Source organism: Vibrio clamense, assembly GCF_050337905.1.
GTDB classification, from domain to species: domain Bacteria; phylum Pseudomonadota; class Gammaproteobacteria; order Enterobacterales; family Vibrionaceae; genus Vibrio; species Vibrio cortegadensis.
The window spans coordinates 57672-115342 of sequence record NZ_JAKJTJ010000028.1 but is presented as its reverse complement, the minus strand read 5'-3'; the positions used below and the strand labels follow the sequence as shown (position 1 = coordinate 115342).

46 protein-coding genes and 3 tRNA genes (2 of these 49 cut by a window edge) are annotated in these 57671 nt (G+C 42.2%); 27 read left to right on the top strand and 22 right to left on the bottom strand.

All coding sequences use genetic code 11. The features are described 5' to 3' along the window. The 4 genes in view from L4C39_RS16225 to L4C39_RS16210 are tightly spaced (at most 52 nt apart) and all read left to right on the top strand, a layout consistent with a single transcriptional unit that may run on beyond the window. Positions 1-466, top strand: partial view of an ABC transporter permease gene (locus L4C39_RS16225; protein ID WP_113799673.1) — the final stretch only. It extends 578 nt beyond the left edge of the window; 466 of the gene's 1044 nt are visible here — the last part of the coding sequence; its start codon lies beyond the left edge, outside the window; the stop codon is at positions 464-466. 52 nt (positions 467-518) lie between these two features. Beyond that, positions 519-2321 carry an extracellular solute-binding protein gene (locus L4C39_RS16220; protein ID WP_429746925.1) on the top strand — a complete coding sequence of 601 codons (1803 nt, stop codon included), beginning with the start codon at positions 519-521 and terminating at the stop codon, positions 2319-2321. Between the two features lie 17 nt (positions 2322-2338). Beyond that, positions 2339-3325, top strand: coding sequence for an ABC transporter ATP-binding protein (locus tag L4C39_RS16215; RefSeq protein ID WP_429746923.1), 987 nt, complete (start codon positions 2339-2341; stop codon positions 3323-3325). Continuing rightward, positions 3325-4305: an ABC transporter ATP-binding protein gene (locus L4C39_RS16210; protein ID WP_429746921.1), complete on the top strand. Its 981-nt coding sequence runs from the start codon at positions 3325-3327 to the stop codon at positions 4303-4305. The genes L4C39_RS16215 and L4C39_RS16210 overlap by 1 nt, the downstream gene beginning before the upstream one ends. A gap of 79 nt (positions 4306-4384) precedes the next feature. Here the strand turns inward: L4C39_RS16210 and L4C39_RS16205 are convergent, their stop codons facing one another. Together L4C39_RS16205 and hmpA are read right to left on the bottom strand one after the other, a co-directional pair. Further along, on the bottom strand, positions 4385-5170 hold the full coding sequence (locus L4C39_RS16205; RefSeq protein ID WP_113799681.1) for a helix-turn-helix domain-containing protein: 786 nt from the start codon (positions 5168-5170) through the stop codon (positions 4385-4387). 378 nt (positions 5171-5548) lie between these two features. Further along, on the bottom strand, positions 5549-6745 hold the full coding sequence (gene hmpA, locus L4C39_RS16200) for an NO-inducible flavohemoprotein (RefSeq protein WP_429746918.1): 1197 nt from the start codon (positions 6743-6745) through the stop codon (positions 5549-5551). Positions 6746-7104: 359 nt separating this feature from the next. Here hmpA and norR point away from each other — a divergent pair, with 359 nt between their 5' ends. Together norR and L4C39_RS16190 are read left to right on the top strand one after the other, a co-directional pair. Then, a complete protein-coding gene (gene norR, locus L4C39_RS16195; RefSeq protein WP_429746916.1) occupies positions 7105-8688 on the top strand; it encodes a nitric oxide reductase transcriptional regulator NorR in 1584 nt (527 codons plus the stop codon). 104 nt (positions 8689-8792) lie between these two features. Then, on the top strand, positions 8793-9152 hold the full coding sequence (locus L4C39_RS16190; protein ID WP_136995704.1) for a glutaredoxin family protein: 360 nt from the start codon (positions 8793-8795) through the stop codon (positions 9150-9152). A 152-nt stretch (positions 9153-9304) separates the two neighbouring features. On the opposite strand, the gene L4C39_RS16185 is transcribed toward L4C39_RS16190, so the two are convergent. After that, positions 9305-9910, bottom strand: coding sequence for an OmpA family protein (locus L4C39_RS16185; RefSeq protein WP_429746914.1), 606 nt, complete (start codon positions 9908-9910; stop codon positions 9305-9307). Between the two features lie 239 nt (positions 9911-10149). Between L4C39_RS16185 and L4C39_RS16180 the strand changes: the two genes are divergently transcribed. Both L4C39_RS16180 and bamJ read left to right on the top strand, forming a co-directional pair. Further along, positions 10150-10776: a thioredoxin domain-containing protein gene (locus tag L4C39_RS16180; protein WP_429746912.1), complete on the top strand. Its 627-nt coding sequence runs from the start codon at positions 10150-10152 to the stop codon at positions 10774-10776. A 17-nt stretch (positions 10777-10793) separates the two neighbouring features. Continuing rightward, positions 10794-11267, top strand: a complete 474-nt coding sequence (gene bamJ / locus L4C39_RS16175) for a BamJ family beta-barrel-assembly machinery protein (protein ID WP_113797924.1) — start codon at positions 10794-10796, stop codon at positions 11265-11267. Positions 11268-11363: 96 nt separating this feature from the next. Here the strand turns inward: bamJ and L4C39_RS16170 are convergent, their stop codons facing one another. Further along, positions 11364-12311: a LysR family transcriptional regulator gene (locus tag L4C39_RS16170; RefSeq protein ID WP_429746910.1), complete on the bottom strand. Its 948-nt coding sequence runs from the start codon at positions 12309-12311 to the stop codon at positions 11364-11366. 315 nt (positions 12312-12626) lie between these two features. Here L4C39_RS16170 and L4C39_RS16165 point away from each other — a divergent pair, with 315 nt between their 5' ends. Beyond that, positions 12627-13856 carry a DEAD/DEAH box helicase gene (locus tag L4C39_RS16165; protein ID WP_429746908.1) on the top strand — a complete coding sequence of 410 codons (1230 nt, stop codon included), beginning with the start codon at positions 12627-12629 and terminating at the stop codon, positions 13854-13856. Positions 13857-14187: 331 nt separating this feature from the next. Continuing rightward, positions 14188-14409 (top strand): hypothetical protein, encoded by a 222-nt coding sequence (locus L4C39_RS16160; RefSeq protein ID WP_017051865.1) that lies wholly within the window; start codon positions 14188-14190, stop codon positions 14407-14409. A 184-nt stretch (positions 14410-14593) separates the two neighbouring features. Here the strand turns inward: L4C39_RS16160 and L4C39_RS16155 are convergent, their stop codons facing one another. Then, positions 14594-15466: an NAD(P)-dependent oxidoreductase gene (locus L4C39_RS16155; protein WP_017051866.1), complete on the bottom strand. Its 873-nt coding sequence runs from the start codon at positions 15464-15466 to the stop codon at positions 14594-14596. Positions 15467-15878: 412 nt separating this feature from the next. Between L4C39_RS16155 and cqsA the strand changes: the two genes are divergently transcribed. Then, on the top strand, positions 15879-17063 hold the full coding sequence (gene cqsA, locus L4C39_RS16150; RefSeq protein ID WP_429746905.1) for an alpha-hydroxyketone-type quorum-sensing autoinducer synthase: 1185 nt from the start codon (positions 15879-15881) through the stop codon (positions 17061-17063). Positions 17064-17109: 46 nt separating this feature from the next. Here the strand turns inward: cqsA and L4C39_RS16145 are convergent, their stop codons facing one another. Further along, complete coding sequence (locus tag L4C39_RS16145) at positions 17110-19179, bottom strand: hybrid sensor histidine kinase/response regulator (RefSeq protein WP_429746903.1); 2070 nt, start codon at positions 19177-19179, stop codon at positions 17110-17112. 448 nt (positions 19180-19627) lie between these two features. Further along, complete coding sequence (locus L4C39_RS16140; protein WP_029203286.1) at positions 19628-19969, bottom strand: YggL 50S ribosome-binding family protein; 342 nt, start codon at positions 19967-19969, stop codon at positions 19628-19630. A gap of 499 nt (positions 19970-20468) precedes the next feature. Here L4C39_RS16140 and emrD point away from each other — a divergent pair, with 499 nt between their 5' ends. Beyond that, positions 20469-21674: a multidrug efflux MFS transporter EmrD gene (emrD, locus tag L4C39_RS16135; protein WP_429746901.1), complete on the top strand. Its 1206-nt coding sequence runs from the start codon at positions 20469-20471 to the stop codon at positions 21672-21674. Positions 21675-21821: 147 nt separating this feature from the next. On the opposite strand, the gene L4C39_RS16130 is transcribed toward emrD, so the two are convergent. After that, positions 21822-23822, bottom strand: coding sequence for a methyl-accepting chemotaxis protein (locus tag L4C39_RS16130; protein WP_261889792.1), 2001 nt, complete (start codon positions 23820-23822; stop codon positions 21822-21824). A 231-nt stretch (positions 23823-24053) separates the two neighbouring features. On the opposite strand from L4C39_RS16130, the gene L4C39_RS16125 reads away from it, so the two are divergent. Together L4C39_RS16125 and L4C39_RS16120 are read left to right on the top strand one after the other, a co-directional pair. Then, on the top strand, positions 24054-24521 hold the full coding sequence (locus L4C39_RS16125; protein WP_017051872.1) for a hypothetical protein: 468 nt from the start codon (positions 24054-24056) through the stop codon (positions 24519-24521). A gap of 12 nt (positions 24522-24533) precedes the next feature. Further along, entirely contained in the window at positions 24534-24923 is a 390-nt protein-coding gene (locus L4C39_RS16120; RefSeq protein WP_017051873.1) for an ASCH domain-containing protein, read from the top strand. A gap of 179 nt (positions 24924-25102) precedes the next feature. On the opposite strand, the gene L4C39_RS16115 is transcribed toward L4C39_RS16120, so the two are convergent. The 7 genes from L4C39_RS16115 to L4C39_RS16085 form a co-directional block, all read right to left on the bottom strand. Continuing rightward, a complete protein-coding gene (locus L4C39_RS16115; RefSeq protein WP_017051874.1) occupies positions 25103-25450 on the bottom strand; it encodes a helix-turn-helix domain-containing protein in 348 nt (115 codons plus the stop codon). Between the two features lie 132 nt (positions 25451-25582). Next, positions 25583-25927, bottom strand: coding sequence for a YajD family HNH nuclease (locus tag L4C39_RS16110; protein ID WP_017051875.1), 345 nt, complete (start codon positions 25925-25927; stop codon positions 25583-25585). A gap of 125 nt (positions 25928-26052) precedes the next feature. Next, complete coding sequence (locus L4C39_RS16105; protein WP_429746897.1) at positions 26053-26709, bottom strand: Qnr family pentapeptide repeat protein; 657 nt, start codon at positions 26707-26709, stop codon at positions 26053-26055. Positions 26710-27042: 333 nt separating this feature from the next. Further along, positions 27043-27660 carry a glutathione S-transferase family protein gene (locus tag L4C39_RS16100; protein WP_113797910.1) on the bottom strand — a complete coding sequence of 206 codons (618 nt, stop codon included), beginning with the start codon at positions 27658-27660 and terminating at the stop codon, positions 27043-27045. Between the two features lie 16 nt (positions 27661-27676). Next, on the bottom strand, positions 27677-28714 hold the full coding sequence (locus tag L4C39_RS16095; protein ID WP_429746894.1) for an NADP-dependent oxidoreductase: 1038 nt from the start codon (positions 28712-28714) through the stop codon (positions 27677-27679). A 199-nt stretch (positions 28715-28913) separates the two neighbouring features. Then, positions 28914-29510 (bottom strand): TetR/AcrR family transcriptional regulator, encoded by a 597-nt coding sequence (locus tag L4C39_RS16090; RefSeq protein WP_429746892.1) that lies wholly within the window; start codon positions 29508-29510, stop codon positions 28914-28916. Between the two features lie 167 nt (positions 29511-29677). After that, on the bottom strand, positions 29678-30211 hold the full coding sequence (locus tag L4C39_RS16085) for an RNA methyltransferase (protein WP_371730814.1): 534 nt from the start codon (positions 30209-30211) through the stop codon (positions 29678-29680). Positions 30212-30556: 345 nt separating this feature from the next. Between L4C39_RS16085 and L4C39_RS16080 the strand changes: the two genes are divergently transcribed. From L4C39_RS16080 to L4C39_RS16065, 4 genes are all read left to right on the top strand, one after another. After that, positions 30557-30805, top strand: coding sequence for a YgjV family protein (locus tag L4C39_RS16080; RefSeq protein ID WP_029203287.1), 249 nt, complete (start codon positions 30557-30559; stop codon positions 30803-30805). 229 nt (positions 30806-31034) lie between these two features. After that, positions 31035-31961 carry a LysR family transcriptional regulator gene (locus L4C39_RS16075; protein WP_261889795.1) on the top strand — a complete coding sequence of 309 codons (927 nt, stop codon included), beginning with the start codon at positions 31035-31037 and terminating at the stop codon, positions 31959-31961. Positions 31962-32153: 192 nt separating this feature from the next. Next, the gene (locus L4C39_RS16070) at positions 32154-33263 is read left to right on the top strand and encodes an NAD/NADP octopine/nopaline dehydrogenase family protein (protein ID WP_429746890.1); all 1110 of its coding nucleotides are present in this window, start codon (positions 32154-32156) and stop codon (positions 33261-33263) included. Between the two features lie 27 nt (positions 33264-33290). Continuing rightward, on the top strand, positions 33291-34700 hold the full coding sequence (locus L4C39_RS16065; protein ID WP_017051884.1) for a YfcC family protein: 1410 nt from the start codon (positions 33291-33293) through the stop codon (positions 34698-34700). A 244-nt stretch (positions 34701-34944) separates the two neighbouring features. Here the strand turns inward: L4C39_RS16065 and glpK are convergent, their stop codons facing one another. Continuing rightward, positions 34945-36459, bottom strand: a complete 1515-nt coding sequence (glpK, locus tag L4C39_RS16060; protein WP_429746888.1) for a glycerol kinase GlpK — start codon at positions 36457-36459, stop codon at positions 34945-34947. A gap of 113 nt (positions 36460-36572) precedes the next feature. Further along, a complete protein-coding gene (locus L4C39_RS16055) occupies positions 36573-37427 on the bottom strand; it encodes an MIP/aquaporin family protein (protein WP_017051886.1) in 855 nt (284 codons plus the stop codon). A gap of 527 nt (positions 37428-37954) precedes the next feature. Here L4C39_RS16055 and glpA point away from each other — a divergent pair. From glpA to L4C39_RS16025, 6 genes are all read left to right on the top strand, one after another. Next, positions 37955-39664 carry an anaerobic glycerol-3-phosphate dehydrogenase subunit A gene (gene glpA / locus L4C39_RS16050; RefSeq protein ID WP_371730810.1) on the top strand — a complete coding sequence of 570 codons (1710 nt, stop codon included), beginning with the start codon at positions 37955-37957 and terminating at the stop codon, positions 39662-39664. Continuing rightward, the gene (glpB, locus tag L4C39_RS16045) at positions 39651-41078 is read left to right on the top strand and encodes a glycerol-3-phosphate dehydrogenase subunit GlpB (RefSeq protein ID WP_429746885.1); all 1428 of its coding nucleotides are present in this window, start codon (positions 39651-39653) and stop codon (positions 41076-41078) included. The genes glpA and glpB overlap by 14 nt, the downstream gene beginning before the upstream one ends. Further along, on the top strand, positions 41075-42304 hold the full coding sequence (gene glpC, locus L4C39_RS16040; RefSeq protein ID WP_113797894.1) for an anaerobic glycerol-3-phosphate dehydrogenase subunit GlpC: 1230 nt from the start codon (positions 41075-41077) through the stop codon (positions 42302-42304). The genes glpB and glpC overlap by 4 nt, the downstream gene beginning before the upstream one ends. Positions 42305-42775: 471 nt before the next feature. After that, positions 42776-46972 carry a formate dehydrogenase subunit alpha gene (gene fdhF, locus L4C39_RS16035; protein ID WP_429746883.1) on the top strand — a complete coding sequence of 1399 codons (4197 nt, stop codon included), beginning with the start codon at positions 42776-42778 and terminating at the stop codon, positions 46970-46972. A 278-nt stretch (positions 46973-47250) separates the two neighbouring features. After that, positions 47251-47337 (top strand) — tRNA-Leu (locus tag L4C39_RS16030). Positions 47338-47371: 34 nt separating this feature from the next. Then, a tRNA-Gly gene (locus L4C39_RS16025) sits at positions 47372-47447 on the top strand. Positions 47448-47576: 129 nt separating this feature from the next. Here the strand turns inward: L4C39_RS16025 and L4C39_RS16020 are convergent. The 4 genes from L4C39_RS16020 to L4C39_RS16005 all read right to left on the bottom strand — a co-directional run bounded on the left by L4C39_RS16020 (position 47577) and on the right by L4C39_RS16005 (position 52724). Further along, positions 47577-49178, bottom strand: coding sequence for an EAL domain-containing protein (locus L4C39_RS16020; protein ID WP_429746881.1), 1602 nt, complete (start codon positions 49176-49178; stop codon positions 47577-47579). A 181-nt stretch (positions 49179-49359) separates the two neighbouring features. Further along, positions 49360-49433, bottom strand: a tRNA-Cys gene (locus L4C39_RS16015). Between the two features lie 172 nt (positions 49434-49605). Continuing rightward, complete coding sequence (viaA, locus tag L4C39_RS16010; protein ID WP_113797888.1) at positions 49606-51051, bottom strand: ATPase RavA stimulator ViaA; 1446 nt, start codon at positions 51049-51051, stop codon at positions 49606-49608. Between the two features lie 11 nt (positions 51052-51062). After that, on the bottom strand, positions 51063-52724 hold the full coding sequence (locus L4C39_RS16005; protein WP_261889800.1) for an ATPase RavA domain-containing protein: 1662 nt from the start codon (positions 52722-52724) through the stop codon (positions 51063-51065). A gap of 293 nt (positions 52725-53017) precedes the next feature. Here L4C39_RS16005 and L4C39_RS16000 point away from each other — a divergent pair, with 293 nt between their 5' ends. The 3 genes from L4C39_RS16000 (at position 53018) to L4C39_RS15990 (ending at position 54965) form a co-directional block, all read left to right on the top strand. Next, a complete protein-coding gene (locus L4C39_RS16000) occupies positions 53018-53533 on the top strand; it encodes an NUDIX hydrolase (protein WP_017053117.1) in 516 nt (171 codons plus the stop codon). A gap of 10 nt (positions 53534-53543) precedes the next feature. Further along, positions 53544-54548, top strand: a complete 1005-nt coding sequence (gene ltaE / locus L4C39_RS15995) for a low-specificity L-threonine aldolase (protein WP_113797885.1) — start codon at positions 53544-53546, stop codon at positions 54546-54548. 90 nt (positions 54549-54638) lie between these two features. Then, positions 54639-54965, top strand: coding sequence for a c-type cytochrome (locus tag L4C39_RS15990; protein WP_113797883.1), 327 nt, complete (start codon positions 54639-54641; stop codon positions 54963-54965). A gap of 74 nt (positions 54966-55039) precedes the next feature. Here L4C39_RS15990 and L4C39_RS15985 read toward each other — a convergent pair whose 3' ends face one another. After that, on the bottom strand, positions 55040-57671 hold the 3' portion of the coding sequence (locus L4C39_RS15985; protein ID WP_429746877.1) for an efflux RND transporter permease subunit. The gene runs 431 nt beyond the window's last position; 2632 of the gene's 3063 nt are visible here — the last part of the coding sequence; its start codon lies beyond the right edge, outside the window; its stop codon occupies positions 55040-55042.

The following is a 57671-nucleotide window of genomic DNA, read 5'->3' as shown; positions in this document are numbered from 1 at the left end:
TGTCATTATGATTATGGTTTCAATCATTAAACCGAGCTTTTTCCTATTTGTTCTCATCAACGTTCTTTTCGGTTGGATAAGTATCACTTGGTATATGAGAACGATGACTTATAAAGAAAAGGCGCGAGAGTACGTCACCGCAGCAAGAGCTCAGGGAGCGGGAATGCTACGGGTGATCGTTAAACACATTTTGCCAAACACAATGGTGATGATTGTAACGCTGGCCCCTTTTGGCATCGTCGCCAATATCACAACATTGACAGCATTAGATTACTTAGGCTTAGGGCTCATGCCACCGACACCAAGTTGGGGCGATCTCCTTCAGCAAGGAAAATCAAACCTTGATGCGTACTGGATCATCAGTTCAGTGGTGTTTGCCATTGTTTCAGTTTTAACTATGGTGACATTTATCGGTGAAGGTGTTCGCGAGGCATTCGATCCAAAGAAATACACTCGGTACATTTAATCATGCTATGAGCGCAAGGCTGCGCTCTTATTCAAATAGCCTTGGAGCTAAAATGAACAAAATATCAACGACACTATTGCTGGTTTTCAGCTTTTTATATCAAAGTTTTGCCATCGCCCAAAATCTGCCGACGGACCTCAACTGGATCACAAATAACGATCAACCTCTCTTTGCTGATGACAATGCGAAACAAGGTGGGACTTACCGCCTTCATCTATCGAGTTTTCCACTTACTATGCGCACCGTTGGCCCAGACTCTAATGGTAGTTTCCGTGCTTTTATTATGGATGGAAACCCATCACTCCTTCAAAAGCATCCCAACACGCGCCAATACATTCCAGCACTCGCAAAACAATGGGCATTTGGTCAAGATCAAAAAACCATCTACTTCAAACTCGATGAGTCCGCGCGGTGGACAGATGGAAAGCCAGTCACCAGCGAAGACTTCCGCTTTGTTTTCGATTATATGAGAAGTGATAATACAAGAGCGCCTTGGTACAAGGACTATTACACAAACAAAGTTGCCAGTATTACCATTTTTGATAAGACCACATTCGCACTTCACTCTGCCGATGCTTTAGCCAGTGATGAGCTGCTGATGCGTTTAAATATTTTGCCTAAACCTGCTCACTTTTATCCAAAGGGGATCACTAAAGATTTTGTTAAGCGCTACAACTGGAAAGCAGAACCCGTTACTGGCCCGTACAAAGTGTCCAAGATTAAGAAAGGTAAGTACGTTAAGTTATCGAAAGTTGATAACTGGTGGGGATATGGAAACAAATATTACCAACACCGTTACAACGTCGACAATATTCTTCTTAAGGTGATTCGAGATTCCGATATTTCAATCAAATATTTTGAGAAAGGAGAACTTGACGCGTATTACATGGTGTTCCCATCCATTTGGCATGACAAGGCAAAAGGTGAACTTTATGAACGTGGCTTTATTGAAAAAGAGTGGTTTTTCAACGAATCACCACAAGGTGCAGCGGGCGTTTGGCTTAACCTTGCGGCCGATAAAATGAATGACAACAATCTTCGACGAGGCATTGCTCACTCACTCAACGTTCCTAAAATGATCGAGATTGCGCTTCGTGGAGACTATAGCCACCAGCAAGGGTTCGGCTCTGGCTTTGGGGAATACGATAATAAACAAATTAAAGCAAAAGCTTTCGATGTCGATCTTGCAGATAAGTACTTCGATATGGCGGGCTATTCATCTCTAGACAAAGATGGAATCCGTATTAACGACAAAGGTGAACGCCTCAGTATTACTCTGACATACTTGTCAAAAATGCACTCCCCTCGCGTTATTGTCCTTAAGGAAGAAGCTCGAAAAGCCGGTTTAGAAATTGAACTCAAATTAGTGGACGGTGCGACAGGGTTTAAGTCTCTGTTAGAGAAGAAACATCAAGCCGCCTTCTTAGGAATGGGTGCGCCACAACTTCCGGTTTATTGGCAATATTTCCATTCAAGCAATGCTAAAACCCAAACCAATAACTTCACCAATTACGCCACCCCTGAGATGGATAAATTAATTGAAGCATATGATTCTGAGTTCGATGTAAAAGAAAAAGCCGCTCTTTCGCGTCTTATCCAGCAGAAAATAGCGGATTGTGATTGTGTCATACCAACCTACTCTGTCCCGTTTTCAAGAGCAGCACATTGGCGTTACGTCAAACTTCCAAAATCAATTGGTACGGCTCTATCTCGCGATATTCTTGATGCTAAAAGTATGGAATATGGACTTTTCTGGATTGATTTAGAAGAGAAAAAAGCAACGAAAAAAGCGCTTAAATCGGGACAGTCGTTCCCACCAGTGACTCGTATCGAAAATCGTTTCGCCAACCAATAACGGACTGTATTAGCAATATGAATAACGATTGTATTTTATCGGTAAGAGATCTGGAAACGACGTTCGCAACCGATGACGGAGAAGTAAAAGTACTTGATGGTATTTCCTTTGATATTACAAGAGGAAAAACCATTGGTATTGTCGGCGAATCGGGTTGCGGAAAGAGCGTGACGGCGGCATCGATCATGGGACTTCTGCCTCACCCTTACGGAAAAGTCACATCTGGTCAAATTGAGTACAAAGGTACTGACTTAGTCAAAATGTTACCGGAAGCTCTGTATAAAACCCGTGGCAATGAGATCTCAATGATCTTTCAAGACCCAATGACCGCATTAAATCCAGTACATACGATTGGCAAGCAACTGTGCGAAGCCTATGAACTTCACCGCCCTGACCTTTCAGCCTCTGAGCAAAAATCTGCCGCGATTGATATGCTGAAACGAGTCGGGATCCCTGCGGCTGAAGAGCGCATTAATGTTTATCCGCATGAACTATCTGGTGGGATGCGTCAACGAGTCATGATAGCCATGGCCCTTGCCTGCGAGCCTGAAATACTGATTGCCGATGAACCGACAACCGCTCTCGATGTCACAGTCCAGGCTCAAATTCTTGACCTTATGGCAAAAATGCAAGAACAGAGCAACATGGCGATCATCCTTATTACCCACGATATGGGCGTCGTAGCCGAAAGTTGTGATGAAGTTGTCGTCATGTATGCTGGGCATGTGGTGGAGAAGGCTGACGTATTCACTCTATTTGAATCACCGAAGCACCCCTATACACAAGGTCTCTTACAGTCCATCCCAAGAATAGACGGTACCCCAAAATCCATTTTAGGCACTATTCCAGGTTCAGTACCGAGTTTAAGTGATATGCCTTCTGGCTGTCGATTTAGAAACCGCTGCCAATACCAAACATCACGTTGTGCTGAATCAGTGCCAACTCTCACACCAGTCAGTGACGAGCATGCTGTCAGCTGTTTTCTCATTTCGGAGGATAAATAGTGGCTAAAACTATTTTGGAAGTCTTGAATTTAAAGCAGCATTACGCGCTTCGAGGCGGGTTATTCACAAAAACTCAGTACGTATATGCGGTTGATGGTGTTTCTTTTGCTGTTAAAGCAGGAGAAACCCTTGGATTAGTTGGTGAATCTGGTTGTGGGAAAAGCTCTCTCGGCCGATCTTTACTTAAACTACACGAACCAACTTCTGGTCAAATAATCTATCGCGGTCAGGATATAACACACTTCACTCAGAAACAGATGGTGTCACTTCGTAAAGAAATGCAGATCATTTTCCAGGACCCAATGGAAAGCTTAAATAGCCGTCATACAGTGGGGAGTATTTTAGAGGAACCATTCGAAATACATAACATTGGTAACAAACAAGAACGGAAACAAAAGGTACGAGACCTATTGGTTAAAGTCGGGTTACCTGAATCCGCAGAGAGTCGCTACCCTCATGAGTTTTCAGGTGGTCAAAGGCAAAGGATCGGTATTGCAAGAGCCATCGCTCTCAACCCAAAATTAATTATTTGCGATGAAGCCGTATCTGCACTTGATGTTTCTGTTCAATCTCAAATTATTAACTTGTTATTAGAACTACAAAAAACCATGAATCTAGCGTTGGTATTCATCGCACATGATCTTTCTGTTGTTCGTCATATTTCGGATAATATTGCTGTGATGTACTTAGGAAAGGTGGTCGAAATGAGCGATACACAATCACTCTTTGCTAACCCACAACACCCTTATACACGCGCTTTGATTTCAGCGATTCCACTTCCAGACCCGAAATTAAGGGGAAAGAGAGAGCTTTTAAAAGGCGATGTCCCCTCTCCGATCTCACCACCAGAAGGTTGCCACTTTGCGTCAAGATGCCGATTTTCAACACCTGAATGTCTGGAGCACTACCCTGATCTCAAAGTGAGATCTTCTAATCATAGTGTTGCTTGTCATTTGGAAGTCGAAAGAATAGCGGTATAACAGAAGAACAACACGTATACAGGGGAAGCCGCATGTTTGTTTTCTCTGTGTACGATGCGCGAACTCTAAAAAAACGCAGTTAACCTTCTAATTTAGCTATCTCATCTTTGATCTGTTTTAGAAATGTATTTGGTAGTGGCTGAATGCCTTCTGAAAAGTTCAATGTTTCATGAGGGGCGACACACAACAATACATTGCGCATTTCACCATCTTGCTCTTCCTTCATATTCTCAGAATGATACTTTAGCACTTCTTGAGTAAGAAGCTTGTTCAACGCTTCAATCTGAGGCTCTTTCAAATTCATCCGAGAAAAACCAACACGAACACAGTTAGGGCTTTCCAACGCCTGAGATTTTAGAATGGTTTTATACTTCGCACTCAATTTGGAGTCGTTAGAAAAGCGATAGTAAAATGGGCCATTTAATTGAATCTTATTTTCATCGGTTAGCTTCACCAAACCCAGCATTTCAAGTGCACGAGAGTAAGCATAGGTTGAAGCCACATCTAGCCCATGTTTCTCTTTCATATAATCATGGCTATCGCGATGCCTTATGTGTCTCAGCTCTCGATAAAAGTCATATAAGTGTGGGAATTTATAGAAAACTTCATCTTGCGTATGATTAAAAAAACTTTCGTTATCATGCTGCAATTTAACGGCAATTTTCTGCAATTCATCAAGTGTCGTGTCCGTTTCACGACAGTAATCCAACAAGCGATCCAGAGTGATGTTGGGGCTGTATAAGTGACGTTTAAATGTTGAAAGTGGTACCCCAACGCGATCGGCAAGATCACGGTAAGTTCGCCCTTTCGCTTTAATTACACTTCTTAACGCCGCTAATAAATACTCTGAATTTGCCGTCCGCATCCTGCTGAACTCCTACGTCATTGTTCGATGAATCATAGTATTTGTATATAAGTTATAACTTTTAGCAACCTATTTCTTATAAAATGCTGCCACACGGTTATTAATCGCTCGTATTAAGAAGGAAGGAGATGGTCAAGAGAGTTTACTAATCAATAATTTATTATCGGTTAATACTACAGAGTGTATGCTGTAACTCTTCAATCGCCCCCAAAGGTTTTAGTGTGGGCCAGTCACATCCATTCACTTGCGGTATCTACAGCTGAATGCAAAGTAGAAATAAAGAGTCGCCAATTAAGGTGAGTCACACGACTTAACTTTTCATGTGACTCAATTTATTCATTATTGGTTTATCAATAAGGCGTTAGACTCAATCCATATTTACAAGTTTGCATGAGGCCCAAACACTTCATAATGCACTCGGTCACGTGGAACATTTAACTCATCAAGCTGCTTAACAACAAAATCCATAAATGGTACAGGGCCGCAGACATAGAAATCACCATTATCCAACGGCAATTCACTCGTAATCGAGTCAAGATTCATCTCACCAAAATGTTGGTGACTCGCGGCTATTTTCTCATTACTACAGCGGTACCATGTCTTTTGATTCCAACCATTGATTGAAATCAGATCATTCACGTCTTCGATAAAGGAATGCTGTTCTTGAGTCTCACAAGCATGTAAATATGTCACTTGTTTATCTTCAACGCCAGATAAGCTCTGCAGCATGGCTTGCATTGGCGTCACGCCTACACCGGCAGAAATCAAAACTACTGGCTTTTCACGTTCCACATAATAAAAATCACCAGCCGGAGCATAAAGCTTTACACTATCTCCGACTTCAACGTTATCGTGTAAATGATTGGATACTAATCCAACATTGTCAGTGTTAACACCTTCACGCTTAACCGAAATACGGTAGGTCTTTCCGTTCGGTTTTTGTGATAGTGAATATTGGCGTATTTCCTTGTAATCACCGTTTTCAGGTTTCACTTCAATACCAATATATTGACCAGGGTGAAAATCCAACACTGTGTTGTTATCTTTGGGCTCAAATACAAAACTGGTCACGAGCTGTGATTCCATCGTTTTATCTTTCACAATAAACTCACGGGCAGCAGACCAACCGCCAATCGCTTGTTTTCGCTGAAGGTATAGCTCCCCTTCTCTATCAATAAAGATTTGTGCCAAAAATAGGTATGCAGCTGTCCATGCCTCTTCGACTTCTTGCGTGAATGCCTCAGTCGCTAGCTCTCGCAATGTTTCAATTAAGTGATGGCCTACTATTTGATAGTGCTCAGGCTGAATATTGAAACTCGTGTGCTTCTGCGCGATTCTTTCTACCGCAGACGTTAATGCCGCTAGGTTATCGATATTTTTTGCGTATGCCGCAATCGCTTCAAACAGAGCGACGCCTTGACGGCCTGTTTTTTGGTGAGTCATATTAAAAATATCTTTCAACTCAGGGTTGTGAGAAAACATGCGCTGATAGAAATGTTGCGTTAATGCAGGTCCTGCGTTTTCAAGCAGTGGAATGGTACTCTTAATAATATTGATATGTTGTTCATTAAGCATGAAATGCTCCATCTTTGGGGTATATGGCTTCGCCACACCGAACTTCACCTGTTGAGCAAGTGAAAGTTAGAATTAAAACAAGCCCAAAACGGTTACATTGTTCAATGTGAACTCGATTTGAGGCGGACTTTAGATTTAGTGTTAGTGAACACTTAACGGTGAATTTTCTTCACTCTGTTATTAACGAAGAATCATTATCACTTCGTTATCCCCTCATTGCATTTTCAGTGCCAATAGCAAAAAACCTTTATCTACTTGTGTTTAGCCGCCAAATTTAAGAAAAACAAGTCAAGATGACCGCTTTCATTTGAGTCGAAATGACTCTACTATAACAAAATGTCTTTTTGAGAATGATTAACATGCAAGATATTACAGCATCCACGCTGATGGAAATGACCATAGGTTTAGCAAGCGGCTTAAATGATCAAGATAGGTTTAACAAGCTTATCGATGCTATACGCAAAACAATTCATTGTGACTGTGTTGCTCTCCTTTCATTACAAGGTGATTACCTCGTCCCATTGGCCATGCAGGGCCTCAGCAGAGACACATTGGGCCGCCATTTTGCCATCAGCGAACACCCTCGCTTTAATGAAATATGCGAATCAAAAACACCGATCATTTTTGATTCAGACAGCCCACTTCCCGATCCATTTGATGGTCTTCTTATTGATCATGAAGGCGATCTTCCCATGCATGCGTGTATGGGACTGCCGCTTATCTTCAGTGATAAACTGCTTGGCGTTTTGACTCTCGATAGCCTCACCCCTGATGTTTTTAATGCTATCCCTGCGCGCAGTCTAGAAGTCCTTTCTGCCATTGCCGCTTCAACTGTAAAAATGGCCTTCACTTTCTCCCAACTTGAAACACAAGCAAAGCAATCTCGTCAGCTTCTAGAAGAGCTTAACGAAGAAGCATGGGAAAGAGATGGCGGTGAAATGATTGGCCACAGTTCAAGTATGATGGCGTTGAAAAATGATATCGAAGTCGTCGCGCCTTCCCATTTCAATATCTTGATCCATGGTGAAACGGGAGTCGGAAAAGAGCTTGTTGCAAGAACCCTTCATCACCAGTCACAAAGAAAACGCAAACCTCTGGTTTATGTAAACTGCGCAGCTTTGCCAGAAAATTTAGTAGAAAGTGAATTGTTCGGCCATGTCCGTGGCGCATTTACTGGGGCTGACAAAAATCGCCAAGGAAAATTTGCATTAGCTGATGGCGGGACTCTTTTCCTCGATGAAATAGGTGAACTGCCCCTTGCTGCACAGAGCAAACTTCTGCGGGCATTACAAAATAACGAAATCCAACCGGTTGGCCAAGATAACATCCAAACGATTGATGTCCGTGTGCTTGCCGCCACCAATCGAGATCTCAAGAAAGAGGTCGAACAAGGCCGATTTAGAGCGGACTTATACCACCGCTTAAGTGTCTACCCTATTGCCACCCCCCCGCTTCGTGAGCGCGATGGTGATATTACCCTTTTAGCTGGTTTCTTTTTAGAGCAAGCGAGACGAAAACTTGGAATTGCGCAGATCAAATTTGGCCCCGCAGTACTGCCTCATCTTATGAGTTATTCATGGCCCGGAAACGTGCGTGAACTTGAACACGTCATAAACCGAGCGGCTTTAAAAGCTAAAGCGAGGCACTATAACAAGAAAGTAACGGTCATTAATGCCGATGATTGCGGTCACTTTGATGAAGTCATGACCAAACCGACGCATGTTGATAGCTCACCCACTCAGCCGGAAGTAGACTTATCACAAGGATTGAGAGAGGTGACAGATGAGTTTCAGCGTCACATTATCATCGCAGCTTTAGAGCAAGCCAATTACAACTGGGCACAGGCAGCAAGGCAATTACAAACCGATCGAGCCAACCTCACCCGACTCGCAAAACGTTTGGGGCTTAATCTATCTAAAACGCACAAGATAGAACGTTTATAGATCATGATGCTGAAACATATATAAATAGTTTTGTTGATAAAGTAAGACTGGTACAATGTTGCCAAATTGTATGCAATATGTATTTAAACTAGGTAAAGGTAATTATGAAGTTTATCCGTTGGTTTCTAGGCAGAATTATTCTGGTACTCAATTTCGTTTTCACACCAAAAGGAATGAAGCGAGATCCAGAAGCTCAAAAACAACTTGATGCCAAAGCTCAAGGGTTATCACTGTACCAATTTGAAGCTTGCCCTTTTTGTGTAAAAGTTCGTCGTGCAATGAAACGTCAATCTATCAATATTGACCTTCGTGATGCAAAGAATGATGATGCGCATAAGCAAGCGTTGTTAGAGGGTGGTGGTCGCGTAAAAGTGCCTTGTCTTCGTATTGAAAGTAATGGGGAAACTCAATGGATGTATGAATCTTCAGACATCATTGCTTACCTTGAAAAAGAGTTTGCTTAAGTCGTAGAGTTCGTGCATCGGCAGACAGTAAAGCATTCAATCGAAACACTCATTAACCACTCAGTAAAAAGCCCCTAGACTGACGTTTAGGGGCTTTTTGAATTCTTTGGCTTTTTTGGATATTTTTTAGGGGGAAAAGTGGATCAGCCTTGCTAATTCGCAACGATCAGCATCAATTCAACTCTTCGATTACACGCTTTGCCCACTTTAGATTGGTTTGAGCACGCTGGTACATATTCACCATAGCCACGGGTATAAATTGAATTCATGGCGACTTTTTGCTTCATCAAAGACAACTTCACCTGCTTAGCTCGCGACTCTGAAAGCCCATCGTTTAATCTATTGCTCCCAGTATTGTCAGCATGTCCATCAATAACAATATCAATTCCTGGTTGACGCGCTAAATAGCTTCCCAACTCATTTAGCCACTGCTCTGAGTAACTTGAAACCGTTGCAGAACCCGATTCAAACTGAATACGGTTTTTTAGTCGAACCATCACGTAGTTACCAGGAAGGACTTCGTAATCAATACCACGAGTCGCTAAGAAGCTCTCTAATGAACTGTAGGCCGATGGACGCTGTTGACCTTGTGGGCCACCTACTGTGTGTTTCTTTTTCGTAGGCGAAACCACTCCCCGATCAGGGTATAGCAACTCTCCATCGTGTTGAGGCGCAGTATCCAGTAATCCACCATACATGGTTGGCATGCTACTGCATCCTGATAAGAGAATACCTAAAAAGACAGCTATGTATTTCATAATGCACCACATTCCAATTCAGCTCTATGAATGACTTACTTATATATCGACCACAGCGGTAAAACTTTAAGCATTTTTTTGCTACTTAGTTCGTTTTTATCACGTTTCTAAACCGATCGAATCAAACGTTCTTAGATGACAAAATAGGCCGTCATTTGCAACAAGTTACAAAAAAACCAGTATCGATCTAATGACTTAGTAGGTAAAATCCAAGCATCATATTTTTTAAAAAGAATCCTATGTTTAAATTAATCTCAAGATTGTCAGCACTTGTTCTTGCTAGCTTCTTATTACTTGGCTGCTCAGAAAACAGTGTTCCTCAAGAAGGTTCTCAATTTCAAAGACTTCCAAATGATGTTAGCAGCTATGATGTCGCCCCTTTAACTGAAGTCTTCTCACTTTCTTGCGGTCACTGCCGTAAAATGGAAAACTTTATACCTAAGATAGAATCTTTGACTTCTCAAAAAGTTGATAAGCTACATGTTACTTTTAATGAGAATGCTCAAATTGCAGCAATGATCTACTACACCGCCGTAATGCAATTAGACGCTACACCTGATCACGCATTTATGGATGAACTCTTTGCAGCCGTACAAATGGGTGAAGGTTCGACAAATACAGAGCGTCAAGCCGCTATTGAGAAAGCATTTCAAACTCGTGATCTTGTGAGCCCTTATCAACTGAATAAAGAGCAACAGGCCACGCTATTTACTTACTTAGAAAAAGCTCAACACGTATCGGTTGCTGGCGAAATCAATTCTGTACCAACTTTTATTGTTAAAGGAAAGTACCAAGTATTGACCGCTGGACATGACAACATTGAAGCTATCGCTCACACCATCTCTTACCTTCTGACTCAACCATAATAGTTAAGGACATCATTATGACTAAGTTTGTATTCCCAATTATCATTTTCCTACTTGCTGGATTCTTTATTTATCGCACATGGAATAATCACAAAGCTGCTGATATCAACTTTCAAATTGGCCAAGATTTCTTGGTAGAAAATGGAAAGAAAGAAGGGGTAATCACAACGGAAAGTGGCCTGCAATACCAAGTGTTACAAGAAGGTACTGGAACTGAGCACCCAACAGCTAAAAGCCGCGTGAAAGTGCATTATCATGGCACCCTAATGGATGGTACTGTCTTTGATAGCTCTGTAGAACGAAATGAGCCAATCGCATTTGGTCTTAATCAAGTCATTAAAGGCTGGACAGAGGGTGTGCAGTATATGGTTGAAGGTGAAAAGATTCGCCTGTTTGTACCAAGCACCTTAGGCTACGGAAAAAGTGGTTCTGGCCCAATTCCGCCAGCAACGGTACTTATCTTCGATATTGAACTGCTTGAGATTCAATAATCAGCACGAGCTTAGTTCAATAGCAAAATACAAATGGCCCTAATTCAGGGCCATTTGTATATTTAATAAGCTCTATTGTGCCTGACGTTGATCGAATCAAAACCCCCAATCTGATGACGAAATATCACCAGATGCCAAATCGATAATTAATTCACGTAGCCATTTGTGGCTAGGATCATTATCAAAATGTCGATGCCATAACAGCGAATAACCGCCCGGTTCTAATTTAATCGGTAGAGGTTTTGCCACCAGATTATTATTTTTAACGAGCATCTTCACAGCAGACGCCGGATAGCACATCAAAAGATCACTCTGTTCACACAAAGCAAGGGCGCTTTGAAGATCAGACACATTCACCGCACTATCTAGCTTCTTGCGTTCAAGATCGAGCACCTCTTTAAGCAGCCATCCACTGACACCACCGATAGTCACTTCTAAATGCCTATATTTCAAAAACGTTTCTATATTCCACTCTTCATTTAGTGCAGGATGCCCCTTTCGCATCAAACAAACAGAATAGTCACGAGCAAGTTCAACATAGCGAAGTTCATCTGGAATCGTCATGTAGTGAGATTTTGCGCGCTCATCCCACTCGTAAATTCCAATGGCAAAATCAATTTCGCACCTCAATAAGCGATGTAAACTCTCGTCACTCCAAGTTCGGCTATTAATGCTGATCCCTGGGGCTTGCTTAAGAAGACTCGGCATAAAACGGGAATAGGTTGCGGCATAAGCACTTTCAACTAAATCAAAATTGAAAGTTCGCTGGCTTTTTTCAGGTTCAAACTCAGTTGGAATAGCAAGCTGATCAATACGACGTAAAATTTCATGAATACTGGGTTGCAGTGCTAATGCTTTCGGTGTGGGATGCAAACCTTTAGCAACCCGCTCAAACAGGGGATCATTAAAGGTTTCTCTTAGCTTTGCTAACTGCTTACTAACCGCAGACTGACTAAGGTACAGTCGTGTAGCGGCAGCGGTTACACTTCGCTCTTCTAGTAGTACCGCTAATACTCGTAATAAATTCACATCAAAGTTCTTCACTAGAAAGCACATCCTATTCGTAATTTCATTGTTGATTGTATAAAGAAATTTCTATTTTTCAATCTCTTATATCCATATAGAACAATGTTACATTCAACACTCGAACAAATTATTGAGCGTAATGGTCGAACTCGTTAACCATTCCATTTCACCGCATGCTTTTTTTGAGCGGCCTATGCTTCTTCATGCTAGAATGCCGCCAATTTCGGCGATAACTGTAGACAAGCAGTGCTTATTGTTAAACGATAATTTAACAATAAGCACTCACCGCAGTTAAACGTCTATTTATTGAATCACCATTTATTGAGACTCACAATGCCATTCTCCAAACTTGGATTAAGCGATCCGATTTTAAAAGCAGTAGCTGAACTAGGCTATGAAACCCCAACGCCAATTCAAGAAAAAGCGATACCAACGGTACTAACAGGAAAAAACCTGATTGCAGCAGCCCAAACGGGTACGGGTAAGACGGCGAGCTTTGTATTGCCATTACTTGAAATGCTAAGTAACCGTGGACCTGTAAGAGCAAAACGCATTCGAGCGCTTATTCTTACCCCAACTCGCGAATTAGCGATTCAGATTAGCAAAAATATCGAAGAGTACGGTAAATACTTAGATATTAAATCGATGGCGATGTATGGCGGAGTGGACTACGCACCTCAGAAACAGTGTCTTATCGAAGGTGTCGATATTCTGGTTTCAACACCAGGCCGTTTGATCGACCTTTATGGTCAGCGCGCGGTTCATTTTGATGAAGTGGAAACTCTGGTTCTTGATGAAGCAGATCGCATGTTGGATATGGGTTTTATTGAAGATATCAATAAAATCATCGCTCGTTTACCACAAGATATCCAAAATTTACTGTTCTCAGCTACCTTATCGAATCCTGTAAGAGATCTTGCTAAATCGGCTATTAATGATGCTGAAGAGATTTCTATTGCTAAGCATAGCGCTTCAAAATCCAACATCAGTCAATGGCTAGTCGCGGTAGACAAAGATAAGAAATCAGCACTTCTCAGCCATTTAATTACCGATGGTGAATGGGACCAAGCTCTTATCTTTATCGAGACTAAGCATGGAGCAGCCAAACTTGTCAGCCAACTTGAAAAGCGTGGGATTAAAGCAGAAGCGATTCATAGTGGCCGAAGCCAACAAGTGCGAGCGCAAGTTTTAGAGCAATTCAAAGCGGGCAAAGTGAAGTTCCTTGTTGCGACCGGCGTGGCTGCTCGTGGTATCGACATTGATAACCTCAGCCGAGTGGTAAACTATGATCTTCCTTATCCGGCTGATGACTACATCCACCGTATTGGCCGAACGGGTCGTGCAAGTGCTGTAGGTGAAGCGATCTCTTTAGTTTCCAGAGATAACTTCAAGAATCTTTGTATGATTGAAAGTCGTTTAGGGCATTTAATCACTCGTAAAGAAATTGAAGGGTTTGTCCCAAGCAAAGAGCTACCAATTTCAATATTAAATTATGTTCCCAAGCATAAGCGTAATACAGAGAATAATGATTCGGCACCTAAACCAAATAAGCGTCGACGTTAAACCTAGTTGGGCAGATAATACGTCTGCCCTTCTTTTTTTTGAAGCACATGAATTACCATCAATATCCTCCTAAAACTTCTAGCAACACGCCTCTCACTCTTAATAATGCCTAGTTTTTTATAAATTATTTATTCCCTATAAAACAGTGACTTATGTTTAAGCTAAATAAACTAACATAATAAAAAATATAACTAAAAGTATAACGGATTGTTTTATCTACTTAATTTATTAAACACCTGAATACACCTTCATTTTATTTCCAACTACTAATTTGACGAAACGACTTCGCAGTTCTAAATTTAGTAAATTACCAACCAAGGAGTAGAGTAAAATGAAAAGGATGAATCCATCTTATCGATTACAAATCATCAAAGAGGTTGCACTCAGAAACCAAGCAGCTTGTCCAAACGATCCGATGGCGAAACACATTTCACACATTCTCGAGTCTCGGCCCAATTCAAACCATATGGTTGAACATCGGCAAGAGTTTAGCGGCAATCACTATGACGAACATGTTGGCGGCTGGGTAAGTAATGTATGGGGGCAAAAATAATAGTAGGGACATGACCATAGTGTAGCAACGCGCTATTAGTCACGATGTTGATGCAAACTTTTACTCACCGTATCGGAATCAAACCAATTGAACATTGGCTTAAAGCAATAAAAGAGTGCATCAACTAATCTGTCTATCTCATCAATGTTTTAGGCTCATCAATGTTTTAGGTATTTGCTACTGATCATTGTGTCAGTGATTTTATCAATACCGACGTATCCATCCGACCAAGTCCCATCTTCTGCAACGCTTCATATTGTGCATCTACCGTTTTTGTCAGTGGTAAATCTAACTCGTGACGCTTCGCCTCATCTAAGCAAATAGAAAGATCTTTTCTCATCCAGTCTATCGCAAAACCAAAGTCAAAGCTGTCTTGCGCCATTGTCACAGCGCGATTTTCCATCTGCCAAGATCCAGCCGCACCATGTTTTAATACATCTGTAACTTGTTCAATATCTAAGTTAGCTTCCTTTGCCAACAGGATCGCTTCACTTAACCCTTGCAGCACACCTGCGATACAGATTTGGTTTACCATTTTACAACGCTGCCCTTGGCCGTTTTCGCCAAGTAATACTGACTGTTTTGCGTAAGCATCCATTACTGGTGAAACAGACTCATAGATAGTTGGCTCACCACCACACATAATTGTAAGTGCGCCATTTTCTGCACCAGCCTGTCCACCAGAGACCGGAGCGTCAACAAAACGAAGCCCTTGTTCTGCACATGCTTTTGCTAGCTCAATAGCAAGATCTGCCGAAGTAGTCGTGTGGTCTACGATAACTGCACCAGGTTTCAAACCTGCAATCACGCCATGCTCACCATACATAACGCTTCTTACATCATCATCGTTGCCGACACAAACAAACGCAATATCGCAACCTTCCGCTGCCAATTTCGGTGAACTCTGATAATCACCAGAATATTGCTCCACCCATGATTGTGCTTTTTCTGTTGAACGATTAAAGACGGTAACGTCATGCCCTGCGAGTTTCAAATGCCCCGCCATTGGATAGCCCATAACCCCTAAGCCAATAAAAGCGACCTTTTTGGTTCCCATGCACTTTCTCCTATCATTTTATTATTCTTACATAAGGTCTATCAGATTAATGGCTTTGGCTGAACATATCAACGGGCTYTAAGACAAATATTACTTACATCTCTACTATGTTTAATTTATTAAAGAAATTTACTAATTATATTTATCACACATAAATTAAATAACACTGGTATAAAAACATTGCTCTTAAAAAAGAAATAACATCCAAGATGTTGTAAGAAACCCTGCATAAATGAATAAATTAGACCCCAAGGAGTACAAACCGAACATCAGAATTTAAATACACAATATTTAATTTTGCAATTAGTTTAATAAAATTAATTAATAACGCGTGATATGTAATACTCATTGTTGCAATCTATATTGGTCAGCTGGCACTGCATTTAATTCAATAAAACATAGAGTATAGATTATGCAAAAGCCTAATAGTGTTAAGCCACTACCAACAAAAATAGAAAACAAATTAGACCGTTATTTGTCTGACAATATTAAACCACGGGTCAATGGAAAACATCTCGTTCTGGGTAATATACCTGATATCGACTCCATTTTTCTTCAAAGTAATGACTACTTATCTTTATCTGGTAATCAAAAGCTCAAAGATAAGCACATTACTGCAATACAAGAGCATATCGAAAGTGTTGTTATGTCTGGTGTATTTCTTCAAAATGAAAGTGATATTCCTTCATTCCAATCTAACCTTGCAAAATATGTTGGGTTCGCAGATTGTAATATCTGCCAGTCTGGCTGGGATGCCAATATCGGCCTGCTGCAAACCATCTGTGAACAGGATACAAAGGTTTATATCGACTTTTTTGCTCATATGTCACTCTGGGAAGGGGCAAGAATTGCTGGCGCTGATATCTATCCATTTATTCATAACAGTGTCCGCCACTTAAAGAAGTTGGTGAAACGCCACGGCCCAGGGATCATCCTCGTAGATTCAATTTACAGCATTCGTGGAAGCGTAACGCCACTGCAAGAAATAGTAGAGATAGCGGAAGAGTTTGAGTGCGCGATTGTGGTCGATGAATCTCATTCGCTTGGTGTTATCGGCCAAAGCGGTAGAGGTTTAGTCCATTCGCTTAACCTAAGCCATAAAGTTGATTTTATCACTGTCAGTTTAGCGAAAACTTTCGCTTATCGCGCTGGTGCGGTTCTATCTCACGGCAAACTATCACAATGTCTGCCTTTTATTTCTAACCCTGCAATTTTCAGCTCTGCGCTTTTACCTCATGAACTTGATAGGTTAGACGCGACATTGGACATCATTATCGAAAGTGATGTTCAAAGAGCTAACTTGTTTTCAATGTCGGAGAAATTAAGAAACGCTCTCAGATCATTGGGATTTAATATTGGTAGTGAAACGCAAATTATTAGCTTAGAAACAGGAGATGAAGTGAACACAGAAAAAGTTCGTGATTTTTTCTATAACAATGGTGTCATAGGGTCCGTATTTTGCTCGCCTGCCACATTAAAAAGTAAAAATAACTTCCGTTTTTCTTTACATTCAAAGCTTAATGAACACGATATAAATAAAATCATACATGTCTGTGATATGGCTATAAATAATGATGAGCTGTATTTCTTAGATTAAGCCACACCAAGTAAATAGGTCTTAATTTTGAGTTTAAGACCTATATTTAAATCCAATCAATGAGTTTATTAATCAATATATCTTTTTTTACTGGCTTGCTCACATAGTCATTCATACCTGCATCGAGCATATTTCCAATCATTGTTGTACTCGCATCAGCACTGAAACCAATAATTGGTAAATCAGTATGGCCTAACAACCGCACTCTTTCTGTCGCTTCTATGCCATCCATCACAGGCATTTCCGCATCCATTAAGATTAATTGGATCTGGTTTTTACTCAATAGATCTAACGCTTGTTTTCCATTCTCAGCCTGAATTACACTAAAACCTTGTTGCTCAAGTATTAAGGTGGTGAGTGAACGCACAGAAGCGTTATCATCAACTAACATGATTTGAGCATCAATTTTCCTTTTCTCTTTAGCAACATCTGGTTGCCCTATCATTTTCTGTTCAAATAACAATTCAGACAAAACTTTTGTAGGATACTTTTGAAATTCAATCTGATTAACACATTCAATCCACAAGTTTTTATCACATTGCAGCCGCTTTGATACTCCAGGTGAAGCAAACATGGCCAGTTTAGCTTCTGTAAAGTGTAAGCGCGATTCAAGCTTAGACCAAGCGACAGATGAGTGCTCCACCATTCGCCCATCGATTAAGATCAAGTCATACTCAAACTGATACTCCTCTTTAACCAAAGCCTGTTCTGCATTCAACATTTCTAAACTGAAACCATAATATAATGAACAATCATTAAGAACACTCATGACTTCACGTGACGGATGGAGTTCAACTCCCATGATAAATAGAATTTTCTTCGTTGCCAGAACTTGGTTCCTAAAGCTAATACTTTGGCTAGACGAATAAGACGGAATCGTTAATCTAAATTCAGTCCAATGGCCAAGCTTTGATTTGCATTTGATGCTGCCAGAGAAGGCTTTCAGTACTTTTTTACAAAATGGCAAACCCAGCCCGTAATTCCCTTTCTTACCCGAGGTGTAAAAATCATCAAAAATGAGCTTCAACTGCTCATCAGAAATCCCAATGCCATTATCTCGAACTTTAATGATTGTCGTGTTATTTGACTGTATGATCTTAATTACAATGGCTGCATCCGTTTGGCGACGATGTGAAAAAGCATTTTTTAGCAGATTGTAAATGACATACTTAAACAGCACATCACTACCAAAGAAATCACAGTGTTTATCCCCTTCAATCTGTACAGATTCTCTATCCGGCTTCGCTTTATAGCTAAACTGACTAACCGCTTCTTCAGCAACGTCATACACATTGTATTTCTGGAAGGTATTAGTAGAGATTTGATTCTCATCAATTGAAGTCAGGAGCAAATCGATTGTTTCATTCCCCGCGACGACGATCTGCTGGGCATCATCTAGCATTTCATTCAGATGGCGTAACTGCTGAGGAGATATAGTGCGATCATCTTTTGAGCCTAAAGGTGATGCTGGCAAATGCCCACGAATTAACTCTATAGATGAAAGCATCGCACTGATTGGGTTGCGCATTTCATGTGCAATACCAGCGCCAAACGATTTTGCGAGCGACACTTTGCTTTCATGTTCATTCTGGTTTCGGAAGTAACACAAATTACCAAATACATAGGTAAACAATATGATAGGGGTATATGCCCAGTTCACCCATACTTCTAATGTGTATCCACTATTGAACCACGCTAGCGCATAGGCGAAGGCAACACTAAGAATCGATTGTCCGATGATGACTTTAGTATCAAACACAAGAAGAATGTGTAAGAAGCTCGCCGCCATGAAAGACATCGCCCAGATCGTTGACCAGCCATTCATTAATAGCATATAGAAAAAGAAAAATGGTAAGCCAAACCCCACGGAGAATAAGAAAAAGTAGGGTAATAAATGGCGAAACCTTTGCGGAAATGCGTGGCGAACTAATAGAATAGAATAAAAAACACTACACATAAGCCGCATAGGCAAACTTTCATAATCTTGAGGGAAAAGGAATTTCCATACAAAATAGTATGCTGGATATCCAATTGCGCCCATCCAACCAACGATCATCAAATTTGGTTCTGCGTACTGATATATTTTTTCTGCTCGATCCCTAAAGTTTTGCTTCACATGACGTCCGTTATCAACAAAATACCATTCAAAGGTTACGCAATAAAATATCATATTTATTATAGTTAATAATATCTCTGCTGTATCAGATTGTGAAACTTATGTGATATGAATTTTAGTTTAACCATTATCCTTATGGAAATAGAGGAAATAGAGGAAATAGATTATAAGGCTAAATATTTCCATATGGATCGCATAGATTCGAATTATTGATAATATTAAAAATACAAACCTAGGAAAGCATTAAACTTAGCAGTCCGCCTTAAGCGAATAACACGTATTAATCACATGTTCTTAAATGTATTAAGCAAAAACGAACGTATAACGAATGAATGTTGTTAGTGCATTTACTCATCAAGCACATTTAGGTATAAAAAAGCCGCTCAATTTAAGCGGCTTTCATCGTTTTCTTTATTACAGTGACCGTTCTGGTTATCAACAGATCAAACTAGAAGAAGTAGTTTGCATCCACTAGTGGGCCTGCAACCGCTTCTTTCACTTCTTCACGAGCTTCTAGCCACGCGATAACTTGCGCTTGCTCTTCTTCAGTTACCGATTTGTAACGCTCAGTTGAGCATAGGAAGCCTTCGAACAACTCCAAACCGCCGCCACCAAAGCAAAGGTTGATGCCATCAATGTAATCAATGAACTCATCTACAAATTTGTCATAGCTATCAAAATCAGTAATTGATGTCTTACAGCTGACGTCAAAACCAAGAATAGCAAATTCACCTAGGTAAAGTTTCTTTCTAATACGTCTGTTTTTGTTATCCAGCTTATCTAATTTCATCATTTCATCTTCACTATTAGTTGTTGTCTTTTCCCTTTATACACGGTTATGAAATCCATGAAAAGTAGAAGCTGAATGCATGCCCTTTTACGGTTAATTTAACGGCAGTTTCTCTATATTAGTCGTTATATGTCGCAAGGAACATTAGCAACATAATCAATACATCAATGACCTAAGTTTTATCTCTCATTCTTAAACCTCTTTCACTTCAAAACGCATAAATATCCGCCCTACTCTTCATTAATTCCACATCGTTAACCACATACAACATTCAACCGTTAGAGCCCAACAATTACGAAACCTTAATGATTAATTTTTCTAATCCGAAGCATAGAATTATATAGTGCGCCATGTCACATTTTTTAATTGCCTATATCTCTAACTAGCCTTAATATCTCGCGCCTTCGCAGAGCAACCAATTCATGAAGTGTTAGATTATTTAAGTCAAACTCATTCATTTGCTCTACTTTCTTTTCATTATTTTGTTGGAGATTAACTTATGTCTGCGTCTTTCCCTTTAGTGCGACTTACATTTCTTATCGCGATTCTTACGGCAGTAGGACAAATGACGCAAACCATGTATGTACCGTCGATTGGTCACATGGCAAAAGATTTCTTAGTTACTCCGGCATCATTGCAAGCGGTAATGGCTTGCTACCTGATCCCTTATGGATTATCGCAGTTCATTTACGGCCCTCTTTCTGATCGTCTAGGGCGTAAACCGATTATCGTTTCAGGTTTAGCGATCTACATTATTGGCACACTTATTACATTGTTTGCTCAAGACTACTCGCTATTTTTATTTGGTAGCTTTGTTCAAGGAGCAGGCATTGGCAGTGGCGGCGCAATGTCTCGCGTACTGACTCGTGATTGCTTTGAAGGTAAAGAACTACATAAAGCTAACAGCCTGATCAGCATGTGTGTGATGTTTTCTCCTCTAATGGCACCATTGCTTGGAGGCTTCTTAACTGAAATGTTTGGATGGAGAACGAGCTACTTATTCTTGGCTCTATTTGGTTTCGCAGTAGTGATCACCATGATGACGAGTATGAAAGAGACACTGCCAAAAACAAAACGCCACGCTGAGCCAGTAACAGAAAGCTATAAATTTGTATTATCAGATCGTCGTTTCCAAGGTTTTCTACTGTGCCTAGTGGCTACATTTGCAGGTGTCGCTGTATTTGAAGCGGCAGCAGGCGTGTTACTAGCAGGTACTTTGGGCTTACCAGCAACGATTGTGAGTTTATTGTTCATCATGCCAATTCCGGGTTACCTTGCGGGTGCTGGTTTATCGAGCATGCTAACAATGAAGTGGTCGGAAAAAACATCGTTAGTTGTCGGACTGTATGCCATTATTATTGGCGCATTGATTGTTCTTATTCCTGGCCTATTTGGGTATACCAATGCGGTATCTCTTGTGGGTGGTGCGACGGTTTACTTTCTTGGTGCTGGCATTCTATTTCCAGCTGCGACGACAGGGGCGGTTTCTCCTTTCCCTCGTCACGCAGGCACAGCAGGTGCAACATTAGGTGGAATGCAGAATCTAGGCGCAGGTCTTGCAACAATGGTGGCTTCTATGTTGCCAACCACAGATCAACTTCCAGTAGGCGGAATAATGTTAGCGATGTCGCTGCTTGTTGTTGTTGGACTTAAACGTGTTTACCGTAACTCGCCACCAGCAGACAACCTTCCAATGGCGGTATAGTTTTAAACAGCCTTTGTCATAGAACAAAGGCTATTAGTGAATAGTTAGCAGTAAAAAGCCTTCTTAAGCTCTTTCTTGTAAGCACGACTTAAGAGTGGAAAGGCTTTTTATATCCTCTATCAATATGTTAGTTCAGCTTGCAATAAGTTAGTTCAGCTTGAATTTCGCCATCTCACTATTCAGTTCGATCACTCGCTCTTTCACCCTCTCACTTGTCGCATTTGAATCCAAGCTGATTTGTGAAACACCATCTACCGATTCTGTTACCCCTTGCACTAAATTAGTGATCGCTTGGGTAACGCTAGACTGCTGTTCGGCTGCGGCCGCAAGATCCATCATCTGAGCATTTAAATCTTCAATCTGATTCGTGGTGCTTTCTAAGCGTGAAACCGCATCCGATGTATGCTCTGCTCCTTCTCTTGCCAACCCTTGACTCTGTTCAATTTCTCGAACAACTGAGGTTGTCGACGATTGAATTGCATGCACTATGCTATTAATTTCGGTTGTCGATTCTGTGGTGCGAGTTGCAAGTAAACGAACTTCATCGGCCACCACCGCGAAACCTCGGCCTTGCTCTCCCGCTCGCGCCGCCTCTATCGCTGCATTTAGCGCCAATAAATTGGTCTGTTCCGCAAGCCCTTCAATCACTTCGGTCACTCGACCAATAGCTTCACTCTCTTTACTTAGTTCATGCACCAAGCCACTCGCGTTATCTATAGTATGATGCAACTGATTCATAGTATTTCTGTTCTGCTCAAGAGCGGAAGCCCCTTGGGACAGCTCTTGTTTAGATGCAGTCAAAGAGCTCACTGACTGCTGGGCAAGGTGAGCGGTATTATTTGCTGAAACTGACACTTCTTGAATTTCATGCCCCATCTGATCGATATTGGCTTTCTGCTGAGCCACTTGGTTTAAAGTCTTCTCATTGCAGTCAGAAAGATCAGCCATACTGCCTTCTACTTGCTCAGCTTTTTCCGTGACACCTTGGACGATATCCCTCAATGAATCATTCATTTGGTTTATGGCGACCGTTAAACTTGCCAACTCATCCTGTCCTGAAACCACCAGTGCAGGTTGCGAAACGTCACCTTCTGCAATTAATTGAGCTCGATGCGACACTTCTGCCACACGTAATCCAATGCTTTTCCCTAAATAACGGGCAATGACGACAGCAACAATACATACAAAGATCGCAGCAGCAATCAGTAATGTAATCACCTGCTGAACATTATTTTGAATGCCCCGACCGCTATGATCAGCTTGTTGCTGTTGAGCGCGAACCACTTGCTCTAAACTTTGATTCAGTTGGGATGCGTATGGAATAACTTTATTCGCCATTAACGCATTGGCTTTATTCCAATCAGAGCCTTTACGCAGCGTAATAACTTGATCGGCCAGAGGGAAATACAACTGCTGCATTTCGTTAAACAGCGACCACAAGCTCTGATCACTATCGGATAATAAGAACGCTTTGGATTCAATTTCGGCAACGGATTTGTTATGCGCTTTAATGAAATCGAAGTACTTGTCTAAATAGTCTTGATGGCCGTACAAAAGAAAATCTCTCATCGACGCCAAAGCATTCGCCAGCGATGTATAGCTATCAGCATACAGTTTGAATAATCGCTTACGATCGCCGCCCTCTTTATTCGACGATTCGTCATTAATTAGACCTTGCAATTGATCAAGCGCCACTTCCGCTATCGGTGCCGCTTCATAGATAAACAGGCTGTGGGCAGGGAGGTTCTCTTCACTATGACTGAGTTCGGTGATGTCGGTCATCGCCAGTTTTAGATCTTGCCACTGTTGTAAAATCTTTGAGTATTGATCGGAAGCGAGCAGTAGCTCTAGCGTAGGAAGCGCTTCGTCCGTTTGAAGTATGATGTTATCAAGCTGATTTAATTGATCTAATCCCGTCGCTTCATCGCTGCCTAATAGCATGTAAGCACGTACCGTTGATAAAGAGGCTTGTATCGATTGACCAATGGCGCGGCTGGTATCGACTGTCGGCAAATCAGATAGTAACAACGACTGTGTATTCTTTTCGACTACAGATACACTTCGATATGTAAAACTAGCGGATGCGATAAAAAGTACGACAAGTAGCAAAAAACTGAGTTGCAACTTACTGGATATCGAAAGCTTCATCCTTGAGCTCCTATTTTCAAATTTGAGACAATATAACATTAAACAACAATTTTTTAACTATCGATTGACAAGTTTAATTGTCTTGCTATTGATTTCTTCAAGACTGCTAGGTTAGCTCACATATTTTTTGTTTTAATGCGCCCTTTTTGCTGCAATTTTAAAACTAACGTGGAAAAACACGCCATAAAGCATAAAATACCCGCCCTCCTTTATTTAAAATTTGAGATAAAAATGGTCCGAGATTACGCGCTTCAATGTTTAATGACGATGCCACGCCACGAGTTAGAAGAATTTGGCGTGCGTATGATTAGTCGAATGGTTCCAGAAGACGTCATGACAGAGTTGTTCACATTTGAGCAAGAAGAAGTGAGCAGTGAAGAGCGAATGATGTCTGCTCAACTTGATGCAAGGCTAAGAATGACGGCAATTGCACTCAGTGAAATCCAACAGGCATTCGATGATTCGGACAATGCGAAGCAAAATAGCCAACGTATGACTCGCTTAGTGCTGTGGCATTTTTATGCCATCTCTTTTCACTTGGAAGAAGCGATATCGCTTGAGACACACTGTTCTAAAGTCGAAAGTATTCTAAAAACAGCACCAAGTGATGCTTTGGGCTGGGTTAAAGAGTTAACTGAACTGTTGCATTACTACGCAGAGCTTAATGAACCCCGTCCTTGCGATGACACCGATATTTAAGGTAAAGACCATATGTCAGATTACAAATTAGAAATTTATCGTAAACCGTTAGAAGCAATTGTTGCGGGAAGCAAAAAAGTCGAAATTCGTACGAATAACAGCTATGAATCGATTCAATACGATAAGTTAAAGGCGGGCGACCGTATTCAATTTCAAATTATTTCTGGCCCTCCATTTATAGGACTAGACGTTATTGAGCCGGATGCTCTTTCTGTCACAGTGAAAGCCGTTCGCTGTTACCCTGATGCAGGCGCATTGTTAGATGGCGAAGGCATGGAAGTGCTATCCACTCTATGTGATACCAAGGAAGAAGGTATCGTATTACTGAATAGTTTCCATGAATACAAAGAGATGATCCCTATCCACGGTATTTTTGCTATTGAGATTGAGCCAAGCTGCTAAATCGCTAAACTGCTAAACTGTTAAACTGTTAAACTGTTAAACCAGTTCGAGTGAGTTCAGATAGCCTTACCAACGATGCCAATGTTAATTCCTCTCAAATTGACATTGGCGATCATTCAAATCAATCAATTCCAGCCAACCCACCAAGCCTTTATTTTAAAAACAACGGCTTAATGCGTCTACTCAACTAAGTGGCTATATTCCACTATCACCTGATTGCCTTCAACATAAACATTTTGAATAGTGCCATCTACCGATATCGTATTACGCAAGTAAACAATTTGTTTTTCACCTAACCCACCTTTTATCAAGCTAGGTAAAATCTGTGTTGGCTCCACCCGCATTAAACGGCAAAATTGAGTCACGAACCCCATAGTTAACTGAGATCCACCACGAATTAACTGTGAAAACTCAATTTGAGAGAGTCCTAATTTTTTTGCCATCGCCATCTGCGTGATATGCATTTTAGCTTTTTGAGACATCCAAGTGTCATACAGTGCGACTCGATCTTCTTCTATGAATTCCATAATGATTTCCTACATGCGAGATGCAGAAATTCTCCCCAAGTGAGAGGTGTGTTATGTCAGATATAGGTAATTTTAATGTCGGTGTCTGTTAAATGATAAACGGGATCTATGGATCCCGTTTATTTAATCGCTTTATTTTTTCATCATCTTTGCTAAGTCAGCAAATGGATTGTGCGTTGCATTCTGATGATCATCCAATTTCGCCGTTGCTTCCGCTCCATAACGATCATGGTCGGTATATTTACTGTGCTCATGATCATGACAATACAGGCACAAGAGTTCCCAGTTACTGCCATCTTCTGGGTTGTTAGTATGATCGTGATCTTTATGATGCACAGTCAACTCTCGAAGATTTGAATAGACAAATTCACGCGCGCAATTACCACAAACCCAAGGATACAATTTTAGTGCTTTATCTCGATATGCACTCTCTTTACGTGCATAGGCCGCACTTGAGCCATTATGATCTGACGACATCTGATACCTTAATAATTAAGTTTTTAAGCTCACATCCATAATATTACCATAAGCTTAATCCGCGTTCAGAGCCTCTCAGATCACAAAAGGGCATCATCTCGACATTTATTCTATATTTCATCTTTCTAGCTGGGTAAAACGACCACGCCAAGAGGCTCTAGCAACTGTTCTTGTTGCCAATCGCAGATTTTAACACCACTTAAATCGACCCTTCTTATGTTCAACCCATAGAGTTCTGTGTGGGTCAAATCGCAATTCTGCATTGAAAATTGCCCCCAGCACTCTTCGGAAAACTCACTTCGGCTTAAATCTGATCCTTTAAAAGAGGCCCCTTGTAGATTTGCCCCTGTCCAACGATTCTCAAATAGGTCACATTTTTCAAGACACTGCTGTTCAAAATTAACATACGATAAATTACAACCCGTAATATAAGCAGAACAAAAATAGACTTGATGGCTCACTCGATTCGCAAAACTGGCTTTTAAGAAGTTTGCCCCTTTCAGATCGCACCCTCTTAGTTCAATTCCGAAGCAGTTTGCCCCAACAAAGTAGCCCATCGCTAACTGACACTGTTTAAAACTGGCATCACGCAGATCGGCATAATCAAAACGACAACCATCCACGGCACCTTGCTCGATAAACCTGCAATCAATAAATTGTGCGTCTCTTAAATCTGAACGGGAAAAATTACAGTCATAAAAATTACACGCTTCAAATTGAGCATCTCGTAAATCCTGATGTGAAAAATCATGGTTAACAAATGTTTTATTCGTTTCTAGCATTTCAAGCTCCACTATTTTGATGGGCAAAGACTACCATCCGGAAGCAACAAAAAACCACCAATTAAATCACTGTAAAAACAGCAAGTTAAAAAGCTCTAAATCTGGATTTTAAGGGGCCAAAACAGCGTTTTAAACCGTGTATTGACAAGTAAGCGCACCCTCAACTCCAAAATTATTTTTTGTTTAGCTCTAAAAGCTTAATTTTTAGCGACATTTGAGTTCTATTTACGCTCAACCTTTCTCATGACAGGCTAAAATTTAACCGCAGATATAAAAAGAGCACTTCTCACCAAAGGGTAAGAAATGCTCTCAATTTATTATTTTAGATGAATGTTATGAGTACTTAATCTCAATTTCATCGGCTTTATTATAGGCAGGATGACTGGCAAGAAGATCTGCATACTTAGCAATGTTTGGATAAAGACCTAATGCATTGCGTCCTTGAAGCGCTTCCACAATAAATGACATCATCATATCCGCGCCTGTCAGTGAATCACCTACTAAGTATGTTTTACCCTCAAGACGTTGCTCGAAATAACCGATCACTTTCGCAATCTCTACATCAGCGTAACCAGCAAGGAAGTTTGTTTCACAACCATCTTTCTCTACAAACAACTTAAGTAGCAGAGGAAGGATCGCTGAACTTTCTGCAAAATGGAGCCACTGTGAGTAATCGATATACGCTTGAGTACCACGTTGTGGAGCAAATTTACCTTCGCCATAAGTCTCGATGAGATATTCAGTGATTGCACCTGACTCAGTGATCACCATACCGTTATCTTCAATGACAGGTGATTTTCCTAGTGGATGAACAACCTTCAACTCAGGTGGAGCAAGAAAAGTGACCGCATCTCGTTGATAAGGTACAACTTGGTAGTCAACACCTAGCTCTTCTAATAACCAAAGGATGCGTTTTGAGCGTGACTTGTTCAGGTGGTGTAATTTAATCATCTATCAATCCTTTTTATTAAAATGCTTCGTTTGTTTTTACAACAAGTTTGCCAAAGTTCTTACCTTCAAGTAGGCCCATAAAAGCTTCTGGCGCGTTTTCTAAACCTTCAACTAAATGTTCACGGTACTGGATTTTTCCATCCATCAACCATTTCATCATATCCTGTGCGAATTCATCATAGCGATGTGCGTAATCATCAAAAATAATGAAACCTTGCATTCTGATACGCTTAACCAACAATGTTCCCATGAGCATAGACATACGATCTGGTCCCTCTGGTAATGAGGTTGCGTTGTATTGTGAAATCAGGCCACAAACCGGAACTCGCGCGCCAGTGTTAAGCAATGGAAGAACCGCATCGAAAACTTTACCACCCACATTTTCAAAGTAGACATCAATTCCTTTATCACAAGCGGCAGCCAGTTGCTCCGCAAAATCGTCCGCTTTATGGTCGATGCATTCATCAAAACCTAGCACTTCTTTTGCGTAGCTGCATTTCTCTTCACCACCTGCAACACCAACAACTTTACACCCTTTTAGCTTACCAATTTGACCAACCGTTGCTCCCACCGCACCAGTCGCAGCGGCAACCACAAGAGTGTCACCCTGTTTTGGTTGACCAATATCCAACAGCCCCATGTAAGCTGTGAATCCCGGCATCCCCATAATACCCAATGCATAAGACGGATTGGTCGGATTCAGACCTAACTTAATCAAACCTTCACCATTTGATACGCCATAATCTTGCCAGCCAGTGTATGCCAAAACCCACTCACCCACTTGAAAAGTCGCGTTGTTTGACTCTTCGACCTGACAAACCGTTGCGCCAACCATGACGTCATCCAGCTCAACAGGATCAGCATAAGATTTTGCTGCACTCATTCTTCCACGCATGTATGGGTCGAGTGACAAGTAAACACTTCGCAGCAGCATTTCACCCTCTTGTGGGATTGGTTTAACCACAGTTTCAAGGCGGAAATCGTTTTGTGTTGGAGCGCCTACAGGTCGAGAAGCTAAAACAATACGTGTGTTGTCTTTATTTGGCGTAGTCATAAGGGTAACGTCCTATTTTTGTTTTTTTGCTAAGTCCTTCAGCCGAATTTGGCCTATTGAACCTAAGTCCACTTAAATTGATATCGACCGCTCAATTAGACCAGTCGTCTAGTTGTTATTCAAAAAAATCCCCGTCATCAAATCAACGGGGTTCTATCATGTTACGCAGTTTGTATGTCTATTTCGGTTCAAACTATATCTACAGCTTCATTTTTCCAGTGAGCACATTTTGCGTCATCGTCATCACTTGCTCAAACCCTGTCAGGGAATGAGAGAGTTTGCTCATCAGGCTAGTTCCGATCCACAAATTATACAGCAACTCTGCACTTTTCTGACTATCCTCAACGTTCATTGAGCCATCGGCATTACCTTGTTCAATGCAGTCTGCGATACGCTGAATGATACGATTAGCACCCGTCAACAATGCCACGCGCATGGAATTAGAAAGATCGGAGACTTCTGCACTTAGCTTAACAACTAAGCATTTCTGAGCACCACACTTCCCTTCACTGATATCAATCCAGCGTTGCCAGTAACAGATCAACCGATCATACGCTTGCCCTTCATTGCTTTCAAAAAGCTCATCAAGTCGTGCTGCATAGAGTGAAAAATAGTCGGCGATCAACGCTTCACCAAATTGTTCTTTTGATTTGAAATAATGGTAAAACGAACCTTTTGGTACCTCAGCATGTTTCAAAAGTTGAGACAGCCCCACATTTGAAAAACCTTTCGCTACGATTAACTCGTAACCGGTATCAATAATGTGCTGACGTGTATCTTTAGTTTGTATGTTCATGGGGTTATCTTATTTCAAAATAGACCAGTCGTCTAGTGATTTGTTTAATACGTTCAAACGCATGATTTACTTTGGCCAACAAAAAAAACGCCCCATTAATTTATCAATAAATAGAACGACTTAATTTTACTCACTAACAATAAACTTCTTAATCCAGTATTGAAAGTTTAGGCTTCTATTTGTACTTCGGCTTTTTGTTTCACTTGAAGATGATTACGGTTATCACGACTTTTACGGATTAACTCATCCCCTTTCTCTATGTTGACCGACTTTGCTAGGCGATCATAAAGAAGAACATTGACGGTTGCCGCGAGGTTCATGCAACCGACCGTTGGGACATACACAACGTGGTCTGCTCGATCCGCTACGTCTTGCGTGATTGAACCATCTTCTGGGCCAAATATGTAGATAGCTTTCTCTGGGTGCTGGAATTCAGGCAGAGAAACCGCACCTTCTGCCAGCTCTACGCACACCACTTTTACATCTTCAGCAAGATCATCAAGCAACGATTCCACACCGGTGAGTGGTATTTTACGCGCGACACTTTTAGTATCCGTTTGGAATTTTGCCGCTTTGGCATAGCGTTGGCCTGTATACAGCACATTATCAACTTGATAGCACCCAGCGGCACGCATTACTGCCCCAACATTGGATGGGCTTTTAGGGTTGCTCAACCCAATCGTTACTTGAGTCTCTTTCATTGAAGTTCTCATTCAGAATAATACGCTCGTCTTGGGTATTAGTACGCCATGACAGTATGAAGCGCGGCATTTTACCAAAGCAAAGATAAGAGAGAAAGGAAAACAAATGGGCTAACCACCAACAAAAATGGTAATAATATTTTTGTAAATAGAAATTAATCGTTTGCGTAATCGCTAACTATCTCCTAACCCAAAATTGGGGCTTTCATCACACATTTACCCTTGTTATAGTTCGCCATAGTTAAATATAACCAGTCCAATCGAGGCACGGAGCTTCCTCACTTATCTCAAGAAGAGAAGAATTGGTACCGACACAACATCGGCAAACATTAAGAGAGAAAAACAATGGAATTTAATATGGTTGAAATCCTAGGTTACGCAGCATCGATCATGGTTGCTATTTCACTAACAATGAAAGACATCGTTCGTCTACGCGTACTTAACTTCGTTGGTTGTGGTCTATTCACAGCATACGGCCTAATGATTGACTCATTCCCTGTTGTACTAACAAATGGCTTCATCGCTTGCGTTAACGTATATTTCTTAATGAAAATGCAGCAAGAAAAAAAAACACTAGCAACTGATAACGCTTAAGTTTTTAAAGACCTAGTTTTTAAAGATCAAGCTTTTAAAGACCAAGCTTTTTAGACCCAATTTCTTAAAAAGCCCTAACAATCATGTTGTTAGGGCTTTTTTGTATTTAAAAAACGCGACATTAATTCAAAGTGGCTATCTATGATTTTTCATTTCAAACTGCTTTCGTTATCAAAGACTTTTAATAACTAAATTGCTAATGTGACTTTTTTCCTCAAGATCGACGTGTATGAAACTTTCTCAACTCAACGCTTTTCAAGCCATTGTCGAATGCAAAACGATCACAGCGGCAGCTGAACGCCTCAACTTAAGTCAACCTGCGGTAAGTCGACTACTCTCTTCTCTTGAATCTCGTCTTGGGTTTGTCCTATTTAGTCGGAAACGTAACAGCCTTACGCTCAGCGATGAAGGCGCCGCTTTCTACTTAGAAGTATCCAAAGTATTTGAAGCCATGAATGGTTTAGATAGTGCAGCACAATCCATCCGCAATCGACATTTTGGTTCGTTACACATCGCAGCGATGCCTTTGCTTTCCAATGCTTTTCTTCCTCGGATTTTAGCCACATTTCTAAAACAGAACCAACAGGTTAAAGTCGGATTCAAAACTTATCGTTCTGAAGATGTTCTGCGCCATGTTCAGAGCCAAACCACAGATATTGGTTTCGCTTTCATTGATAAACCATTAGCTGGTATCACTGCGCAGCGTGTCTCTTGTGAATGTGTCTGCTTGCTTCCTGCAGAGTCACCACTGGCAGAGAAGAGCTATATCGAAATTCGAGACATTGCTGATCAAGTGCTCATCCGTTACGAAAAAGATCACATTCAAAGACAAATAGACACGCTATTACGCCGCAATGACCTCACTATTATTGAACAAGTCGAAGTCTCTTTAGCTTCTACCGCGGCAGCTTTAGTTCGAGAAGGTGTTGGCATAACCATCACCGATCCGCTCACCGCTCATATGGCAAGCGAGCATCCCGATGTCGTCATGCGCCCTCTCACATTTAGCCTACCCTTCGAATTCGACATCCTTTATCCCGCTTTAAAGCCGATTCATCGCCATGCGGAACGCTTCATCGAAGAATTCTTACTGCTTGCGGACTCAATGAATATCTACCTAAAAATAGGTCCCACCCGTGACTTAATAGATGGCTAACTAGATAAGTCACATAATGACACTCAAAAAATAATGTCTAAACCTCTATTATTTGAAATATAAATCAACAACTTAAACTCAACCCTTCGGTCAGTATACTTTTTTTGCATACTGACCTCAGCCTTCGGCAATGTTCATTCCAGTCGTTCCTTTTTATGGTGTTTATCAACTTAATCACATAAAGGAATGAACATGACTTCTCATGTATCCATCATCGGTTCCGGTAACGCTGGCCTCACTGCTGCTTATCATTTTTCTCTTCATGGCGCCAAAGTGTGTCTATATGGCGCTCAAGGTTTTGATCAACCTTTAACCGATATTGAGCAGCGTGGCGGCATCGAAGCCCTCGCCGAATTTAATGCTGTGCCTCTCGATTTTTCAGGTTTCCAAACGATCGATCAGGTCACAAGAGAGCTGAAAGATGCCATCGACTATTCTGATTTGTTGATTCTACCGGTTCCATCGTTTGCTCAAGAGCCGCTGTTCATCGCGATGCTGCCTCATCTACGTGACGGACAAACCATTATGCTGATGCCTGGTAACTATGGCTCCCTGGTGCTTAATCAAATTAAAGAATCTCATGGTTATAAAGACCTCGATATTACCTTTGTCGATGCCATCTCTATCCCTTGGGCAACCCGTATTGTAGGCCCGGCTCAATTGGCTATCTTAGGCATAAAAGAGTTTCTTCCGGTGGCGGCATTTCCGGCAAATAAAACCGAGGCTGCCATTGAGCGAATGCAGAAAGTGATGCCGCTTCCCCTGACTCCACTTTCGAATGTGATTAGCGCTGGATTAGAAAACATCAACTTCGGCGGGCATCCACTGCTTACCACCCTCAATATGGGTCTGCTCGAAAACTTTGATGGCCAATTTAATTATTACAAAGATTGTTGCTCTGTCTCTACGGCAAAAGCGGCAGCAGTAATGGAAAAAGAGCGCCAAGCGGTAGGTAAAGCACTGAATCTCAATCTTAAACCTGAGCTTGATGCAATGAACGAACTGTATGCGATGCAATGTGAAACGGTTTACGAAATTAATCGCACTTCCGAAACCCACGGCAAACTTAACAGTGCGCCAAATTCTGCGAGTAATCGCTACATCACCGAAGATGCCGCTTATTTACTCGTCCCCTGTTTCGAATTAGGAAAGTTAACGGGCATCCCAACACCACTAGTGAATGCTTGCCTACACATCGATAACGCGTATAACGACACCAACTATTTTCAGGATGGACGAACTCTGGAAAAGATGGGGCTTGCTGGCATGTCTGTCACCGAGATCATGAACTTTGTCGCGTAATAATAAAAATACGAAGAGGATTTTCAAATGAAGACAATGAAGTTTCCATCGGCCTATACCATCTTGATGCTACTCACCGTCGTCATGGCCGCCCTTACTTGGTTGATCCCTGCGGGTCAATACCAAATGGAGACCAATGAAGCGCTAGGTAGAATGGTGCCCCTTGTGGGCTCCTACCATACTGTAGAAGCGAACCCACAAGGGATCGTCGACATACTCATGGCGCCCATTCAAGGGTTCTACGATCCGAATGATTACGTCGCTCGCGCTGTAGATGTGGCTCTATTTGTTCTGGTGATTGGCGGGTACTTAGCGGTTGTGACCAATACGGGGGCCATTGATGCTGGTATAGCAGGAACAATGAGCAAATTAGGTGGCAAAGAGAAGTGGATGATCCCAATTTTAATGGGTCTATTCGCTCTTGGTGGCACCGTTTATGGTATGGCAGAAGAGACAATTCCGTTCTACGCCCTGCTTATCCCCGTTATGATCGCCGCGGGTTATGACAGTATTGTTGGTGTCGCCATTATCATGGTCGGTGCAGGCATAGGTTGTTTAGGCTCAACCATCAACCCTTTCGCAACAGTGATCGCGTCTAACGCTGCTGAAGTCAACTTTATGGATGGTATTGGGCTAAGACTAGCGATTCTAGTGTTAGGCTGGCTTGTTTGCGTCATTTACGTGATGCGTTATGCCGAGAAAGTCAAACGCGACCCTTCACTCTCTATTGTAGCAAGCCAAAAAGAAGCGAATGAAAAGCACTTCTTGCACGGTAAAACTCAAGCTGTGCCTGAGCTGAACGCCACTAGAAAGATTGTTTTAGCCATTTTTGCATTAACCTTCGCCGTAATGATGTGGGGCGTCTCTATTGCAGGTTGGTGGATGGCAGAATTATCCGCTCTATTCATTGGTTCTAGTATTGTTGTCGGTTTAATTGCTCGAATGCCAGAAGCCGATATCACCAATAGCTTTGTGGATGGTGCCCGTGATTTACTCGGTGTCGCATTAATTATCGCTATCGCTCGCGGGTTAGTGGTCGTCATGGATAACGGTAATATCACTCACACCATTCTAAATTATGCAGAAGGATTATTAGCTGGCCTACCGCAGATCACTTTCATCAATGCCATCTACTGGGTTGAAGCGGTGTTATGTTTAGTCGTACCTTCTTCATCAGGCTTAGCTGTACTCTCTATGCCTGTACTGGCACCATTAGCCGATTTTGCTGGCGTTGGTCGTGAGCTTGTTGTTACGGCATTCCAATCAGCTTCAGGTTTACCAAATCTTGTTACGCCGACATCAGGTGTGGTAATGGGTGGTTTAGCCATTGGTCGAATTGGCTACTCTTCATGGCTTAAGTTCATTGGCCCACTGATTGGCGTGCTAACTATCATGATCATGGCCCTACTTAGCTTGGGTGTCGTGATAGGGGCGTAATCGGATTATTGTCCAAACAGCCCAAGTATTAATAACGTCAAGATCACAAGGCTAGACATGCACCGTCATTTCTAGCCTTTTCTCTTTAGAACGAATATTAAGGCACTCTTTACTTTCGGGCTTCGGTTTTCGGGTTTCAGCGTTCAAATTCTCAAACAAAAAAACCGCATCATCTATCGGATCATAGACAATACGGTTTTAGCTTAGAGTGAATTGCTTTGCACTTAAATTAGCGCATCAACCTTTAATCTTCGTCGTGCATTTCAGCCCACGTTTGAGCACAACGCACCGCTCGTTTCCAACCTTTATAGCGACGAGCACGCTTCTCTTCGTCTTCATGAGGCGTAAAGCTGCGATCAAGAACGGCCTTATCACTCAGTTCATCCACACTATCCCAGAAACCTACCGCTAAGCCAGCAAGGTAAGCCGCACCAAGCGCTGTCACTTCAGTGACTTCAGGGCGATGAACTTCAGTATCCAGCACATCAGATTGGAACTGCATTAAGAAGTTATTTGCCACGGCACCACCATCAACACGAAGCGCTGAAAGTTTAATGCCGGAATCGGCTTGCATTGCATCCAAAACATCGCGTGTTTGGTAAGCAATCCCTTCCAATGTTGCACGAATAATATGGTTAGAGTTCGCACCACGAGTTAAACCAACGATAGTGCCACGTGCATAAGCATCCCAATACGGTGCGCCTAGACCAGTAAATGCAGGCACCACATAAACACCATTTGATGAGTCTACTTTTGTTGCAAAATATTCAGAATCTTTTGCGTCCGCTAGTAACTTCATTTCATCACGTAGCCACTGAATTGAAGCGCCACCCATGAACACGGCACCTTCAAGTGCGTATGCAGGCTCACCTTTAGGGCCACAAGCTAATGTGGTAAGCAGACCATTTTTAGACGTTACTTTTTCTTGCCCGGTATTCATCAACAAGAAACAGCCTGTGCCATAAGTGTTTTTCGCTTGCCCCGCTTCAACACACATTTGACCGTACAATGCCGCTTGTTGGTCACCCGCGATACCCGCAATTGGGATACGAGTCCCGCCTTTACCACCAATGTTCGTTTTGCCATACACTTCAGAAGAACGCTTCACTTCAGGCATCATAGAAAGAGGGATATTCATCTCTTTCAGAAGTTTCTCATCCCAGCAAAGGTCATTGATGTTGAACAGCATAGTACGAGAAGCATTGGTGTAATCAGTTACATGCACGCGTCCTTGTGTCATTTTCCAAACTAACCAAGTATCGACCGTACCAAATAACAACTTGCCCGCTTCTGCATCTTCACGTGCACCTTCAACATTGTCTAGAATCCATTTTACTTTTGTACCAGAGAAGTACGGGTCTAAAACTAACCCCGTGTTTTCACGGACATAGTCTTCTAGCCCACGAGATTTCAACTCTTCACAAATAGACGCAGTGCGACGACATTGCCAAACAATCGCGTTATAAACTGGCTTGCCTGTTTCTTTGTTCCAAACAATGGTGGTTTCACGTTGGTTCGTAATACCAATCGCGGCCACTTCATCACTGCGAATACCGGATTTACCTAGCACTTCTACTAGGGTTGAACTTTGCGTTGCATAGATTTCTAGAGGATCATGTTCTACCCAACCCGCTTGAGGGTAAATTTGGGTAAATTCACGCTGAGAGACACTCACGATATTGGCATCGTGATCCAGAATAACAGCGCGAGAGCTAGTAGTGCCTTGGTCTAGGGCTACAATATACTTTTGCTCAGTCATGGTAATTTCCTTTTTGTTTCTTCTATTCATTATTATATGTAGGGAGACGATTTGTTTCACGAAAGACAAGTTTATGGACACTCACTTCACGTAAATTACAAAACAATCTTAAATTAAACTCGTGCTTCTTCTGCTTGTTCTTCCGTATCGCACTGATTTGGAATGGTACAACCTTGCCCAGTTACTGGTAGGTACGCGCCAATCGCTTTTGGATATAGCCAACCACCAAAACATGCACCCGCAATCGGAGCAAGAATTGGAACAATAAAGTAAGGAATATCTTTCGCACCCGTTAGCGCATGATCCCATCCAGCAAAGAAAGCGAATAGTTTTGGACCAAAGTCACGAGCAGGGTTCATTGCAAAACCTGTCAGTGGACCTAAAGAGCCACCAATCACAGCAATCAACACACCAATTAATAGAGGATTCATTGCACCACGCGGTGCGCCATTATTTTCGTCACCTAGAGCCAAAATTGCGAACATTAATACGGCGGTAATTACGAATTCAACTGCAAAAGCGCCAAAGAAAGAGAGGGAGGCATTTGGATAAGTAGAGAATATTCCGGCTGTTGCTAACGCTTCTTCGCTACTACGAGCAAAGTTGTGCGCAATTTCGTAATCAACAAATAAGTTGCTGTATAAGCTATAGACCAACGCAGCAGAACAAAATGCGCCTGCCATTTGTGCCATGATATATGGAACCACTTTAGATTTGTCGAAACCATGGAAGGCCGCCAGTGCAATGGTCACTGCCGGATTGATATGTGCACCTGATACACCTGCGGTACAGTAGATAGCAATTGCAACACCAAAACCCCAAACGATGCTGACTTCCCATTGACCGAATTCAGCCCCTGTCAGTACTAGCGCTGCCACGCAACCCACACCAAAAAAGATTAACAATCCGGTGCCGATAAACTCGGCTATGCACTCTCCTAAGAGAGTGTGTTGTTTGTTTTGTGTCATGATAAATGTCCTTGTCCGTTTTATAGTAAATGTGCGCCCAGTGCACGGAGAACATTGTGCACATAAAAACGAACACGAACATAAGCAACCAACAAAAATGAGCATTCGAGCACAAAATTTTAACAAATATGACTTATTTTTGTTAAATGACGCATTCTTTATATTAGAGTTTTAACTCCATAAAGAGCATTTTTCAAATTATAATTTATGCACTCAGTTTTCCATATTGAAATTTATAGAAACCAACAAAGCTAATGTTTGCATAGCCTACAGCCCTATTTACAATTGTGTAAATAAAATAAACCAACAAGTAACCACATATAAAACAAGTGTTTATAGATCGCACTAAAACGCATCAGATCAAATTCACGATCAAAATTACCAGATTCATTCAATTATTTTACATTTACGCCACGTTCAATCATCCCACAAAATGCTCAAACGAACATTTGTGAGCCAACTCTCGAACATTAACTTCCAAAAATGACACACTATTCGTAAGTTAATTATTTGATGCAGGGCTTTATATGACCACTACGACACGCTTTGAAACTGATGTCGTCATTATTGGCGGGGGTGCAACAGGAACCGGCATAATGCGAGATTGTGCTTTACGCGGTATTCCATGCATCCTTTTGGAAAAAGATGACATCGCCTCAGGAACCACAGGTCGAAATCACGGCCTGCTTCATTCAGGTGCGCGTTATGCGGTTACTGATCCTGAATCTGCTAGAGAGTGTATCCAAGAAAATCAGAACCTTAAGCGAATTGCGAAACATTGCGTCGAAGACACAAGTGGTCTTTTTATTACACTCCCAGAAGATGAATTATCCTTTCAATCACAGTTCATCTCTTCTTGTAACCATGCAGGGATTGAGACCGAACAACTGACACGCAAACAGGCTCTCGCGCTTGAACCTAACGTTAACCCTGATCTAATTGGCGCAGTCAAAGTACCTGATGGAACGCTCGATCCTTTTCGTTTATGTGCGTCAAATGTTCTAGATGCCAAAGAACATGGTGCTCGATTGTTCACTCATACAACGGTTACTTCGCTGATTCGTGAGGGCGATACGGTACTAGGAGTGCGCTGCCTCAACCTGCGCAATAATCATCAATTTGAGATCATCGCACGTGAGGTGATCAATGCTGCTGGGATCTGGGGACAAAATATCTGCGAGTATGCGGAACTCAATATCAAAATGTTCCCTGCAAAAGGGTCACTCTTGATCTTGGATTACCGAATCAACAATCTCGTCATCAACCGCTGTCGTAAACCTTCTGATGCCGACATTTTAGTGCCTGGCGATACCATCTCACTTATCGGCACCACATCTGAACATATCGACTATGACCAAATCGACGATCTCCATGTCACCAATAAAGAGGTCGATATTCTATTAGAAGAAGGCGCAAAACTGGCTCCAATCATGGCAAACACTCGCGTGCTAAGAGCCTATGCTGGTGTTCGCCCACTGGTGGCCGTTGATGATGATGGAAGTGGTCGCAATATTAGTCGAGGTATCGTTCTCCTAGACCATGCCGAGCGCGATGGGTTGAATGGCCTAACAACAATCACCGGCGGTAAGTTGATGACTTATCGACTCATGGCAGAACACGCTACTGATCTGATTGCTCATAAACTGGATAACTCTGCGCCATGTACTACTCACCTGCGCCCTCTTCCAGGCTCAAATGAAACGCCAAAACAGAAGAAACACACGGCAAGTCTGGCTAAACCTGTATATGAATCGGCAATTTATCGTCACGGAGAGCGCGCAGAAGCTTTCTTGTCGGATGATAAAAAAAGCCAAGCCGTCATTTGTGAATGCGAAATGGTCACCGCTGGCGAAATTGAATACGCGATTAAAAACCTTGATGTTCACAATCTTGTAGATCTAAGGCGCAGAACCCGTCTAGGGATGGGCCCATGCCAAGGTGAACTATGTACCTATCGTGCCGCAAGCCTATTTGAAGAATACGGCAATGCATCGGGTACTGAGTCTAGCCAACTGCTTAAACACTTTTTAGAAGAAAGATGGAAAGGGATCAAACCGATTTTTTGGGGCGATGCCCTTAGAGAAGCGGAATTCAGCTACTGGATTTATGAAGGCTTGTTTGGCACTGGCGATATTCCACCAGCGGTTCAACCACAAACAGAAGAAGATAAGAACACCGAGGTTAATCAAGACGAGATCAGCCTAAATAAATTAGGAGAAATGTATGATTCAATTTGATGTGGCGATTATTGGCGGTGGCGTTGCAGGTTATACGGCTGGGTTACGTTGTTTAGAAGCTGGCCTAAAAACAGTACTGGTTAGCCAAGGTCAAAGTGCCATGCATTTTTCATCAGGCTCCATTGATCTGCTTGGTCAAACCCCCGATCACCAAGCCGTTCAATTCCCATTAAATGAAATTAGGCAATTTCCACAGAACTTTCCGCTTCATCCTTACGCGAAGTTAGGTGCAGCGAAGGTTGAGAATGCACTCAATTGGTACCAACACAAGTTAACGCAACTTGGTTTACCTTTGCATCAACAAGCCAATGGTGAAAATCACTTTCGCATTACCCCTATGGGAACATTGAAAGCAACGTGGATGTCGCAACCTTTTGTACACCAAGTGACGACACAAGCGTCGAGTCTTGCATTCAAAAAAATAATGATGGTCTCTATTGAAGGGTTTCGTGATTTTCAACCACAGATTGCCGTCGACAATTTAGCAAAAGATCCGATGTTCAAAGGGATCGAAGTCTCTAGCTTGAATGTCTCTATCAACGCATTCAAAACCATGGAGCGTAACCCGCATGAACTTCGCTCTATCGACCTGTCTAGAGTGTTGAAAGATGAAAGTGAATTCAATGCGTTTGCCGATCAACTGATGACTCACGCAAGTCAAGATGACTTAGTTGTATTACCTGCCATTTTGGGTAACGGTGACGGTTTGGCCTTGATGACGAAACTCAAAGCCAGAACAGGACTCAATTTCCATGAAGTTCCCACCATGCCGCCATCACTACTAGGGATTCGCGTCGAAGAGACCATGAGCCAAGCTTTCATCCGTTTAGGCGGCACTCTTTTAAAAGGTGATTATGCGATTGGTGGAGAAATAAATGAGACCGAGAATGGCACTGAGTTGTCCATTTTAAACACTAAAAACCTGTCTGATTTACCTCTTAAAGCGGAACACTACATTCTTGCTTCTGGTAGTTTCTTCAGCAAAGGTTTAATCGCCGGGCATCAGGAGATAAGCGAGCCCGTATTTAACCTAGATGTTTGCCACGCAGGGCTTCGTGAAACTTGGCGTGAACACGATTTCTTCACCGATAAACGCCACTTATTCATGAGCTTTGGTGTTGAGACCGATCAACATTTCCGCCCTTCTATTGCAGGCAAAACGCTGAATAACGTTTACTGCGCGGGGGCCATCTTGGCTCACTACAATCCTGTAGTAGAAGGAAGTGGCAGCGGCGTTGCGATCAGTACCGCCCACTCCATCAGTGAAGCGATCATTCAGTCATACGACCATAGCTGTATAACAGATAACAGCTCTGTAACAGATAACAGCTTTAAAACTGATGAACCTGCACAGTACAAATCAGAACAGCCATCACCACAAAACGAACAAACAACAGATGAGGTGTGTTTATGAGCCAAGCCTTCATAGAAAACGCGTCTAAAGACACCAGCTTCGATCAATGCATTAAATGTACAGTATGTACGGTTTACTGCCCTGTTGCGAAAGCAAACCCTGATTTCCCGGGCCCAAAACAGTGCGGTCCAGATGGCGAACGCCTACGAATTAAGAGTGCCGACTATTACGATGATGTACTCAAGTATTGCACCAACTGCAAACGCTGTGAAACTGCCTGCCCGTCTGGCGTTAAGATTGGCGATATTATCGCGGTTGCGAGAGGAAAATACGAAAAAAGAAAACTTAACCCAAAAACGGTTAGAGATTTTGTGCTCAGCCATACCGATCTTTTTGGCTCCATAGCGACCCCTGTCGCGCCTATTGTTAATGCGGCCACGTCGATCAATATCGTCAAGAAAGTCATGCACAAAACCATTGGTGTACACGATCACAAATCGCTCCCGAAATATTCTCATGGTACGTTCCGTCGTTGGTTTAAGCAGAACTGTACGAGCCAACCGCTTTACCCAAGACAAGTCAGTTACTTTCATGGTTGTTTCGTCAATTATAACCATCCTCAACTTGGAAAAGATTTCATTAAAGTCATGAACGCGATGAGCATTGGTGTACGACTGCTTGATAAAGAGAAATGTTGCGGCGTACCTCTGATTGCCAACGGTTTTCATGATAAAGCGCGAAAAAATGCGCTACTCAATGTTGAGAATATGGAAAAAGTGGTTGAGACCTACCAAACTGAAATCCTCTCTACGTCTTCAACTTGCTCTTTTACACTCCAAACCGAGTACCCGCATGTGCTTGGTGTAGACAACAGTAAGGTTGCACAAAAAATCCAGTACGTCACACGCTTCCTTCTGAAAGAGTTCATGAGTGGTAACGCGCCAAAAATGAAGCCCATAAATAAACGTATTGTCTACCATACTCCATGTCACTTAGAGCGCAGCGGTGGCGTGATTTTTACCACTGAACTGCTCAAAATGATTCCAGGATTAGAAGTTATTATTCTTGATAGCGAATGTTGTGGGCTAGCCGGAACTTATGGATTCAAAGAGGAAAACTACGACACTTCAATGAAGATTGGCTCTCATCTGTTTGAGAAAATCAAATCATCAGAAGCGGACTATGCGATCACTGACTGCGAAACCTGTAAATGGCAGATAGAAGAGAATACTCAACTCGAAACAATTCACCCAATTAGTTTATTAGCCATGGCGTTAGCCGAGTAACCAAATAACTGAATTAGCAACATCTCAAAATACCGAAGCAAGAAGCATCCTTAGCGCGGCCATGGTTCATCAGTCATCCACGGCCGCCCTCTCTTATCTCTTATCTCTTATCTCTTATCTCTTATCATAATTAGGCTTAATTTTTCTCCTCTTCTACTGACTTATCTCACTATTTTCATAGAGCTTTTAGTCTATTTTCAGAGTCCATATCGCAACTATTCTTATTTCTATCAATAAGACGGTTTAATACGACAAATATGCAAAATTAACCCTAGACAGAGTGCGGATTATGAGGGTAATGTCACACGCATTTCACCCTCATTTTATTATGGTTAATAGGGAATAGCTCCTATGTAGGTCTACTACGAGCTAATAGCATTGAACGCAACATGCCAGAATAAATATAAAGCTTTGAAAGTAATCGAGAATTACTCATTCGAGGCACATCCGCATTCAATAAGCGAGGAACGTATGGTTCAAATAGTTATCGATGGTAAACATAGAATTGCCGAACAAGGGCAAACTTTACTCGAAGCAGCCAAAGTCTGTGGTGTCGACATTCCATCTTTATGCGGACTCAATAAAACAGCGGATAAAGTGCCCTGCGATCTTTGTGTCGTAGAAGTGGAAAGTGGCGGAACAAAACGTTCATGTGAGATTGAAGTCTATAATGGGCTCAATGTAATTACTCAATCTAAGGCTCTGAGCGCTCACCGAAAGAAAGCGCTAAACCGTATCATGACGGATCACTATGCAGATTGCGAAGCACCCTGTAAAACCGCCTGCCCTGCGGGTGTCGATATTCAATCATACCTATTCCATATCGCACAAAACGATCACCAAAAAGCAATCGAGGTCATCAAACGCACTCTTCCTATGCCTCTCTCAATTGGCCGCGTTTGTCCTGCTTTTTGTGAAACCGAATGTCGTCGAGGTTTGGTGGATGATTCCATCGCAATTCGACAACTTAAGCGACATGCCGCAGATGCCGATTTAGCCGCCCAAGAGAGCTATACACCACCGAAGAAAGCCGACAAAAATAAACGTGTGGCTATTGTGGGTAGTGGCCCTGGCGGATTAACCACGGGCTATTTTCTATCAAATGAAGGTTATTCAGTCACTGTATTTGAATCCATGCCTCAAGCGGGTGGTTGGCTGCGTTATGGCATTCCAGAATACCGCTTACCTAAAAGCATTCTCGATAAAGAGATAGAATTAATGTGCCGCAATGGCATGGTGATTGAGTGCAACAAAAAACTTGGTGTTGATTTTACCTTATCAAGTTTGAGTGAAGATTATGATGCCGTTTGTCTCGCGGTTGGTGCGTCTCAAGCGGTAGAGATGAATTACACCGGAAGCGAACTTGATGGTTGTTATCTTGGTGTTGACTACCTAAAAGATTATGTAACTGAACAGACTTATACTACGGGTAAAAAAGTCGCCATTATTGGAGGTGGTAATACGGCAATTGACTGCGCAAGAACGGCAGTACGTGATGGCGCAGACACTACACTCATCTACCGTCGAACTCGCGATGAAATGCCTGCAGAAGATTACGAAATTGAAGAAGCAGAACATGAAGGGGTGAAATTTCACTTTTTAACCAACCCCGTCGAAAACATGAGCGACGACAATGGCCATGTCAAAGAAGTTCGATTAGAGCGCATGAAGCTTGGTCCTGCAGACGCATCTGGCAGACGCAGTCCAAAACCAACGGGTGAATTTTTCACAGAAGCTTTTGATACGGTGGTTGCGGCAGTATCACAAAAGCCAGACCTGAGCTTTATGGATAACGAATCACTCGAAATTCCATTAACTCGCTGGAATACGGCGGACGCGAATCCGCAAACGATGCATAGCGGAACGAGCAACATATTCAGTATTGGTGATTTTCGTCGTGGCCCAGCCACCGCAGTCGAAGCCGTTGGTGATGGACGTATCGCAGCCGAAGCCATGGATCGCTTCTTCAATGGTGACATGGAAAATATCCCTGTTACTCCATTTAATTCACGTAAAGAGAAGAAGCTTAAGCAAATAGATCCGCTGCAATTTGAGAATCTACAAAAAGTCGCGCGTAAAATCATGCCGGAGCTCACCGCAGAACAGCGCGCACAGAGTTTTGATGAAGTAGAGACTGGCTTTGATAATGCTGATGCGATCGCTGAAGCAGCACGATGCTTAGAGTGTGGTTGCCAAGCCAATACTGATTGTGACCTTCGTGATTATTCGACCGAATATGGCGCAGTACAAACTTTCGACCATGCTATCGACATTCAATCGAACGACTACTGGCAAGAGAATCGCTGCAAAGAATCGCGTCAAAAATTCGAAGTCGATAGCAGTTCAGAATTTGTGATTTTCGATGCAAACCGCTGCATCAGTTGTGGTCAATGTGTACAAGCATGTCGAGATCAATCGGTGCACGGCATTCTAAGCTTTATGACCAATAAAGATGGAACGCCCGCTTCTCGACCTGAATGCCGTCCAAACTTTGGGGCAAATAAAACCTTAATGGGTGATTCTAACTGTGTTCAGTGTGGCGCTTGCATTCAAGCTTGCCCAACAGGCGCAATGACCGATGCTCGTGATCGTTCTCAAGGCCGAACCGAAGCATTGAAAGCGGTTGATACGATCTGCACTTATTGTGGTGTTGGCTGTAAGCTCACCATGTATGTGGACGAGCAACGCAATAAAATTCAGTATGTTGAAGGAGCAAACTCTCCAGTAAACGAAGGCATGTTGTGTGTTAAAGGACGCTTTGGCTTCGACTTTATCGCCGATGACAACCGCTTAACTACACCGCTCATCAGAAAAGATGGCTGGTTACAGCCTGCGAGTTGGGATGAAGCAATTACACTCGTCGCAGAGAAATTCAGTGCCATTAAAAATGGATTTGGTGGTAATGCCCTAGCTGGCTTCTCATCTGCCAAAACAACCAACGAAGATAACTATGCCTTCCAAAAGTTCATTCGTCGTGAGCTTGGAACGAACAATGTGGACCACTGTGCTCGGTTGTGTCACGCCTCAACCGTAACTGGCCTCGAAGCCTCGCTAGGAAGTGGCGCAATGACCAATGATATTCCAAGTATTAAACACTCGGATGTCATTTTCATCATTGGTTCAGATACCACTGCCGCTCACCCTATCATTGGGTCGCACATTAAACAGGCAGTGCGTCATCATGGAGCGCGATTGATCGTTGCAGATCCAAAACGTATTGATATTTCAGACCACGCGGAATTGTATCTAGCACACCGCCCCGGTACTGATGTGATGCTGATTAACGGGGTCATGCAGCAAATTATCAAACACGGTTGGTACGACCAAGAGTACATTGAAGATCGCGTCGATGGTTTTGATACCTTGCTGCAAGAGGTCATGTCACCTAGCTACGCTCTGGATAAAGTAGAGCTAGTGACAGGCGTTAAGGCAGACGATATTTTCGCAATGGCTCGTTTAATTGGTACTGCGGAACGCACCGCAGTTTACTACTCAATGGGGATCACTCAACATACAACAGGACACGATAACGTTCGTTCTATCGCTAACTTACAACTTCTTTGCGGTAATATCGGAATTGAAGGCGGTGGTATTAACCCATTACGCGGTCAGTCGAATGTTCAAGGTGCTTGTGACATGGGGGCTTTACCGAATAACTATCCGGGCTATCAGAAAGTATATAACCCATTAGTTCGCCAAAAATTTGCAATGGAATGGAACGCTCCAAACCTTCCTATCGAGTCTGGCTTAACCTTAACTGAAATTATTGACGCCGCATGTAAGCGTGAAGTGCGCGGTATGTACGTTATGGGTGAAAACCCGGTGTTGAGTGACCCTAACCAAGCGCACGTTATTGAGGGATTAGAAGCGTTAGATTTCTTGGTGGTACAAGATATTTTCTTAACTGAAACCGCTCAGTATGCGGATGTGGTCCTGCCCTCTTGCTCTTTTGCAGAAAAAGGCGGCCATTTTACCAATACCGAACGTCGAGTTCAGCGTATTAATCCTGCCGTAAAACCACCTGGCGAAGCAAAAGAGGACTGGGTGATCATCCAATCTATTGCTAATGCTATGGGCGGCGAATGGAATTACCAATACGTTTCAGATATTACAGACGAGATTGCCCGCGTAACACCACAATATGGCGGGTTACGTTGGGAGAACATCACCATTGATGGGATCCAATGGCCGAGTAACAAAAATAACCCTGAAGGCACTCGTATTATGCACCAAACTCAGTTTACTCGTGGGCGGGGTCAAATGGAGGCGATTCCATTCAGGTATGCCGCAGAACTGCCTGACGACGAATTCCCTCTTGTGCTTACAACAGGTCGCGTACTTGAACAGTTCCATACCGGCACGATGACTCGTAAAACAAAAGGACTGAACAACCTAGCCGGTCCACGTGCGATGATCAGTGTTGCTGATGCCGAAGCCCTTGGAATCAAGAACGGTCAACCACTAAGAGTATCGACTCGACGTGGTTCTATCGAAATAGATGCTTTTGTGACAAAACGAATGCAAAAAGGGGTGGTGTTTATTCCATTCCACTTTGTTGAGTCTCCTGTAAATAGACTTACAACCACTGCAACGGATCCTCACGCTAAGATCCCTGAGTTTAAAGTTGCAGCAGTGAAAGTCGAAGTGTTGGAGATGCAGCCACACTAAATTTTCCAAATTCATGACATAACGTAACATCACAAAGCCCAGCACCTGTTGGGCTTTCCCTTTTATGCTTTTTTATTAGACAAACTTTGCTTGCAAAATAGTCGCAAGATCGGTTTTTAACCACTTGAATCAAAACAATAAAATTTATTATTGACTCTTATCCAGAATACGTTAAAGTACGTCTCGTCTTCAGGGAGATGTCCCAGACAAAAGAATTTACGAAAATTGGAAACGTCTTTCGAGACAATGGTGCCGATTATCGCAATCAAGAATTGCGTGCCCTGGTGGTGGAATTGGTAGACACAAGGGATTTAAAATCCCTCGGCGTTCGCGCTGTGCCGGTTCAAGTCCGGCCCGGGGCACCATCTTTTAAAGCCTGTATTCTTTGAATTCAGCAATGCGACACTAGCTCAGCTGGTAGAGCGCAACCTTGCCAAGGTTGAGGTCACGAGTTCGAACCTCGTGTGTCGCTCCAAATTTCTCTAAGTAGAAAGCATAAGCCCTGATAGAAATGTCAGGGCTTTTTTGCATCTGGAATTGACCGGCTGAAAGCACAGTCTCGTTACGGTTAGGCTATGATGACAACTCGTGACCAGCCTCAGAATTAAAGAGATTGAATATTACCAAGATATTCAGGTTCGCAAGCAGGTTGATGTTCAGAAGCGGTTTGAGGCTGCCCCACGTTCTTCTTCAGCAAATGGATAAACTCACTTCTTGGCATCGGTTTATGGAAGTAGAAACCTTGTATGTATTTGACGCCCATTTTAGATAACACGGAAAGCTGAAGCTCGTTTTCAACACCCTCGACTATAAGCTTCATATCAAGAGACTTAGATAATTGGATCATCGATTCAAGCAAAGGTAGCCCAATGCTCGATTCATCAGTGATGTTTTTAACAAACACTCGATCTATTTTTAAGACTGAAAATGGAAATTGTCTAACAAAGTCTAATCCTGCGTACCCTGTCCCAAAATCATCAACGGCAATTTTCACCCCGAGTGCTGAGAATTTTTGAAGATTCAGGAGGATCTGCTTCATATTTTCTCCTGAGCACTCCCCATTTTCCGTAATTTCAAACACAATTTTTTGAAGCTCTTCAGTTTTTCCTTCAAAAATAGAGGTCACTTTGTCAAAAAACTGAGCGTTAGATGCTACTTTACGGCTTATGTTCACACTGACATAACGAGTTTCAAATAACTTAGGATTTTTATCTATCAGAGTGAGGGCTTCAGAGAGTACAAAGTAGGTAAGATCCTCGATTAAGCCTAAATTTTCAGCTAAAGGGATAAAAATAGCAGGTGATACCGCCCCTTCTATCGGATCATTCCATCTTAATAGAGATTCGCAACCCACCACTTCTTTGGAGCGTTGATCAACAATGGGCTGATAATGGACATGCAAGTGACCCTGATCTAACGCGTTGTTTAATGAAAAACCCAAACTTCTCTGAACAAGTCTTTTGTGTTGCTGAAAAACGATGGCAACGGTACTGACTCCTGCTATAAGAAATCCAAACCATATATAGTTCAACATATACTGAAAGTAATATAAGCCATCTATATACGAGGTGACAGAGAGTGGGTACTTCTTCGATTTAAACCGCTTATGAGATAAATAACGGCTGCTAACACTTGGATTAATATCCCTTCCGATGACTTCAACTTTAGTATGAATATCATCTTTTCCAAGTTCTGACTGAACAACGTCATAGATATATTTCGGCGGAATGAGAAGACTCACTCCACCATTCTTCCCATTTGTGAATATCAACATTATCGATTTCAGACCAGTAACGGCGGCTCTTGAATAAGATAGTGTCGTATTCGTAGCCTCTAAACGCCTCTCTATAGACTCAAATAGTTGAAAAGACACACTACCGTCAGTCGTTGAGCAATAGAAAAGGCCACTAGAATCAAATAAGGCAGCCTCTTTCACCATATGGGTGCCAAAAACACTTTGTCGTAACTCCTGAACCATTAATGGACACCCTTTTTCAGAGCTATCTTGAGCAATGAACTTTTGGAAATCCGACTTGATTGCATCTAGCTTAACTTCAACAGAATGGACAGCATTTAACGTCACATTTTCGTAGTGTACTGAGGCAAATGGAACAAGGAGAAGCATGGACATGAAAAAGGAAAAAAGGAAAAACAAGACGGTTTTCACACCATCATTATATTTAAATGATATTTGAGGAAATGGCATTGAGTTTCCTGAGTCTATTACGCTGGTAGAGATAAGGTGGACAATTTATTTTTACCTTACGATATACATTTAAACAATTTGTTCAAGAACTCAAAGGTAAAATTATGACTCAATCCATAAAATACGCAATTTTAGGCATAAAAAAACCCAAGCTTAAAAGCTCAGGTTTTTTATCAAAATCTGGAGGCGCCTCCCGGAGTCGAACCGAGGTCCACGGATTTGCAATCCGCTGCATAGCCACTCTGCCAAGGCGCCATATTTTTCAACGCGTTAGGGGATTCCCTTTGCGTTGAGGCATACTTTACGGATTGAGCGAACAGAGTCAAACAAAAAAGTGAAAATTAAATTTGTTTGATTGTATTTACCTCAACTTGCTGAAGCTTTGATCTGATCTGTTATTTATTGAACAGCAATACTTAAGTGATGGTTACCACTTTTTAATTAAACGCCCTACAATATTTGGATGATATGCCCAGTTATGATCAAACATCGACATCAACGCAGGGTTTCCATATTTAGACAAGCTCACAGCATGGAATCGATTCTTACGTGCTTTCAACTGCGCGACTTTCTTTAAAACCTCTTCAGGCTGCTTCGGCGCGATAAAGTCCGATAGAACAACTAAGTCAGCATTTCGATATTTATCACTACTCATCAGATCAATCGACTTGATCAGCACTGGTTCCAAATCTGTCCCGCCATGAAAACTGTAACTCAGAAAATCACTCGCCTCACGTAAGCCATCAGGCCGAGTAAGTTCATAAGTGATCTGTTCTGTAGAGAATAGAATGACATAGCATTCACGCTCTTCTGCTAGCGCGATTTGCATCAACGCATACGCCATCGCTTTTGCACACTGCTCAGGGAAGCCGCTCATTGAGCCAGAGGCATCAACACAAACGATAAAGGGCCCTTTCTCTACATCAAGCTGCTTATGTTCAGGCTTATGCGCTCTCACCTTACGTAAGGTGCGAGATTTGCCCTGCATACGATAGTTCATGAGACGTTTATCAACTAAATGTTTATAAAACACCACTTCAAGCTCTGGGTAGGCTAAAAACATGGTTTCATTTGGTAGAAGTTTATTTAAATCATCACTTTCATGAATGCCAACAATATCATCTGTCGCTTCATCACTTTTCTCTTCCACCATCTGCAGCTCTTCTGCTGGTGCTTTGTTTAAATCCGGATCATCCACCTGCCCAGCCATGCGACCAAGCTGCTCTGCGATCTCTTGTAATCCTTTATTCTTCTTTAAGAACTCAGCATGGCGTTTCATGACACTTAAATCAGTTCGGCTAAGCTTCGCAGACGCCATATCCCATAAGCGACCAACACTGCCTTCATCACCAGTATCTGTCACTTTATCCATGCTTTTCATGGTTTCCATTCGCTGATAAAGATCGGCTAACACTTTCTCTTTATTCACTTTAAGCTCAGACACTTGAGCTTGTTTAATCGCATCGGATAGACTTTTATACCACTGATCACAAAAGTAATGCGGGAACATGGGATTATTGATGGCTTTGTTTTTTTCAAGTAAGCGGCGGGCTTGAATATAGAAAGCAGAGTGCCACTCCAGCTCTTTTACGACGTCATTAATTTTTAAGAAAAATGTCGCTTCATCCCAATGGATCACTTCTTGATAAAGAGAAAGTTCATGCTGAAAACGTTCAGTTTCACATACTTTAGTGATGCGTTTTTTTACACTACCTCGCCACTTGTTCAAGTGGTTTTTGACTGAGCTTTTTACACCTTGATTTTCAGCCACCATCATCACTTGTGAACGTGCAAGTAGATCATTAACTGCGGTATCAATAATACCGGAGTCTGCAATCATCAGCGCTAAATTAAGTCCATCGGCTCCTAGCATGCTTACCCCTCTTACTCAAAAAAATGTTTCAGATTGATAATACGTTGCGCGATTTTTTCACTCTCTTTTTGAGTAGATTCAAGTAACTGAGAAACTAACTGCAAGCTCGATTCCATGGCAACAGGCAGCTCAGGGTCGATAAAGTTATGTGGAAGCGCTCCGTGGAAATTAGATTTCACAAGCCTTAAATGATGTTCTGCATTATGAAGCTGAGCTAAAGCTTGATCCGCTTTCGTGTTCCACTGCTGATAAACATTTTCATCCAATCCTTCAGTTGTCACCACGCTAACCAGCACTGCACGATTAGCAATATCTTTTATGACCAACTGATTTGAAGCATCGAGATCGAAACGTAAACGACACAAGCTAGTGTTCTGGTTTACATAGCCATAGACATCCCCATGCCCCTCTTTGACGACTCGTTCAAGTTCATCTTTAGGTACATAAACCCAACGGCTATCCCCCTTTTCAGACTCCGAGACAGAGAGGTTACTTTGCAGGAGAACCAGTTTGACTAAGTTGGTGGCATTCCCCACTTTGTACTGCTTCGCTTTCGATGTATCAAATTGGTACACCTCTTTGCGCAATAGGCCAGATGCAGCTTCCATTGTGAGTACTACGCCAAACTGTGCTTCTAGTTCTGCTTGAATATCCGCTAACTCTTCTTTACACAGTTCGATTTGTTGAGTCACCTCTTGCTGATCAAAAGCATACTGCAAGGCGAACTCTTTGATCACATCTCGTACCAAATCCCTTGATTCTGGGCTGTTCCATAAACAGTCTTGCAGAAGAAGTAAATCAAGAGGATTAATGGCATCTCTTCCATTAAAGAAAGCACTTGCTTTGAGAAGCTTGACGGCTTTTTTCCAGCGACGATCAGATACATACATGTCCGAGACAGAGGCATCAATGCCTTTAGACTCGATAGTTTTTTCCAACATGCTCTTTAACTGGAACAGTTTTTCGAAGCAATCATCCGTCAGTTCTAGTTTTTCAAGCTCAGCTTGCCACTGGTGGTATTCCGTATCGGTAATGGCTAACCCTTCAGGAATGATGGCTTCTTGCGTCGTACCGACGGTAAGCATTGATTTAAAGTTCTGCTTATTTTGAATTCGATTGACAAACACTCGCACTAACATTCGATCATAAAGTGCATCGAGACCGCTCTCTTCATCGGGAAGCTCGTTGGATGCCGAAACCAACAACCTCATTGGAACTCGTTCGATTTCACTGCCATTCTTAAATGTCTTTTCATTCACAACAGTGAGCAGTGTATTCAGAATGGCAGGCCCTGCTTTCCAAATCTCATCAAGAAATACGACTTGAGCCGTAGGAAGGTACCCTTCGGTTAAACGAACATAACGTCCATTATCTTTTAATTCTTGAATGCTTAATGGCCCAAACACCTCTTCCGGGGTAGAGAAGCGTGTCATTAAGTACTCAAAATAACTACTATTATCAAATGCTTGTATCAAGCGTTTGGCAATTAAACTTTTGGCAATACCCGGAGGACCGAGCAGAAACACACTTTCGCCAGCGAGCGCGGCCAGTAAGCAAAGCTTTATCGTGTCTTCTCGTTCGTAAACACCATCTGAAAGCGCAGCAGCAAGCTTATTAATACGTTCCGAAAGCAATGCCTTTTGTGCATGAGACGCTATCGAGGTGTTTATCATTCCGGAACTCCTTGGGGAATATGTACTTTATAAATGTATATAATAAATATATACATTTGTTATCACTTTGTTACAAGTGTAATTTAAAATTTGACTCGTACTTATATCAGATCTGTGTACCACGGAATTCACGGCAATCATAGTTTGCACTTTTGGGAACTACATCACCTACTGAGGTGGTCAGTTAACAACTTTTTTGCATTTTTTTGCTTTCGCTAAACGTTATTTATCGTTAAGGTTTCTGCTATCAACCCAAAATTGGGCAGCATGCTAGAAAAAGTGACCCTATTTGCATGAGCAAAATTATCCATAGATGGAAAAACATATCCCTCATTGAAGAAGATATCGCCCTCCCCAACGGCAATACGATTTCTCACACTATGATCCACCACCCCGGCGCTGCAGTTATTCTTCCTGTGACAGAAAGTGGCAACATTATTTTAATCAATCAATTTCGCCCTTCATTAAAAAAGTGGCTCTTAGAGCTACCAGCGGGAACGATTGAGCCGGGGGAGCAGCCTCTAGAATGCGCTAAACGAGAACTAGAAGAAGAGACTGGATTCAGTGGTGAAGAGTTCATTTCTCTTGGCCTTGTCACTCCTCTGGCTGGGTTTTGTGATGAAATACAGTACCTTTATGTTGCAAAACAACTCAGTGAGACTCGTCGCTACGCTTGTGATGATGACGAAATTATCGAGGTTGTGACATTGTCACTTGATGAGTTGGAAGATAAAATACGACAAGAAAGCATCACTGATGCCAAAACTATTGCATGTTTAAGTAAAGCCAAACTTTGCGGTTATATTTAGGAGAATTTAAATGGACTTTCGTTCGGACACAGTAACAAAACCTACACAATCAATGCGCAATGCGATGGCGAAAGCAGTAGTTGGCGACGATGTTTATGGCGATGATCCTACCGTTAATGAACTTGAAGAGTGGGTAGCAAAAGAGAATGGGTTTGAAGCGGCTTTATTTACCACGTCAGGGACTCAAGCAAACCTGCTTGCTCTTATGTCTCACTGTGAACGAGGTGATGAATATTTATGTGGTCAACAAGCCCACAACTACAAATTTGAAGCCGGGGGCGCAGCGGTATTGGGGTCAATTCAACCTCAACCGATTGAGAACAACCCAGATGGCACTCTAGATTTTAATAAACTAACGGCTGCGATTAAGCCTGACGACAGCCATTTTGCCCGAACTAAACTGCTAAGTTTAGAAAATACGATTAATGGCAAAGTGTTACCTATGAAGTATCTGGCTGAAGCACGAGAGTTTGTCGATTTTCATGGCTTACAACTTCACTTAGATGGCGCACGAGTCTACAACGCTGCGGCAGCATTAGATGTGGAAGTCAAAGAGATCGGCAAATACTTTGATTCTATGACGATCTGTCTATCCAAAGGGCTCGCGGCCCCAATTGGCTCACTGCTGCTTGGTAATAAAGCCTTTATCGCCAAAGCAAGACGTATTCGTAAAATGCTTGGTGGGGGTATGCGTCAAGCGGGTATTCTTGCGGCGGCTGGAAAATTAGCGCTCACGGAGCAAGTCCCACAACTCAAAATTGATCATAGCAATGCCAAAAAGCTCGCGCTTGGATTAGCGGCAATAGATGGGTTTCATGTTAACCCTGAATTTATCCATACCAACATCGTGTTTGCAAAATTGGATAGCACGGTTGATATCAAATCTCTCGCGCAGAAGCTGTCTCAGGATGGCATTACCATCAGCCCTGGCAATCCGGTTCGCTTTGTTACCCACAACGATATATCTGAGCGTGATATTGATACGGTACTAGAAAAAATTAAAGCCTATCGTTAAATCTCACTCTCTTTTTATAGAACGATGACTTGAGCTTCCCCTAAGGGGAGGCTTTAGTTTATTGTTCTATATTCTTAATGTGAGATTTTCATGACTAAACCTTTCCTGACTCATCTCGTTGCTTCTTTCTTTTATCTCACGTCATTGTCTACCACAGCGGCCTCTTTTGGAGACCCTAAACTTGGTAAGATAAAGTCGCCAAGCTGTGTATTCTGTCATGGACAAAATGGTATCGCGCAGAACAATACTTACCCCAATCTGAACAGCCAAAACCCACAATACCTTTTCAATGCCATGAAAGCTTATCAAAATGACCAAAGAACGGGCGATTACGCCAGCATGATGAAAACGCAACTTCAGCGTCTTAATGATCAAGATCTCAAAGATATTGCGGCTTTTTATTCTTCTCTACCTTGATTACGTTTCCTTCGTCCCTTAAACGAAAAAAGCCCCACCGAATAATCGGTAGGGCTTGGCGGTAAATAATCAAATTAGCCGGCAGTGGATGGTTTGATTTTATAGAAAATAGCAAATAGCACAGGTACTACAATCAATGTAAGTACCGTAGCAAAGCCAAGACCCGCCATAATCGTAACAGCCATTGAACCAAAGAACGCATCGAAGACAAGTGGAATCATGCCTAGTACGGTGGTCAATGCTGCCATTGAAACTGGTCGTACACGGCTAACCGCGCTATCAACCACAGCTAAGTAAGGATCCTTCCCACTCTCTAACTCGATATTAATTTGATCTAACAAAACAATACCGTTTTTCAAAATCATTCCACTTAAGCTTAGTAAACCTAAGAAAGCTGTAAAGCTAAATGGTAGATTTGAACCAAGTAAGCCTACCGATACACCAATAATGGCTAAAGGTACTGTGAACCATATAACAAGAGGCTTGCGCACCGAGTTAAACAACAGCATCGTAATGATGAACATCAACAAGTAGCCCATTGGTAATGAACCAAACAGAGATGTTTGTGCATCTTTTGAAGACTCGTACTCACCACCCCAGTCAATAACATAGCCATCAGGTAGATGAAGATCTTCGACTTTTGGTTGCACGCGTGCAAATAAGCTCGCCGCGGTATCATTACCCAAAACATTATGGTCAGCTAATACTGTTAGCGTACGTTTTCTGTCTTGACGCTGAATCAGTGGCTCAGCCCAACTTAACTTAACGCCATCGATCACTTGTTCTACCGGAATGTAAGTTTGAAGGGTTGGGCTCCAAATTTTTACATTACTTAGCGATTCAAAATCGACACGCTCACTTTCTGGCAAGCGAGCAACAATCGGCAGCATATGCGTACCATCACGCAACAGCCCGATGGAACTTCCTCCGAAGGACATTTGCAATGTTTCTGACAGATCTTGCTTTGAGATCCCTAAACGACGCGCTTTAGATTCATTAAACTGTGGAACCAGTTCCTTCGTTCTTTCGCGCCAGTCATGTCGAATGTTTCTAGAACCTGAGTCAGCAGCAAGAATATCTTCTACTTGAATCGCAATATCACGCAATATTTGTGGATCGGCACCGCTGATCCTTGCTTCAATTTTAGACGCAGGTGAAGGGCCAAACTCCATCAACTTAAATTGGAATGATGGCTGGTCAAATTTCGTGGCTAACTCTTTATCCAGCAAGTGCAATAGGTCAAACATATGCTCACGATCATTCATTCGCACTTGTAGCTGACTGTATGCTTCGTAGCTTTTTTCTGGTTGATAGGTTAGTGCAAAACGCTGTAGCCCTTGTCCTGTCGAAGTAGTAACAAATTCAACATTATCCTGCGCACGAATATAACGCTCGACTTCTTTACTTTGCTTCGATGTTTCACGGATATCAGTACCTTCAGGCATCCACATATCAATGTAGAACATCGGTGTATTTGAAGGCGGGAAGAATTGTTGTTTCACTTGTCCAAACCCAATAATGGAGACGACCAGCAATCCAACCATTGAAACAACCGTAAGCCATCTGAATCGTAATGCAAATGTCAGCATGGATTTAAATAGAGTGAATAGTGCCCCTTTATATGGGTCTATTTCTTCATCGCCATCTTGTGGTTTTTCATCTTTAAATAATAGATTTGCCAACAGCGGAGTGATGGTTAATGCAGTCACCCAACTTAGGAAAAGCGAATAGCATAGTACCCAGAAAAGATCGCCAAGGAACTCACCTGTCGCATCTTCAGACAAACCGATTGGAGCGAACGCAGTAATGGCAATAATCGTTGCACCAAGCAGTGGCCATTGTGTCTGTTTTACGATCTCATTAGCAGCTTGGACCTTCGTACGTCCTTTCTTAATGCCGACAAGGATGCCTTCAACAACAACGATAGCATTATCAACCAACATCCCTAGAGCAATAATCAAAGCACCAAGTGAAATCCTGTGCAGTTCGATATTATTCCACTTCATCAGAATGAAGGTGCCCATTACGGTCAGTAGTAATACCGAACCAATGATGATGCCGCTTCGAAGCCCCATAGCAAAAAGCAGAACGATGATCACAATAGCGACAGCTTCAGCTAAGCTGATAACAAAATCTTTAACCGATTGGTCAACTTCCGCCGATTGATTGTAAAAATAATTTAGCTCTACACCCGCTGGGCGAATGTTTTCAAGTGTTTGAAGCTCTTTGCTAAGCGCATTACCAACTTCAACAACGTTAACCCCTGAACTGAATGATATACCAAGGTTGATCGCTGGTTTACCGTTATAAGTGACGATATTTGACGGCTTTTCTTGAATACCACGTGACACTTCTGCAACGTCTTTTAGGCGAATTAAGTTACCTGTATCACGCCCGTGAATGATCAGCTCTTCTAATTCTTCAACCGTGCTCATGCTGCCATTTGGTCGAATGGTAAGTTTTTGTCCATTGAGCATGACTTCACCAGCAGATTGAACACTATTTTGCTGATTCAATAAATTGTTCACGATGGACATGTCTAAATTGACCGCGGCAAGCTTCTCTAATGAGATCTCAACGAAAAGCTGCTCTTGTTGATCACCAGCTATACTCACTTTACCCACGCCCTCGACAAGTTCAATTTCGCGCGTTAGGTAATCGGCATATTGCTTAAGTTCAACATAGTCAAAGTCATCGCCCGTTAGC

Coding starts and splice junctions, on each gene's coding strand:
- L4C39_RS16220 (WP_429746925.1), top strand. CDS start 519: ATGAACAAAATATCAACGACACTATTGCTGGTTTTCAGCTTTTTATAT.
- L4C39_RS16215 (WP_429746923.1), top strand. CDS start 2,339: ATGAATAACGATTGTATTTTATCGGTAAGAGATCTGGAAACGACGTTC.
- L4C39_RS16205 (WP_113799681.1), bottom strand. CDS start 5,170: ATGCGGACGGCAAATTCAGAGTATTTATTAGCGGCGTTAAGAAGTGTA.
- hmpA (WP_429746918.1), bottom strand. CDS start 6,745: ATGCTTAATGAACAACATATCAATATTATTAAGAGTACCATTCCACTG.
- norR (WP_429746916.1), top strand. CDS start 7,105: ATGCAAGATATTACAGCATCCACGCTGATGGAAATGACCATAGGTTTA.
- L4C39_RS16190 (WP_136995704.1), top strand. CDS start 8,793: ATGAAGTTTATCCGTTGGTTTCTAGGCAGAATTATTCTGGTACTCAAT.
- L4C39_RS16185 (WP_429746914.1), bottom strand. CDS start 9,910: ATGAAATACATAGCTGTCTTTTTAGGTATTCTCTTATCAGGATGCAGT.
- L4C39_RS16180 (WP_429746912.1), top strand. CDS start 10,150: ATGTTTAAATTAATCTCAAGATTGTCAGCACTTGTTCTTGCTAGCTTC.
- bamJ (WP_113797924.1), top strand. CDS start 10,794: ATGACTAAGTTTGTATTCCCAATTATCATTTTCCTACTTGCTGGATTC.
- L4C39_RS16165 (WP_429746908.1), top strand. CDS start 12,627: ATGCCATTCTCCAAACTTGGATTAAGCGATCCGATTTTAAAAGCAGTA.
- L4C39_RS16160 (WP_017051865.1), top strand. CDS start 14,188: ATGAAAAGGATGAATCCATCTTATCGATTACAAATCATCAAAGAGGTT.
- L4C39_RS16155 (WP_017051866.1), bottom strand. CDS start 15,466: ATGGGAACCAAAAAGGTCGCTTTTATTGGCTTAGGGGTTATGGGCTAT.
- cqsA (WP_429746905.1), top strand. CDS start 15,879: ATGCAAAAGCCTAATAGTGTTAAGCCACTACCAACAAAAATAGAAAAC.
- L4C39_RS16140 (WP_029203286.1), bottom strand. CDS start 19,969: ATGAAATTAGATAAGCTGGATAACAAAAACAGACGTATTAGAAAGAAA.
- emrD (WP_429746901.1), top strand. CDS start 20,469: ATGTCTGCGTCTTTCCCTTTAGTGCGACTTACATTTCTTATCGCGATT.
- L4C39_RS16130 (WP_261889792.1), bottom strand. CDS start 23,822: ATGAAGCTTTCGATATCCAGTAAGTTGCAACTCAGTTTTTTGCTACTT.
- L4C39_RS16125 (WP_017051872.1), top strand. CDS start 24,054: ATGGTCCGAGATTACGCGCTTCAATGTTTAATGACGATGCCACGCCAC.
- L4C39_RS16120 (WP_017051873.1), top strand. CDS start 24,534: ATGTCAGATTACAAATTAGAAATTTATCGTAAACCGTTAGAAGCAATT.
- L4C39_RS16115 (WP_017051874.1), bottom strand. CDS start 25,450: ATGGAATTCATAGAAGAAGATCGAGTCGCACTGTATGACACTTGGATG.
- L4C39_RS16110 (WP_017051875.1), bottom strand. CDS start 25,927: ATGTCGTCAGATCATAATGGCTCAAGTGCGGCCTATGCACGTAAAGAG.
- L4C39_RS16105 (WP_429746897.1), bottom strand. CDS start 26,709: ATGCTAGAAACGAATAAAACATTTGTTAACCATGATTTTTCACATCAG.
- L4C39_RS16100 (WP_113797910.1), bottom strand. CDS start 27,660: ATGATTAAATTACACCACCTGAACAAGTCACGCTCAAAACGCATCCTT.
- L4C39_RS16095 (WP_429746894.1), bottom strand. CDS start 28,714: ATGACTACGCCAAATAAAGACAACACACGTATTGTTTTAGCTTCTCGA.
- L4C39_RS16090 (WP_429746892.1), bottom strand. CDS start 29,510: ATGAACATACAAACTAAAGATACACGTCAGCACATTATTGATACCGGT.
- L4C39_RS16085 (WP_371730814.1), bottom strand. CDS start 30,211: ATGAAAGAGACTCAAGTAACGATTGGGTTGAGCAACCCTAAAAGCCCA.
- L4C39_RS16080 (WP_029203287.1), top strand. CDS start 30,557: ATGGAATTTAATATGGTTGAAATCCTAGGTTACGCAGCATCGATCATG.
- L4C39_RS16075 (WP_261889795.1), top strand. CDS start 31,035: ATGAAACTTTCTCAACTCAACGCTTTTCAAGCCATTGTCGAATGCAAA.
- L4C39_RS16070 (WP_429746890.1), top strand. CDS start 32,154: ATGACTTCTCATGTATCCATCATCGGTTCCGGTAACGCTGGCCTCACT.
- L4C39_RS16065 (WP_017051884.1), top strand. CDS start 33,291: ATGAAGACAATGAAGTTTCCATCGGCCTATACCATCTTGATGCTACTC.
- glpK (WP_429746888.1), bottom strand. CDS start 36,459: ATGACTGAGCAAAAGTATATTGTAGCCCTAGACCAAGGCACTACTAGC.
- L4C39_RS16055 (WP_017051886.1), bottom strand. CDS start 37,427: ATGACACAAAACAAACAACACACTCTCTTAGGAGAGTGCATAGCCGAG.
- glpA (WP_371730810.1), top strand. CDS start 37,955: ATGACCACTACGACACGCTTTGAAACTGATGTCGTCATTATTGGCGGG.
- glpB (WP_429746885.1), top strand. CDS start 39,651: ATGATTCAATTTGATGTGGCGATTATTGGCGGTGGCGTTGCAGGTTAT.
- glpC (WP_113797894.1), top strand. CDS start 41,075: ATGAGCCAAGCCTTCATAGAAAACGCGTCTAAAGACACCAGCTTCGAT.
- fdhF (WP_429746883.1), top strand. CDS start 42,776: ATGGTTCAAATAGTTATCGATGGTAAACATAGAATTGCCGAACAAGGG.
- L4C39_RS16020 (WP_429746881.1), bottom strand. CDS start 49,178: ATGCCATTTCCTCAAATATCATTTAAATATAATGATGGTGTGAAAACC.
- viaA (WP_113797888.1), bottom strand. CDS start 51,051: ATGCTAGGAGCCGATGGACTTAATTTAGCGCTGATGATTGCAGACTCC.
- L4C39_RS16005 (WP_261889800.1), bottom strand. CDS start 52,724: ATGATAAACACCTCGATAGCGTCTCATGCACAAAAGGCATTGCTTTCG.
- L4C39_RS16000 (WP_017053117.1), top strand. CDS start 53,018: ATGAGCAAAATTATCCATAGATGGAAAAACATATCCCTCATTGAAGAA.
- ltaE (WP_113797885.1), top strand. CDS start 53,544: ATGGACTTTCGTTCGGACACAGTAACAAAACCTACACAATCAATGCGC.
- L4C39_RS15990 (WP_113797883.1), top strand. CDS start 54,639: ATGACTAAACCTTTCCTGACTCATCTCGTTGCTTCTTTCTTTTATCTC.